This is a genomic window from Meridianimaribacter sp. CL38 (genome assembly GCF_004328055.1).
GTDB lineage: Bacteria > Bacteroidota > Bacteroidia > Flavobacteriales > Flavobacteriaceae > Gaetbulibacter_B > Gaetbulibacter_B jejuensis.
Window position 1 is genome coordinate 1,095,756 of record NZ_QKWS01000001.1, and the last position, 47,792, is coordinate 1,143,547.

A 47,792-nucleotide genomic window follows, 5' to 3' on the forward strand; every position below is an offset into this window, starting at 1 on the left:
TAGCTGAAAAACAAGGTAATTATGAAAAGGCTTTAGAATTTCAAAAGTTAAGTCTTTCTATTTTTAATGTGCTAAATGACAGTACAGGTTTAGCAAGCACCAATGAAAATATTGGAAGCATTTATGAAGACTTAGAGCAGTATGACTTAGCATATCAATATTTTAAAACTGCAAATACATTTGCTAAGAATAGTGAAATCGACCTTCAAATTAACATCATTAATAACCTTGGTGATGTCAATCGTAAAACAGGTAATTATAGTAAAGCGCTTGGGTATACTGAGCAAGCTTTAATGCTAGCTCAAAAAACTAATAATGAATCTCAAATAGAAAGTGCTTTAAAAGATTTAGCAAGAACTTATGCTGATTTGGGAGATTATGAAAAAGCATACAGTTACCTTAATAACCAAAGCATAGTTAACGAACAAGAACTTAGACAAAACAATGCCGAAATAGTAAGTGCAATGCAAGTATTATATGAGGTAAAAGAAAAGGAAGCCGAAGTTAAACTTCTAAACAAACAAAACCAGATTAATAAAGTAAGACAGTATATTATCTTAACTATTACTGGAGCCATTATTTTAGCGCTTATAGTTGGGTTTTTGTACTGGAAAAAGAGACGAAAACACGAGAAACATATTTTAGAATATCAACAACAGTTACTGCAAGCCGACTTAGACAAAAAAACAGCCGAAGAACAAGCTCTAAAACGCGAAATAGATATAAAAGTGTCTTCGTTAACTAATTATAGTTTACACATTGCACATAAAAACAAAATGCTTTCTGATGTTTCAAAAACACTTACCAAATTAAAAGGAAGAAATAGTGAGCTAGTAAAAACCAAATTACAAGAACTAGCAAGTGAAATTGAAGCTGACTTAAACAATAATAATGAGTGGACAGAACTTATGGGTTATTTTGGTCAAATTCATCCAGCGTTTTTTAAAATTTTAAAACAATCGGCTTTAGAAAAGTTGTCTTCTTCTGAAATGCGCTTATGCTTATTACTAAGATTAAATTTATCATCTAAAGAAATCGCAGAGATACTTCGTATTACTTCTGATAGTGTTAGAATTGCTCGATACAGACTAAGAAAAAAATTACCGTTAGACTCCAAAGACGATTTGCAAGCCTACTTACTCAATTTATAGGAAATGTTTTCCAAATCTTTATCGAGTGTTAAGTAATTGTAAATGTTGCTATGTTTTATAGTTGTTTTTCAAGGGTTAGTTACTATTTGTTAACACATTCTAAAGCTACAAAACATGGCTTAGGTCTAGTTTTGTCTAAAACAAAATTAACCTATCAATGAAACATTTATTTACTTTACTATTATTTATATCTGTATCCTTTTATGGGTTTTCTCAGTCAGGAAATCTACAAGGTATTATAACAGATGACAACGGAATTACAGTTCCAGGAGCAACTGTAATGATTGAAGAGCTTAAAAAAGCTGTCGTTTCCGATTTTGACGGTAAATTTACTATGGTAGATATACCTGAAGGCACGTATAACCTTTTAATTAAATATTTGGGTTATGCCGATTTTAAGCAAGAAGTAACAGTGACTGCTTCTCAAACAACAGAATTGAACATTACACTAACTTCTAAAAGCACTGAGCTTGATGAAGTAGAAGTTGTGGCTTATGGTTTTGGAAGTCAAGCCAGAGCACTAAACACTCAAAAAAATAAAACAAACATTACTAATATTGTATCAACTGATCAAATTGGTAAATTCCCAGATGCCAATATTGGAGATGCAGTAAAGCGTATTCCTGGTATTACAATGCAGGTTGACCAAGGTGAAGCGCGTAACATTATTGTTCGTGGTCTTTCTCCTCAATTAAATTCAGTAACATTAAACGGAAGCAGAATTCCTTCGGCTGAAGGCGATAACCGTAACGTACAAATGGATTTAATTCCTTCAGACATGATCCAAACTATTGAGGTAAACAAAGCAGTTACTCCTGATATGGATGGAGATGCTCTTGGTGGTTCGGTAAACCTTATTACTAAAACGTCACCTCAAGGATTCCGTTTATCTGCAACAGCAGGTTCTGGTATTAACTTTATTACTGACAAGAGAATTTTAAACGGATCTTTCTTAGTAGGAGACCGTAGCAAAAACAATAAGTTTGGATGGATGGTTTCAGCATCTATCAACGATAACGACTTTGGAAGTGACAATGTTGAAGCAGAGTGGACTGATGAGTTTGAGTTTAACAATGGAGATGAAGATAACCTTGAAGAAGTTGACGTAAACCCTTATGCAAACGTATTTGAAATTAGAGAGTATTTAGTGCAACGTGTGCGCAGAAGTTTTTCAGCTAATTTAGATTATAAGTTAGATAAGAATAACACAGTTTACTTTAAATCTATCTATAACTGGAGAGATGATAGAGAAAACCGCTTTAGGTTAGAGCACGAAATTTTAGATGGTGAAGATATTGGAGCAGGAGATTTTTCGGTTGATGCTAATGGAAACTTAACGATGTTTCCTGTAGAAGCTAAGCGTCAATCAAAAGGAGGAATTGACAGCAAGCGAAATAAAAATGCAAGATTAGAAGACCAACGTATGCAAAACTACAGCTTAGGTGGTGAGCACTTGTTTGGTAAAGTTCAAATGGATTGGATGGCTTCGTTTTCAAAAGCTTCAGAAGAGCGTTTAAATGAGCGTTATTTAGAGTATGAAAGTGAATATGCAGTTAACTTTAATAATAATCAAGACAAACCATTGTTTTCACCTGTAAGTGCAACTGATGCTAATTATGAAGATTTTGAGTTTGGTGAATTAACTGAAGAAAACCAATATACCGAAGAAAAAGACTTTAACTTATTTGTTAATGCACAAGTACCAATGTCTGTTGTAAACGGTAGAGATGGGTTCTTAAAATTTGGAGCAAAAACCAGATTAAAAAATAAAAATCGTGAAAACGATTTTACAGAATATAGTGACGAGACTGGAGCTTTGGAGTTTTTAGGAATGGTACCAACAAGAAACTATTCTGATTCTGATTTTCTTGCAGGTGGTCAATACCAAGTAGGTAATTTTGCAAGCCCTGAATTTTTAGGAGGTCTAAACTTAAATGACTCTAACTTGTTTGAAGCTGAAAACCTTCCAGAAGAATATATTACTGCAAACTTTGATGTAAACGAAAACGTATATGCTGGTTACGCAATGTTAAACCAAGATTTATCAGATAAGTTAAGCGTATTAGCAGGTGTAAGATTGGAGCACACTTCTATTGAAAGTGAAGGAAATGAACTTGAGTTTGATACTGAAGGAGATATTTCAGGGATTAACGTTGTAAAAGACAAAAACTCATATACTAATATTTTACCAGGTGTTCATTTTAAGTATAACCTTAACGACAACACAATATTACGTTTTGCGTGGACGAATACTTTAGCTAGACCTAATTATGTTGATTTAGTACCTTATAGAGAAATCAATAACGAAGACGAAGAAATTTTCTTAGGAAACTCTGAGTTAGACCCAACAACATCTATGAACTTTGATGTTATGGCTGAGCACTATTTTAAATCAGTAGGTATCATTTCAGGAGGATTATTCTATAAAGATATTCAAGATTTTGTGTACACTTTCCAAAGTGAAAACGAAGATGGATTCGAAGTATACCAGCCATTAAATGGTGACGATGCATCAGTATTTGGAGCTGAGGTTTCTTTTCAACGTCGTTTAGATTTCCTTCCAGGATTTGCAAAGAACTTTAGTGTTTACTTAAACTATACGTACTTAACATCTAGTACAGATGGTATTCGTAATGAAGATGGTGAAGAGCGTACAGACTTAGATTTACCACAAACAGCACCTAACATGTTCAATGGTTCTTTAGGGTATGCAGGTAAAAACTTTAGTTTACGTTTATCAGCTAACTATTCAGATGCTTACATTGATGAAATTGGTGGAAATGCGTTTGAAGATAGATATTATGATGAGCAACTTTTCTTAGATTTTAATGCAAATGTTGCTATCAACAAAAACTTGAGTTTATACCTTAACATCAACAACATTACCAACCAACCATTACGTTATTATCAAGGTGTAAGTAGTAGAACTATGCAAATGGAATACTACGAAAAGCGTTTAACATTTGGTTTAAAGTATGATTTGTTTAAGAAGTAAGAAGATGAAGAACACATTTATATTAGGCGCTATTGCTTTAGTACTGTTTTCTTGTGGAAACGGATTACCAGAAGTTGCGCCAACACTAAAAACCGAAAAACTACCACACGATAGTGATGATCCAGCAATATGGATAAATCGTGAAAATCCTGAGCAAAGTATTGTCTTTGGAACCGATAAAGATGAGGTAAATGGAGGTGTTTATGCTTTTGATTTAGACGGAAAAATTATAAAAGAAAAAAGCCTTACAGGAATTAGCTATCCTAATAATGTTGATATAGAGTATGGTTTTAAATTGACTGATTCTACTGAAACAGATATTATGATGTTTACTGAAAGAGAGAAAAACCAAATCCGTTTATACTCAGTTCCAGATATGAAACCTTTAGATAATGGAGGTTATAAAGTGTTTACTGATGAAACCAATATTGAAATGAAAAGACCTATGGGAATTTCAATCTATAAAAACCCAAAAACAGGTGAAGTTTCAGCATTTGTAAGCAGAAAAGCAGGACCAACTCAAGGCTATCTTTATCAATATGCTTTGGTAAGTGATTCATTGGGAGTACATGCTAATTTATTGAGAAAGCTAGGAACTTTTAGTGGACAAAAAGAAATTGAAGCTATTGCTGTTGACGATGCTTTAGGATATGTGTATTATTCTGATGAAGGTGTTGGAATTAGAAAATACCATGCTGATCCAAAACAAGGAGATAAAGAAATAGCATTGTTTGGTAGTGAGTATTTTAAAGATGATATTGAAGGTATTGCTATAGCAACTTACGGTGGAGATAATGGATTTTTAATTGTGTCTAACCAGCAAGATCACAGCTTCAATATTTTTAAAAGAAGTGATAATAGTTTTGTTAAAACGATAAACTTAGGAACGATAGAAACCGATGGTTGCGATGTAGTAACAGAATCCCTTGGTAAAAAGTTTCCAAACGGATTGTTTGTATCTATGAATGACCAACAGGACTTTTTCTATCACGCCTTAGATTCTCTAAAGTTAAAATAATCGCTGAGTTATTTTTTTAAATTGATTAAGAGCCCTTTCCTAATTTTTTGGAAAGGGTTTTTTATTATACAATTTCCATCTTTTTCAATAAGAAACTCGCGTTCATGTTTTGGCAAACGCCTTTCTTTAGTTTGTAATCAAAAAAGAGTTCGTCGTTTTTAATTTCAGCATCAAAGTAATAGTTTTTTACGGCCTCTAATTCGGTTTCAATTTCGGTAAGACTTAAATCGTGCGTAGCAATAATTCCTGTTGCTTTTTGACCCACTAATTTTTCTACAAACTTTCTTGAGCCAATGGCTTTGTCAGTAGAATTGGTACCTTTTAAGATTTCATCTAAAATCACAAAATAGTTTTTATCTTCAGCAATAGTGTCTACAATAAATTTTAGTCGTGTTAATTCACTAAAAAAGTATGAACTATCATCTGTCAACGAATCTGTAGTACGCATACTTGTAATGAGTTTAATCGGCTTGTATTTACTTGTTTTCGCACAAATAGGCAAACCAACATTTGCCATAACTATATGAAGCGCAACAGTTCTTAAAAACGTACTTTTACCTGCCATATTTGCACCTGTAACGATAAAAAACTGCTCTCGTAACAATTCTAAATCGCTATCAATTCTTTTTTCAGCATTCAACAAAGGATGTCCTAAACTATCTGCTTTAATTGTAATATTTTCTGAAGTAATTTCAGGATAACTAAAGTCTTGATGATTGTAAGCGTAGTTACCTAAAGTGTTGTACGCATCAAAAAACGTCACCACTTCAAACCAATCCTCAACCTTGTGCGCATACTTGATTATCCATTGCTCTATGCGATACGTTTGCCTTATATCCCAAAGCAAATACCCATTTCCAAAAATGGCTGAGATAAAGTTATTTCGGTTATCTAAGGCGTCTAAAGCTTTTGAGAATTTTGTAAATATTTGTGAGGCTTTTTCACCTTCGGATTGTATTTTTTGTTGCTGTTGTTGCAATAACTCAGACTGAAATTCTTTCTGTTCAATTTCTTTCAGTAATAAAGCATATTGTCTAAACGAATCCTTAGCTTTTTCGGTGTTTTGGGCAACATTATTGATTGATTTTAAAAATCTTCCAGTAATCGCTAAGCCTAAAAGCAGCCAATATCCAGCATATTTTATTGGAATAATTTCAGTAAAACCTAAGACCAACAGCGCTACTGAAGCTACACTAAAACTTATTGTTAACCAATATATTGTTGCGTTTAAAAATGGTTTGTAATCCTTTAGCCATTCAATAATGGATTTTGCAGAATGTTCCACTTTTACACCTTGAGCTACACCAGAATAATATTGCCTCCATTGAGGCTCATTAGCTAATTCTTTAATCGCATTTTGTCGTGCTTCTATATTAGTAATATCGTTTGCCAACAAACAATTAACAAGCGATTGCGTGCCTTCATTTATAGTTGTTCTGTTGATGTATTGAAAGAAAGAACCTCTTCCAAACAAATCGATATCTAAACTATAGGCATGAGCAGGATTTTGAAATACTTTTCCATCTGCTCTATCATGAAAATCGCCAAAAGCTATTTTAATTTCATCTTCATTAATAGTGGCTAAACGTTTGTGTAGTTCGCGTTTGGTTTTAAGATCTGTATGTCTGGATAATAAAAACAGAAACACAGCAATGCCAACCACAGCTATAATTGCTGCAACTTGCCAGTTTTGATAGGTTAGATAGATACCAAAGACAGCCAACAAAAATACAGTAAGCCTAAGCACACTGTATAATCCCATTTGTTTATAAATGCGTTTTGATTCTGATTTATGCTGCTCTAACTGAGTTCTGTAAAATTTATTTGGGTCTTGCATTTAAATTTTTATTCAAAATAAAATCCCAAGATATAAATTTACCTTGGGATTTTTTGATTTTATATACGTTTGCAGACTTCGACAAGCTCAGTCTGACAGCTTCAGTTTTAGCCTTTAAAAGCCGCTTTTAAGTATTCGCGGTTCATACGAGCAATGTTTTCAAGAGAAATACCTTTTGGACACTCCACTTCACATGCACCTGTATTAGTACAGTTACCAAAGCCTTCTTCGTCCATTTGCTTCACCATGTTTAGTACACGATCAGTTGCTTCAACTTGACCTTGTGGTAATAATGCAAACTGTGATACTTTAGCACCAACAAATAGCATTGCTGACGAGTTTTTACAACTCGCTACACAAGCACCACATCCAATACATGTTGCAGCAGCAAAGGCATCATCTGCATCGTGCTTATTTACAGGAATGGCATTAGCATCAATCGTATTACCAGAGGTATTTACAGAAATAAATCCACCTGCATGCTGTACACGATCAAAAGCACTTCTATCTACAACTAAATCCTTAATTACAGGGAAAGCTGTTGCTCTAAATGGCTCTATTGTAATAGTGTCACCATCCTTAAACATACGCATGTGTAACTGACATGTTGTTACACCACGATCAGGACCATGTGCTTCTCCATTGATATATAGAGAACACATACCACAAATACCTTCACGACAGTCATGGTCGAAAGCTACAGGTTGCTCACCTTGCTCAATAAGTTGTTCGTTTAAAACATCTAACATTTCAAGGAAAGACATATCTGGTGAAATATCACTTACTGGATAATCTACCATTTTTCCTTTATCGCTTGCGTTCTTCTGACGCCAAATTTTTAACGTTAAATTCATAGTCTTTCTTATTTATACGAACGTTGTTTTAATTCAATATCTTTAAATTCCAAGTCTTCTTTATGAAGCACTGCATCTTTAGGTTCTCCTTTGTATTCCCAAGCTGCTACATACGTAAAGTTTTCGTCATCACGTTTTGCTTCACCTTTTTGAGGACCGTCTTCTTCAACAGATTCTTCTCTAAAGTGACCTCCACAAGATTCTGTTCTGTGTAAAGCATCTTTAGCAAATAATTCTCCTAATTCTAAAAAGTCTGCAACACGACCTGCTTTTGCAAGTTCTTCGTTGTATTCATCAGCTGTTCCTGGAACTTTTACATCTGCCCAGAACTCTTTACGAAGTGTTGAAATCTCTTCAATAGCTTCTTTTAATCCTTTTTCGTTACGAGACATTCCTACTTTGTTCCACATGATTTTTCCTAATTTCTTGTGGAAATAATCTACAGAATGTGATCCGTTATTGTTGATTAAACTTGCTATTCTATCTTTTACATTTTTCTCTGCTTCTTCAAACTCTTTAGAGTCTGTAGAAATAGGTCCTGTTCTAATATCATCAGCTAAATAATCTCCAATGGTGTATGGTAATACAAAGTAACCATCAGCTAAACCTTGCATTAATGCCGAAGCACCAAGACGGTTAGCACCATGATCAGAGAAGTTAGCTTCACCAATTGCATATAATCCAGGTACGGTTGTCATTAAGTTATAATCTACCCAAATTCCTCCCATGGTATAGTGTACCGCAGGATAAATCATCATTGGTGTTTCGTATGGGTTTTGATCTACGATTTTTTCGTACATCTGGAATAAGTTACCATACTTAACTCTTACAACTTCTTGACCTAATTTTTTAACCAGAGCAGCATCGTTTTCATCTAAACCTTTAATGTGCGCTTGTTCTTTTCCGTAACGTTGAATTGCCGAAGCAAAATCTAAATAAACAGCTTCACCAGTTGCATTTACTCCGTAACCAGCATCGCAACGCTCTTTAGCTGCACGAGAAGCAACATCACGAGGTACAAGGTTACCAAACGCTGGATAACGACGCTCTAGGTAATAATCTCTATCTTCTTCAGCTATTTGTGTTGGTTTTAATTGACCAGCTCTAATAGCTTCTACATCTTTCATGTGTTTTGGTACCCAAATACGACCATCATTTCTTAAAGATTCAGACATTAACGTTAGTTTAGACTGATGATCTCCAGAAACCGGAATACATGTTGGGTGAATTTGTGTATAACAAGGGTTAGCGAAGTAAGCACCACGTTTGTGCGCTTTCCAAGCTGCCGTAACATTACTTCCCATCGCATTAGTTGATAAGAAGAATACGTTACCATAACCACCTGTTCCTAAAACAACAGCGTGCGCTGAATGTCTTTCTATTTCTCCTGTAATTAAGTTACGTGTTATAATTCCACGTGCTTTACCATCAACGATAACAACATCTAGCATTTCGTGACGGTTGTACATTTTTATTTTTCCACGACCAATTTGGCGGTTCATAGCAGAGTAAGCACCTAATAATAACTGCTGACCTGTTTGACCTGCTGCATAAAACGTACGCGATACTAATACACCACCAAAAGAACGGTTGTCTAAAAGTCCACCATACTCACGTGCAAAAGGCACACCTTGTGCCACACATTGGTCAATAATATTTGCTGAAACCTCAGCCAAACGGTATACGTTTGCTTCACGAGAACGGTAATCTCCACCTTTTACAGTATCGTAAAATAATCGGTATGTAGAATCACCATCACCTTGATAGTTTTTTGCTGCATTAATACCACCTTGAGCCGCAATAGAGTGCGCACGTCTTGGTGAATCTTGAAAGCAAAATGCTTTTACATTGTAGCCTAGCTCTGCTAAAGTTGCAGCAGCAGAACCACCTGCTAATCCTGTACCAACAACAATAACATCAATAAGACGCTTGTTTGCTGGGTTAACAAGATTGATATGATTTTTATAATTTGTCCATTTGTCTGCAATTGGACCTTGAGGTATTTTAGAATCTAAAGCCATATTAGATATTTTAATGTCCTGTTAAATGATGAAACAATGCAATAAAGATGAATCCTGCTGGAATACCTATTGCATAAATTTTACTAAATGTTTTCAATCCTTTTGTGTACTTGTTGTTAGCACCAACCGATTGAAATGCCGAATTAAAACCATGCAGTAAGTGCAATGCTAAAAACACAAATGCTACTACATAAGCTCCAACACGAAGTGGACTATGGAATTTTTCTACTAATTCGTGAAAGTATCTGAACTCACCATTGTGCATACCAGACATATCACCAACAATATATTTTGTATTAATCTCCGGAATCCAGAAATCAATAAAGTGAAGCACTATAAAAGCTAAAATTGCTAAACCACTCCAAATCATGTTGCGGCTCATCCAAGATGAATTTGCAGCTCCATTGTTTTTAGCGTAGCTTATTTGTCTTGCTTTGTTGTTTTTAATTTCTAATACAAAACCCATCACAAAGTGAAAGATTACACCAAAAATTAATACAGGTTGCAATAAATACTGTACAGCCCAAAACGTTCCCATAAAATGAGAAGTTTCGTTAAATGCGTCTGCACTAAAAACAGAAAGAATATTAATTGCAAAATGCTGTAATAAGAAAATCATAAGGAAGAATGCCGAAAGTGCCATGGCAAATTTTCTTCCAATCGAAGAATTTAGAATTCCGCTCATTGTTGAAGTTTAATTTTTATCCCAACAAAGATAAGCTACATTGCTGTTTTAGACAAAGCTCAAACGTTATAATTGTGTATTTAGAATGATTTTAAACAGAAATTAATTTGAAACCATAGGAATTAACCCACGAAGTCCCATATCAACCACTTGCTCTCCAGCACTTGGTTCGTATTTTCCGTCAGCATTAACTTCGGTCCATTCAAAACTGTTGTTTATTGAAAATGAAAGTGTTACTACAATATCTTGGGTTTCATTTCCTGTTATAGTAAATCCATTTTCAAACTCACCAGTAACCACACAAGACCCTTGAGGTATAGGTGATGAGTCAAATAATGGGTTTGGAACTGTTGTAGCACCTTCTGGAGCTTGCCCTTGGGTAACAAACCCTTCGGCTTCAAAAGCCCAAAAACCTTGTAGTCTATTTCCGTTTACGTCTATGGTTTCACCATTCAAATCAAAAGATGTGATATAGGTATTGTAGCCTACAAAACTACCTAAGGTACCAGTATAATCTGTTCCATTTAATAGAAAATCAATTTCTCCTTCTTGGTAAGCTAATGAGACACGAACCCACTCATAAGTTCCTGCTGTGACATCACTTAGAGGGATAGTTAAAAAGGTTTCATTGTCACCAGCAAACTGAGCATTTTGGAAGTTAATTGCATTGTTTCCTCCAGCAGTTGTTTCGTCTCCTGAAAAAATAACTTCACCATCACCAAGCGCTGTAAATGCTCCAGGAGCCAATTCAATATAGTTGGCACTCATACGGTTTACGTTTGGCGACTGTGCAGCATTTCCTGATGGAATGGTTGCTGGTTCTCCAATATTGTTTAATCGTTCTTGGTTTGGGTCAAATTTTAGTTTTATGACTAAATTAGGGTTGTTTGCTTGTTGGTTGTCATCATTATCTTCACTGCACGCAAACAAGAGCAAACACATTAAACAAGTAAAAAGATTTAGAGTTTTCATAAGATTTGGTTTTTCTTTATAACTCTAAAATACTAAGAAAAGTACGTTTAATCCAATTTTTTTAAATGCTCTGTGAACGTTTCAAGATAAAACGCATAGTCTTCAGGATGCAATGTTGCTTTATTTTTTTCTAGAACGTTTAAGGCTTTTTTGTAGTATAATTTTGCATTTTTTAAGTCTCCGTTTTTTTCATAAGCTTCTGCTTTACTATCATGTAAGTTTGCATCATTTGGATAGAGATTTAAAGCCCAATCAAAAACGTTGAGAGCAGCTTTTGGATCTTTATTTAAACAATCATAGCCAAACATATTAGCTTCATCAACAGTGGGCAAAACTTCAAATCCTGCCCAATTGGACAAGTCAGAATAAAATGCTTTAAGATGACTTAAAAAGCTTTGTTTATCATCGTTTAAATAATTTTGTTTTTGAGTTTCGCTCATTACCCAAAGGTCGCCAAAAGCCATGAGTCCTTGTGATATTGTTGGTAAAGGAGAAGTAGAGTGGTTTTCATCTTGAAAGACTTTGTAGTTGTATTTAAGACCTTTTGGTTTATGATAGGAAATAACATCATCCAATTTTTTTAATGATGCAGCAAATCTATTTTCCATATTTCCAACAGTTCCTGCGCTTACAAAAATGAATTTGTTGAGTGTGTCGTGAGTTTTGAAATAAGCATCAAATCGATGCACTAATTGCTCATAATCGTAGGAAACGTTTGGACTAATTGCAATAATGCCTTTGAACATTTCGGGATGCGATAATATAGAATTCAGCACAAAAGTTCCGCCTAAAGAATGACCTATAGCTAAACGCAAAGGCTTTGTTCTATATGATGATTCAACAAGCGGGAACACCTCTTGTAGTAAATAATTTTCCAATAGATAGGCTTTACCAATTTCAGTGTTTTCCCAATCAGAAACAGTGCGTTCATCGATACTTTTTGGTGTAAATTCTCTAGGTCTATGTTTGGTTTTAATACCAACAATTATAAACTCGGTAAGTTCACCAATTTGAGCCAAGTAATCTGTAATACCACTAGTCATATCAAACATGGCGTCAAATTGTGCGTCAAATAAGTAAATAGTAGGATAAGTTTGCCCTTGCGGTGCAGTGTATGAATACGGTAAAAACACTCTTATTTCGCGAGCGTCTTCAAAAACTTTAGATGTGATTGTATGTGTTTTTGAAGTGCCTGAATATTGTTGAGCTGCTGTTGAATAGCTTAAAAAAAGCACGATAATAAATGCAATTGTTCGTTTCATTGATGGGATGAGGTTTATAATCATAAAGCAAAACTAGCAGTTGTTATGATTAAAAAATTGTAGAAATGGGACAATGCCTCAATCTATAAAATTTGAGATGTTACGAGTTTAAAATAGTCCAAAAGGTATCTTCTGTACCAAGATGAGATAAATTGCCAAAAAACGCTTTTGGGTTAAATCCAGTTACTTTTTTAAAGTGTTTGATAAAATCGGCTTGATCATAATAGTCGTTTTGATAAGCCAAATCGGTTAAAGCTGGTTTGTACTTTTGATAAATGTCAATTGCTTTTCTAAATTTTATGAGCGTAGAAAACGCTTTAGGAGAACAATTTGAGTGTTTTTGAAATAAACGCAAAAGGGTTTTTCGGTTGATTCCTAAAGTATTTGAAACCTCTTGTATATTTAACTCTGTTTTGAATAGTAAATCAACAGCTTTTAAAAATAGCTCATCTTGGAAATGAGTAATTTTAGAGCTGAAAAAAGCGTCTAATAGGTTTGTTTTTTCATGAGTTGAATTAGTGCTGTAAACCTGAGTTAGTAATTGCTCGAAGTCTTTTCCGAAATAATCAAAATTCACTTTTGGAGTCTCTGTGATAACTGTTGATAAGGGTTGTGACAAAAAATGATTCAACCCTAGAGGTTGAAACACAATTCCTATTTTATCAAAAGGCGCTTGTATGATTCCTGATCTTGCAGTTAAATGAATACCAGTATAAATAATCTCAAAAGATTGTTTTGCACAAGGTGTTACTCTTGACTCTGAACCAGAGAAACTAATTTTAGATTGCTTGTATACTGTTATAGCATTTCTATAATGTGGATAAAAAATGTACGACTTAACAAAACCTTCAGTATTAGAGGCATTAAAATAATAATATGCAATGTATTGCTGTAAAGCCTTATTATTTGGTTTTACAGTAAAATAGTGTTCGTTTTCATGCATTATTTTATTTCAAACTTAGTACTTGTGCCATCAATTTGAACAGTATAAGTTCCTTTTGGTAAATAGTACTTTCCGTTTTCAGATTTGTTAATGTCTAAGCTAGAGTTTTCTTTTTCTAATGCTTTTTTGCCTTTTTCGGTTATAGTTAAATCGTAGCTAGCGTAATTGAATCCTTTACTTGAAGTGACTTTAATAGTATTTAATTCAGAATTATTTTCTGATACAATTTTTATGTTCTTAGGTTCAGATGAGTTTAAATAAAATGCAATTTCAATTTCAGGTTCAAAAGCGTCGTACCATTGTCCCCAAGAACTTCCCCAACGCGAAGAGTGTCTTACATCGTTTACATCAAATAAGGTGATAGCATTGGTTTGCATTTTAGAATTCATTTGCTGTAAATGCGCAATATTGGTTTTATAGATGCTACGACCATGCGTTCCTAATAGTAAATCATTTGCTTCAGGTTGAATAACAATATCATGAACAGCAACATTAGGTAAGCCATTACTAAACGCTTCCCATGAGCTTCCCATATCAAAAGAGACATAGGCTCCATTATCGGTTCCTAAGTACAGGATGTTTTCGTTTTTAGGATCTTCTTTAATAACGTTTACTGGAGAAGCAGGAATGTTTGAACCAATATTTTCCCAAGTTTTTCCATAGTCGTTACTCATATAGGCATACACTTTAAAGTCGTCCCAACGATAACCATTCAACGTAGCATAAACACGTTCTTTTTTGTGTTGCGAAGCAATAACACGACTTACCCAAAGGTCTTTAGGGAATGTGCTTGATATGTTTTGCCAACTTCCGCCAGCATCTTTAGTGATTTGTACTAGACCATCATCACTACCTGTGTAAATTAGTCCGAATTGAAAAGGTGACTCGCTAATAGTTGTTAAGGTTCCGTAGGCAACATTTCCTTTTTTTCCACCATTGGTTAAATCACCACTTATGGCTTGCCAATCGGTTCCTTGATTCATGGAGCGCATTAACTTGTTTCCTCCTAAATACAAGATGTCTTGATTGTGAGGTGATAGTAAAATAGGCGTTTGCCAGTTAAAACGATAAGGGTTTTCTCCTAATTCGTGTTTTGGTTGAATGTAAGCTTGGTCGTTAGTTTCTAGATTCAATCTAAAATAGTTTCCAAATTGATAACCAGTGTAAACGATATTGTGGTTTCTACTGTCAATTTGTACTTGCATACCATCTCCTCCCATGATGCTTTTCCATGGATATTGACCACTTTGATGCCAACTTTTATCTTCTCTTGCAGTATGAGACCCAACCCAAACACCATTGTCTTGCAATCCTCCATAAACGTTATAAGGACTTGCATTATCTACATTGATAGTATAAAACTGGCCTACTGAATTTACATTAAGTTTTTCCCAACTTTCACCATCGTCATAGCTCATGTTTAAACCACCATCATTACCATTAATTAAATGACCAGATTTTTTAGGGTTTACCCAAAGTGCTTGGTGATCGCTATGAACGTTTTCTGCACTAATAGATTTAAAAGTTGCTCCACCATCTTTTGATTTTAAAATTGGTACGCCTAAAATGTAAATACCATTTACATCTTGAGGGTCAACACGTATTTCTCCAAAATAATAACCATAACTATAGTATAAATCGTCAATGTAATTTTTGTGAGTTTTTTTCCAAGTTGCTCCACCATCTTCACTTTTGTAGACTTCAGCTCCAACAACAGGAGTGTCAAATAACATGGAGTTAGCATCATCAAGATATCTTGCTAAGTCAATTGGTTTTACAGTACCACTGCTTACCAGTTGCTTTACGTTTTGTGCTCTGTACTTTTCTTGAAAACCGTTGGTTTTTAAATACTCGTTTAGCTTTTTGTCGTCAAGTTTTAAAAACGCATCAGTGGTCATGGTTTTAAAATCGTCTTTTGAAAGCGTGTTTGAAGTTTCTTTTTTACCTTCAGAAGTTCTTCGGAATTGACTGTCATGCAATGCATAAACGACATTGTCATTAAATACAGCTAAACCAATTCTACCTACTCCTGTTCCTGTTGGAAAACCACTTTTTTCAGTTGAAATTTTAGTCCAGGTTTCTCCAGCATCAGTACTTTTATATATTGCAGAATTATTTCCGCTTCCATCAAAATTCCAAGCTTTTCTGTCTTTAGTCCATGATGCAGCATACATGATATTGAAATTGTTAGGAGAATGTTGCACATCAATAATTCCACTCATATCATCTACAAATAATTTTTGTGACCATGTATTTCCACCATCAGTAGTTTTGTAAATTCCGCGTTCTTGATTAGGAGAGTATAAATGTCCTGTAACACCAATAATAACTTCGTTAGGGTTATTAGGGTTTATAAGAATTCGCCCTATATGATGAGAATCTTTTAAACCTACATTGGTCCAGTTTTTACCATTGTCAGTTGATTTTAAAATTCCAATTCCAGCATAAGATGAACGAGAGCTATTATTTTCTCCTGTACCAACCCATATGGTTTTGTTGTTCCAGTCTACTGCAATATCTCCAACGTTTTGTGTGTTTGCATTATCTAGAATTGGTGTAAAGGTTGAACCGTTGTTTGTTGTATGCCAAACACCTCCTGAGGCATAAGCCACATAAAACTCGGTTGGGTCATTAGGGTTGACATCAACATCAGTAACACGACCACTCATAACTGTTGGTCCAATATTTTCAAAAACAATGTTTTTAACCAATGAGTTTTGAGTTAATTTGTTTTTTTGTTGAAGCGCTTTTTCAACAACATCAGCATTGGTTGAAGGTTGTTGGCTAAAGCATAAAAGAGAAAAAAGGGCTGTACTTAAGAAGAGCGTGTTTTTAAATTTCATGATGTTGGTTTTCTTGGAATGAAAATTAACGATAATACTGCTAGTTGCAAAATTTGGATTAAAAGTTTAACAGAATATCATAACATGCTTGGGCTTGCGTTTTTGTTTGCTTATTTTTGAAAAAATGAAACGTTATTGTCTAGTTGAGCTTGTCGAATCTAAAGCTTTAATCTAATAGAAAAACAGTTAGATAAATTCAGCGTGACAGATAACTAAATATTAATAAGATTCCCGTTTTCAAGGGAATAAAAAAATAAATTTTTCTTATGAAATATCACCCAATAGATAGCAAACTTTTTATAAAAAACCGTAAAAATTTTATGTCGCAAATGAAACCAAGTAGTTTGGCGGTTTTTAATAGCAACGACATCTATCCTATAAGTGCAGATAGCACGATGCCTTTTGAACAACATAGAGATATTTTTTATTTAAGCGGAGTAGACCAGGAAGAAAGCATTTTAGTGCTTTTCCCTGATTGTCCAAATCCTAAGCATCGTGAAATGTTATTCTTAAAAGAAACCAACGCGCATATTGCAGTTTGGGAAGGTGAAAAACTAACTAAAGAAGCCGCTTTTACTACTAGCGGAATCAAAACCGTGTATTGGTTACAAGACTTAGAGAAAATTATGTTCGAAGTCATGACGCAATGCGATACCGTTTATATAAATACTAATGAACATTACAGAGCCAATGTAGAAACTGAAACACGCGAAGACCGTTTTACTAAATGGCTTAAAGATAAATATCCTGCGCATTCAGTAGCTAAGAGTAATCCTATTTTACAGCGTTTACGCTCGGTAAAAGATCTTATTGAAATTGAACTCATGCAGCAGGCTTGTAATATTACCGAAAAAGCGTTTCGTAGAGTATTAGGATTTGTGAAACCTGGTGTTTGGGAGTTTGAGATTGAAGCCGAAATGATGCACGAATTTTTAAGAAATCGTTCTAAAGGTTTTGCGTATACACCAATTATCGCTTCAGGAAATAATGCTAATGTTTTACACTACATTGAAAACAATCAACAGTGTAAAGATGGTGATTTAATTTTGTTTGATACTGCTGCTGAGTATGCTAATTATTCAAGTGATTTAAGTAGAACCATTCCTGTAAACGGAAAGTACACCGAACGCCAAAAAGCGGTTTACAATGCAGTGTTGCGTGTTAAAAATGAAGCAACTAAACTATTGGTTCCAGGAGCTATTTGGGCAGACTACCATGTGGAAGTTGGTAAACTTATGACCTCTGAATTATTGGGTCTTGGATTATTGGATAAAGCCGATGTGCAAAACGAAAATCCTGATTGGCCAGCGTACAAAAAATACTTTATGCATGGTACAAGTCACCATATTGGTTTAGATACGCACGATTATGGTTTACTGCACGAACCAATGCAAGCCAACATGGTCTTTACCGTAGAACCTGGTATTTATATTCCAGATGAAGGGTTTGGTATTCGTTTGGAAGATGATGTAGTAATACAAGAACAAGGTGAACCTTTTAACTTAATGGGTAATATCCCAATTGAAGCAGAAGAAATTGAGGAGTTGATGAATTCGTAGTAAAAATATTGAAAGCTATATTTGTCACTTGCGCTATCATCTTAAGGGATGATAAAGTTTATGCTTTTCAAAGAAGCAAAAACATGAAACTTCCTTTAAAATGGGAATTTGCAGGTGGCAAGTTAGAACCCAACGAAACTGAAATTGATTGCGTAAAAAGAGAAATTAAAGAAGAATTAAATATTGAAATTCAGATATTAAAACGATTGACTCCTGTTACACATGAATATCCTAATTTCAAAATAAAATTAATTCCCTTTGTTGCTAATTACCTAACAGGAGATTTAGTTTTGAAAGAACATTCTAATTTTATTTTAGCCAAAAAAGAAGAATTACTAGATTTGGATTGGGCAGAAGCTGATATCCCAATTTTAAATGAATTTTTATCACTTTAATTCTTCTATTCCGACTTCTTTCAAATAATCATAAGTATTATCATAGAAGTTCTTTGGTCTTGTATGGTCAGTATCAGAACCATCAGGAACACAAATAATCATTCCCTGTCTAGCCCTTGTTAACAAGACTCTATAAGAGTTTTTAAGATACTCTTTATCAACTTCTTTGTTTATATTTTGCCATTTACTGCCCTTAAAGTTTTGGTATACCCAATCATCATTTTGCAAATAGAAATTAGCTCCCCAAATCAAACATGTTCTATCAATTTCTAAACCTTGTATATCAAATTCAGTTGCAACATCTTCTAAAAAATAAGATGAACGAATATCTTCACTTGGATTTAAAAACCAATTTGGCGCAGAAATTTCATTTTTCACATTTACTCCTATAGCTTTTAATCTTCTTGAACCCGAAGAAGCTACTAATCCATACCTTTCTGTTCCTTTACTTTGCTGCCTTAACCATTTTTTAGCAACTTCCACATTCCTTGTTAAGTAAATAGGGAATGGTTTTTTTATTTCTGAATAAAGAACTTTTGCTCTAACTTTATTTAATTCTAATAACTGATGGACAAATTCTGAAACTTTTTCTGACCTATATGAGCGAACAGAAACAGCTAAGTGTAAATCAGTTTCAGAGACTCCATTTTCTCTTAACCAAATTCTTTGCTTTTCTTCTTTTATATAATTTGAACTATTAATTATTGAGTTTGAAAAATGAATTTCCCAATTTTTATAGTTTTTTTCAAATGCGCTTATCCATTCTTCTAGACCAGCCTCTCCAGTATTAATTTCTTGACCTCCTCCAATCAAGCAAACAATAGTACACCAATCTTTGTGCCTATTCATTACATCAATTAGGAACTCTGGCTCTGACATTTCAAAATTTTCAATACCCTTCTTCCGTTTCATAAAAGAGCGTACCTGCTCTTTAGACCAAGCTCTTTGCGCTTCATCAAAAACAACTACTTTTTCTGTTGGCTCAATGTTATATTTTAGGTATTCATCTCTAAAGTGATGGATATTCTGAATAAAAGCATTCGTTCTTCTCTTTGCTTCATCTTTTGTAACGCGTTCCCCTTTTTCTTTAGATGTTATTACATAGTCTCTGGCTAAAGCTTCACGTAACACTTCAACCAAAGGACCATTTCCAGACAAAAAAACAGCATGTTCATCTTCTTGCGAGCGCATTCTATCATTAGCTATACTTAAACCAGCCAAAGTTTTTCCAGCTCCAGGAACTCCTGTAATAAAACAGATAGACTTTTTACTATTTTGCTTAGACTCCTCAATTACATTGCTAATATAATTTGATGTCTTATTAAGATTTATGTTACCTGAATCATGTCTTGATATTTCTTCTACTTTATGCCCTTTGTAAAGTGCTTGAGCAACTTCAACAATTGTAGGTGTTGGCTTGTAAATTGAATTCTCCCATTCAGACACATCAATTACCTCATTAGAAGACTTGGCAATTAAATTTATCGCATTTCTTATTCCTATTTGGTTACATTTTACAACTTGATTATGATTAAGTACCTCATCCAAATTAAATTCAGAATTATATGCGTTGGTTGCTACTAGAAGCGGAACTAATTTTGCAAAATGACTTCCTTCATGAAAATTTTTTAAATCCAAGCAATAGTCTATTACTTGTAACTCCGCGTTTTTTCCAAATGAATTATCACCTACCTTAAATTCTAAGACAAACACATAATCATTAACTATAATTATATTATCAACACGTTTACCCATTCTAGGTATCTGAAATTCAAAATACAAGGAACCGCTTAAACCTATCAATTCTTTTTTAAGGATTTCAATCTGTTTAACCCATGCATTTTTTTGTAAATCTTCAAGAGAACGATTTGTGTGATTTAAACTTAATTCCCCAAGAATTAAACTAGAGTCTTCTTTTAAAAAATCGGTTATTGAGTTTTTATAATATGCTCTATTCATCTAATTATCCTTTTTAAATTGATAATCATTAAAGGATAATTTCGAGTCAGTGCCTTTAAAATCTAGCAACTCGTCAACATGTAATTCAAATGCTTTAGCGAAAACTAAAATATTGGTCAACGAAATATTGCGTTCTCCACGCTCAACCATTCCAATATATGTTCTGTGAAAGCCTGTAATGAAGGATAATTCTTCTTGACTAAGTTTTTTTTGAGTTCTCAAAAAGCGAATACGCTCTCCAAACTCATGAAGTATAAATTGATTGACCATAAATCAAAACTATACTTATTGTATGCAGTATTCAACATACAATAAGTATCAATTTCGACTTTCCTTTTTTAATTCAATATCACATCAGCTCTTTCCTCCAAAACATAACGCTGTAGCTTTTTTAAAGTTTCTACTTTGTCGCTAGTGTTTACCAATAGTGATATATTATTATTACTTCCACCATAGGCAATCATACGCACATTAACATCTTGTAAAATCTGGAACAGTTTAGGTGTATCAGGATGAAACACAATGTTGTTGCCTACTAAACAAACAATAGTTCTGTAGTCGTCTATTTCAACTGAGGCAAATTTTTGTAATTCTTCAGAGATGTGTTGTAGGTGAGAGGTGTCGTCAATAGTTAACGACACTGCAATTTCAGACGTGGTAATCATATCAATTGAAGTTTCGTATTTTTCAAAAACCTCAAAGACTTTTTTCAAAAATCCGTGAGCTAACAACATACGAGCCGATTTAATCTTTATAGCAGTAATACCATCTTTAGCTGCTATGGCTTTTATACCTTCGCCATGAATAGTATTTGTGATTAAAGTACCATGAGCTTGTGGAGCCATAGTGTTTTTTAAACGCAACGGAATGTTTTGCTCTCTAATTGGCATAACCGTTTGCGGATGCAATATTTTAGCACCAAAATAAGCTAATTCGGCAGCTTCGTCAAATGACAAGTTTGAGATGGCTTGCGTGTCTTCAACATAACGTGGGTCGTTATTATGAAAACCGTCAATATCTGTCCAAATTTGTACTTCTGTAGCATTAATTGCAGCTCCAATAATAGTTGCAGTATAATCGCTTCCACCACGTTGTAGGTTGGCAACTTCACCTTCAGAATCCAAACAAATAAAACCTTGTGTAATGTAAATGTCTGCTTGTGGTAATTGCTCAATACAACGAGTTAAGTTTTGTTTGATGTAAAAATTATCTGGTTCATGACTTTTATCGATACGCATAAAATCGAGTGCTGAAATCAACTGTGCATTAATACCTTCCTGTTGTAAAAATCTACTGAACAAAAAGGTAGATAAAAGCTCACCTTGAGATACAATTCTGTTATACAATAACTCAGTATGAGTTTCTTTAGCCCAAAGACTCAAAGATTTAAAAACGGATTGAACATAATCTTGAGCTTCATTATGTAATTGCGAATCTTGCAGTAAACCATTAACGACATCCACATATTTTAAACGTAAATTCTCAATAAGTTGAGGTGTTAGGTTGGCATTATTGTGTTTTATAGCTTCAGAAATCGCCACAAGCGCATTAGTTGTTCCAGACATTGCTGAAAGCACTACAATTTTTCTGTTGCCATCATTAATGATGTTTTTTACGTTGGTCATATTTTCAATAGACCCAACTGATGTTCCGCCAAATTTTAAAACTTGCATAGTCTTGTTCAATTAATTTTGAAGCAAAGCTATATTCAAAACAGTTTAAACACATGAAATTTAAAAAATTAAACTAAATTTGCACACACTGTTAAATAATTAACAAAATGAAAACTATTGCAGCTTGTGTTGAAGAGCTTTTAGTAGCGCAACCTTTTTTAGAAGAAGCCTTGTCTAGAAATATAATTAACTATTCCGCTTTGGCAGAAGAATTGGCAGATCCTGTAAGTGAAATGCTTAGAAAGCCTGTAAAAACAGGAGCGATAATGATGGCGTTAAGACGTTATAGTCCACCAAAAGATCTAGGAAATTCACCACGATTAAAACGAGTTATAGAAAGTTTGGGAGACATTACTGTGAGGTCTAATTTAAGTGATTTTACATTTCAAAATTCTAAAACACTTATACTAAGTCATTCTAAGGTTTTGCAACATATTGATGCGCAAAGTAATGTGTTTTATGCGTTTACTAGAGGAATTCTAGAGAGTAATATTATCATTTCGAGTTCTCAAAATGCTTATATAAAAGAAAATTTTAAAGATGAAACCTTGCTAGGTTTAAAAGAACATCTTTCAGCAATAAGCATTAGTCTTCCTGAGAACAATTCAAAAGTTACAGGATTGTATTACCAAATTTTTAAACGGTTAGCTTGGGAAGGTATCGCATTGTATGAAGTTGTATCGACTACCAACGAGTTTACGGTTTTGGTTGAAGACGAAGTGGTTGACAAAGCCTTTTCGGTAATCAAACGTCTTAAAAGTTAGTCGTACATCCTTTTAAGATCGTTTTCAAACAGTGTAAATTCATCGTTATAAAAGGCTTTAAAATTTTCTTCGCTTGCTTGTCCAGGAAATGGTGCATAGTAATGTGTAGGACTGTTTTCGTCGTTTCTCCACACAAGTACATAAGACAGCTCCAAGTCGTTTTCTTTTAAAAGCTGTAGTAAGGTATCAGTCCACCAAGTAGTGTTAGGGATGGACTCTAATCCTGTTTCGGTAAAAGCAGCTAGTTTGTGTTTCTTTTTTGCATAATCTGAAACAATTTTTAGTTTTTTGGCAGCAGTTTCCAAATCGTATCTGTCACGACCTAAATCGGCATAGTTGTCCATTCCAACCATATCTACCCATTCATCACCAGGATAACGCTCTAAATATTCTTCTTCAGTAGTAAATCTGTTATCAGGAGAAAAGGCATAAATAAAATTATGAACACCCAATTCGTCCCTCAAGTAGCTAACGGTAAATTGCCATAAACTAATAAATTCTTCTTTTGAGCAATAAGGTTTTCCCCACCAAAACCAATCGCCATCAAACTCATGGAAAGGTCTAAAAATGACAGGAACCGATTTTCCATCAGCTCCTTTTAGGGTGTTTGCCCAATACCCAATTCTTTTAAGGATATTTTTATACTCATGATGAGCTTCACCACCAGGAATAATATATTTTACAGCAGGTTTTGAGATAGAATCTTTCCAGTAAAAGCCACCTCCAGAAACAGGATTATTAAAATGCCATGCAATTGTGGTAATTCCTCCTCTATTGTAAGTGTCTTCTACATTTTTTTTCAATTCATGCATTACTTGTTGTGTCCTACGTTCGCTAATCCCTGAAAAATTTATAAAATCTACACCTATAACTGCTGGATGAGAACCTACAACAGATTTTACATCACTTCGGTCTTTATCTCCTTTCCAGCCATGACCATATTCAGTGGCATGTTGGTGTCCAAAGAGAATGTGTTTTTTAGAAGTTTCTTTTAAATTATTAAAAAGATTTATGGTTTCGGCAGTAGCGTTTTTGTCTATTAAATGATTGGTTGGATTTTTTGAACAACTAAACATTAATAAGGATAAAAGAACAAATAGCGAAAGTGATTTCATAATAAAATAAGGTATAGGTTCAAAATTAAAGGTTTTAAGTATTCTCCCATAACACTATCTTTGCATTTCTTTATAGAATAATGACAATAAAATATAAGAACATAAATTTATACTTTACTGATGAAGGTAATGGTGAAGCAGTAGTCTTGTTGCATGGTTTTTTAGAAAACTCTACAATGTGGACTAATTTAGTTCCTGAGATTTCCAAAAACCATAGAGTTGTGACCATAGATTTACTGGGTCATGGACAAACAGATAGTATCGGTTATATCCATACTATGGAAATGATGGCTGAAGCAGTAAAAGCTGTATTAGAACATTTGCAGATTGAACAAGCAAATTTTATTGGCCATTCAATGGGTGGATATGTTGCTTTAGCTTATGCAGAAAACTACACTAGTGATGTTACAGGTTTGTGTTTAATAAATTCTACCGCTCAAGAAGATAGTGGCGAACGTAAGTTAAACAGAGACAGAGCTATAAAGGCTGTTAAACAAAATCATAGAGCCTTTGTGAGTATGTCTGTTGCCAATTTGTTTGCTCCCGAAAATCGAGAAGCGTTAAAAGAAGCAATTGATTTTGTTAAAGAACAAGCTTTGGAGACTTCGCTTCAAGGTATTGTTGCAGCATTAGAAGGAATGAAAACCCGTAAAGACAGAACACGGTTTTTTAAAGCACTTCCTATAAAGAAAATGCTTATAGTTGGACGTAAAGATCCTGTTTTAGAGTTTAATACAACGGTATCTCATGTTGAACATTCTGATGTAAAAATTGTTGAATTTCCTGATGGACACATGAGTCATATTGAAAATACGAAAGAATTAACTTACAATATTTTACGTTTTATCGAAAAATAGAGCTTTTAAACAGTTTTTGTTTTGTTTTTTTCTAAGTTAACAGTCCCAAATCTCGATAACATGAAAAAAACTACAACTAACCCAGCCTCTAAACTAATTTGTGATTTTTTTGGTCACAAATATGAAGTATCAAAAAAAGTAACTTCACACGTAAAAGAATACACTTGCAAATGTTGCAAAAAGCAACTTACCACGAATAGCAACGGAAATTTAACTGAGCTTACGCCTAAGTACAAAGAAATCAATATTATCCTTGAAGAGATTTACACAAGAAGGATGATACGTTTAAAGTCAAAAACACTCAGTTCATCGATATATTAACAATTGCTTGTAAGTTTTTACTTGATTTTCATATATTTAGAAATCCTCTAAAGTAATAACTAAAATAGCAAGTCAAGTGAAAAATCTCTACTGTTCTTTATTTGGTCATGAGTACAAAGTAGCTAAAAAAGTTACGTATCATGTCAAAGAGTACAAGTGCAAAAACTGTAATGCACAAACGACCATTAATGGTAAAGGAGAAATGATTCCTTTAACACCAAAATACAAAGAAATAAATTCGGTTTTAGAGCGTATACACAACCGAAGAGTTCACAACAAAAAACAAAAAGCGCTTATTCCTGATTATTAAGAGCGTTCCAACCCTTAGCAACTATTGGAATTTTAGCTTCTGCTCTAGTTACCAAATGCATTCCGCTGCTTTTTTCTGTAATAAATCCTATAACACTCAAGTTTGGGTTTGCTTTAATTTTAGGGTAATCGTCTTGAGAAACCGTCATTAAAAGTTCATAATCTTCTCCACCATTTAAAGCTACAGTTGTACTGTCTATATCAAACTCTTCGCAAGTTGAAATTACTTGAGGGTCTAAAGGTATTTTGTTTTCATACAATTCAACACCAACATCGCTGTGTTTGCACAAATGAATAATTTCAGAAGACAAACCATCGCTTATATCAATCATAGATGTGGGTTTTACTTCCAAGTCTTTTAGAAGTTTTACTATGTCTTTTCTAGCTTCAGGTTTTAATTGACGTTCAATAATGTACGTGTACATGTCCAAGTCTGGTTGGTTTTGAGGGTTCACTTTAAACACTTCTTTTTCGCGTTCTAAAATTTGTAAACCCATGTATGCGCCACCTAAATCACCAGTAACAACAAGTAAGTCGTTAGGTTTTGCTCCTGATCTATAAACTACATCATCAGTTGCAACTTCACCAACAGCAGTAACCGAAATAATTAAACCAGTAGTTGAAGAGGTGGTGTCACCACCAATAACGTCAACACCATAAACAGCAGCAGCAGTTTGAATACCACTATACAGCTCTTCAAGCGCTTCAACAGGGAAGCGGTTAGAAACAGCAATAGAAACCGTAATTTGTGTTGCATTGGCATTCATAGCATACACATCAGAAAGGTTGACCATTACACTTTTGTAACCTAAATGTTTTAACGGCATGTAGCTAAGATCAAAATGCACATTTTCAACTAGCATATCGGTTGTAAGCACAATTTGTTTAGACTTAAAGTCTAGCACAGCAGCATCATCACCAATACCTTTAATGGTTGATTTGTGTTTAACCTCGAAGTGTTTTGTTAAATGATCTATAAGTCCAAATTCTCCTAATTCTGAAAGTGGAGTACGTTGTTGATTTTTATCTTCTATCATGCTGCAAATTTAAAGATTATGAAGTAAAAACTTATGCCATTTTATAAATTAATGAGTAAGCAGCTGTGTTATCTGTTTAGCTTATGCAACTATTTGCTAATATAATGTTAGGTTGTATGGTAAAACCCTTCTTATATTGTATATTTGCAGTCAATTTAGACGTAATTAAAACAATTATGATTAAAGTATCAGATACAGCTAAAAAGAAAGTTGTAGAGTTAATGACCGAAGATGGTTTCAACTCAGCAACAGACTTTGTTCGTGTAGGTGTTAAAAGTGGAGGTTGTTCTGGTTTATCATACGATTTAAAGTTTGATAAAGCTCAGAATGAAGAAGACAAGGTTTTCGAAGATAATGGTGTAAGAATAATTGTTGATAAAAAAAGCTTTTTATACCTTATAGGAACAACTCTTGAATATTCAGGAGGTTTAAACGGAAGCGGATTTGTATTTAACAACCCTAATGCTAATAGAACATGTGGTTGTGGTGAATCATTTTCACTGTAATTTTTTGAAGCGAGATAACTAATGAGTAAGTATACCGAAGACGATTTAAGAGAAGAGTTAAAAACCAAAGAATATGAGTACGGATTTTATACAGATATAGAGTCTGATACCTTTCCTGTAGGTTTAAACGAAGATGTTGTTCGTGCTATTTCTAAAAAGAAAGAAGAACCAGAGTGGATGACTGAATGGCGTTTGGAAGCCTTTAGAGTTTGGGAACAAATGGTTGAACCAGAATGGGCAAATGTAAACTACGAAAAACCAGATTTTCAAGCCATATCTTATTATTCAGCACCTAACAAAAAGCCTAAATACGAAAGCTTAGATGAGGTTGATCCTGAATTATTAGAAACGTTCAATAAGCTTGGGATTTCTTTGGATGAGCAAAAGAAACTTGCAGGAGTAGCAATGGATGTTGTTGTTGACTCAGTTTCTGTTGCAACAACCTTCAAAAAAACATTAGCAGAAAAAGGTATTATTTTCTGCTCAATTTCAGAAGCAATTAAAGAACATCCAGAACTTGTAAAAAAATACATAGGAACGGTTGTTCCAAAAACTGATAATTTTTACGCAGCATTAAACAGTGCAGTATTTAGTGATGGGTCGTTTTGTTACATTCCTAAAGGCGTACGTTGCCCAATGGAATTATCAACCTATTTCAGAATTAACCAAGCAGGAACAGGACAATTTGAAAGAACACTTGTGGTTGCAGACGAAGGCAGCTATGTAAGTTACCTAGAAGGTTGTACAGCTCCAAGTAGAGATGAAAACCAATTGCATGCAGCAGTTGTTGAGCTTATTGCGATGGAAGATGCTGAGATAAAATATTCAACAGTTCAGAACTGGTTCCCAGGAAATGCTGAAGGTAAAGGAGGCGTTTTCAATTTTGTAACTAAACGTGGATTGTGTGAGAAAAACTCAAAAATTTCTTGGACGCAAGTTGAAACAGGAAGTGCTGTTACTTGGAAATACCCAAGCTGTGTGTTAAAAGGAGATAACTCAGTAGGTGAGTTTTATTCTATTGCTGTAACTAATAATTTCCAGCAAGCAGATACAGGAACTAAAATGATTCACTTAGGAAAAAATACTAAGTCAACCATTATTTCCAAAGGTATTTCAGCAGGAAAATCTCAAAACTCTTACAGAGGTTTAGTTCAAATCAGTTCTCGTGCAGACAATGCTCGTAATTTTTCACAGTGTGATAGTTTGCTAATGGGTAATGAGTGTGGAGCGCACACATTCCCATATATTGAAGCTAAAAATAAATCGGCTCAAATAGAGCACGAAGCAACAACCAGTAAAATTGGTGAAGACCAGATATTTTACTGTAATCAACGTGGTATTGATACTGAAAAAGCAATCGCCTTAATCGTAAACGGTTTTAGCAAAGAAGTATTAAACAAGTTGCCAATGGAGTTTGCTGTTGAAGCGCAAAAGTTATTAGAAATAAGTCTAGAAGGCTCAGTTGGATAAACACTAAAAACAAACAGATGAAAAAAATCTTTTTAGCACTTTTAGTATCTGCAGTATTGTTTTCATGTAAAAACGATTCTAAGAAAGATACAAGTTCTACCGAAATAACTACCGAAAATGTTGATGGTAAAACAGCAAAGCAAAATGATGGATTGACACTTGTGGTTGGAGAGTTTGTATACTATGCTGATGCAGCTGTTATTCAAACCAATACTACAGTGTATGGAGTTGTTATCGATAAAAAAATGCATGAGCTAAACGATGTGGCTCAACAATACAAAAAAGAAGCTACAGATTATGTGACTGTTGAGGTTAGAGGGAAAATAATTCTGAAACCACAAAATGAAGAAGGTTGGGATTACAGAGTCGAGATTAAAGAAATACTAAAAGTTTCTGCTTCTAAAGCAGATGAGAATAACGTTATAAAATTAGGAACAAAATAAGATATGTTAAAGATAGATAACTTACACGCAAGTGTTGAGGACAAAGCAATACTAAAAGGAATTAACCTAGAGGTTAAAGCAGGAGAGGTACATGCTATTATGGGACCAAATGGTTCAGGTAAAAGTACTTTGGCATCAGTAATTGCTGGAAGAGAAGACTATGAAGTTGAAGAAGGTGAAATCATTCTTGAAGGTGAAAATATCGATGAGCTAGCTGCTGAAGAGCGTGCACATAAAGGTATTTTCCTATCCTTTCAATATCCTGTTGAAATACCAGGTGTTTCGGTTACCAATTTTATGAAAACAGCCATCAACGAAACACGTAAAGCAAAAGGACTTGAAGAAATGCCAGCTAATGAAATGCTGAAATTAATTCGTGAAAAGTCAGAGCTTTTAGAAATTGACCGTAAGTTCTTATCACGCTCATTAAACGAAGGTTTTTCAGGTGGAGAGAAAAAGCGTAATGAAATTTTCCAAATGGCAATGTTAGAACCTAAATTGGCTATTTTGGATGAAACCGATTCTGGTTTAGATATTGATGCTCTTCGTATTGTTGCAAATGGAGTAAACAAGTTAAAGAGTAAAGACAATGCTGTAATTGTTATTACGCATTACCAACGTTTATTGGACTATATCGTTCCAGATTATGTACATGTTTTACATAACGGGCGAATAGTAAAATCAGGACCAAAAGAATTAGCTCACGAGCTAGAAGAAAAAGGTTACGATTGGATTAAAGAAGAAGTTGGCGCATAAATGCCAGTAATCAGTTAACAGTAAGTGGTAGTTGATATCACAAACTGGAACTGCAAACTGTAAAAAATGGAATTAAAAGATAAATTAGTCTCATCGTTTTTTGCTTTTGAAGATCATTTAGAAGATGCTTCTCCAATTCATGACATAAGAAACGAAGCTATAAAAACATTTGAGCAAAAAGGATTTCCTACTAAAAAAGAAGAAGCTTGGAAATATACTTCTCTTAATAGTGTTTTAAAACACGATTACAGCCTTTTCCCAAAGACTGAAAATGCTATTGAGTATAAAGATATCAAGCCTTACCTAATCCACGATATTGATAGTTATAAAATTATTTTTATTGACGGTAAGTATTCTTCACATTTGTCTCAAACCACACATGATGGTATTGACGTTTGTTTAATGTCTGCTGCTTTGGCTAAGCCTAAATACAGGTTAGTTATTGAAAACTATTTTAATAAAGCTGCAACAAAAGACAGTTTGCCATCATTAAATACTGCATTTTCTAGTGAAGGTGCATACATTCATATTCCTAAGAATAAGTTGGTTGAAAAACCAATTCAAATTGTGCATTTTTCAACAGGAAATGAAGCCGCTTTAATGTTGCAACCACGTAACTTAATTGTTGTTGACGAAAATTCTCATGTGCAAATCATAGAACGTCATCAAAGTCTTACAGATAACCCTGTATTGACCAATTCAGTAACTGAAATTTTTGCTAACAAGCGTGCCATTGCTGATTATTATAAAATACAAAATGATAATCAAAACGCTTCATTAATTGATAATACGTTTATCAAGCAAAAGCAAGAAAGTCATGTGTCTGTACATACGTTTTCATTTGGAGGAAAACTAACAAGAAACAATCTTAATTTTTACCAAAATGGTGAGCGTATAGATTCTACTTTAAAAGGCATCACAATTATTGGAGATAAGCAGCATGTAGACCATAATACTTTAGTACATCATATAGAACCAAATTGCGAAAGTCATCAAGATTACAAAGGTATTTTTGGAGATAGTGCTACAGGTGTGTTTAACGGTCAAGTTGTTGTTGAAAAAGAAGCACAAAAAACCAATGCTTACCAGTCTAACAACAATATTTTAATTAGTGACAAAGCAACCATAAACTCTAAACCTCAATTGGAGATTTTTGCTGATGATGTAAAATGTTCACATGGTTGTACTATTGGTCAGTTAGACGAAAGTGCTATGTTTTATATGCGTTCAAGAGGAATACCAGAAAAAGAAGCTAGAGCACTTTTAATGTATGCATTTAGTAACAATGTATTGAATTCGGTAAAAATCCCAGAAATAAAACAGCGTATTACAAAACTTATCGCTAAAAAATTAGGCGTTAATATTGGCTTTGATTTATAACAGTTTATGTCTTTAAATGTAGCTGACATACGAAAAGACTTTCCAATACTTTCAAGAAAAGTCAATGGCAAACCATTAGTGTATTTTGATAACGCTGCAACTTCGCAAACACCACAGCAGGTAATTGATTGTATTGTTGATTATTACAGTGGTTATAATGCTAATATACACAGAGGTGTTCATACACTAAGTCAGGAAGCAACTGACAAATATGAAGAAGCTAGACTGAAAATACAAGCGCATTTTAATGCCAAAAAATCTCACGAGATTATTTTTACTTCTGGTACTACACATGGTATTAATTTAGTAGCTAATGGGTTTTCATCACTATTAAAAAAAGGTAACGAAATTATTGTTTCTGCCTTGGAACACCACAGTAATATTGTGCCTTGGCAAATGTTGTGTGAACGTACAGGAGCAACGCTAAAAGTCATTCCAATGAACCAAGATGGTGAGTTGGTTATGTCAGAATTTGACAAGCTATTGTCTCAAAACACCAAATTGGTGTTCGTTAATCATATTTCAAATGCACTAGGGACCATTAACCCAATTGAGGCTATCATTGAAAAAGCGCATCAAGTAGGTGCAGCAGTTTTAGTTGATGGTGCTCAAGCGTGCCCACATATTAAACCAGATGTTCAGGCTTTAGACGTTGATTTTTATGTCGCTTCTGCGCATAAAATGTGTGGCCCAACAGGAGTTGGTATACTTTACGGAAAAGAAAAATGGCTAAACCTTTTACCTCCTTATCAAGGTGGTGGCGAAATGATTGCTGAAGTTACTTTTGAAAAAACAACCTACGCTGATTTACCTCATAAATTCGAAGCAGGAACACCTAACATTTGTGGAGGCATTGCTTTTGGAGCTGCAATTGACTATATGAATGCAATAGGTTTTGATTCCATTGCAAACTACGAGCATGAGCTACTTGATTATGCTACAGAAAAGTTACTAGCTATCGATGGACTTAAAATTTACGGAACTTCTAAACATAAAACATCAGTTGTTTCTTTTAATTTAGAAGGAATTCATCCTTATGATGTAGGTACTATTCTAGATAAACTAGGTATAGCTGTTCGTACAGGTCATCATTGTGCACAACCTATTATGGATTTCTACAAAATTCCTGGTACTGTTAGAGCTTCATTTGCATTTTATAATACTAAAGAAGAGATTGATGCTTTAGTTGAAGGTGTCAAAAAAGCACAAATGATGTTATCTTAATAACAATTCATTAATTATCAATTAATTAACATTGTTTTAACTCTTTTTTAACTAAAAGAGGGTGATGTATTTTGTCGAAAAATTAAATATTTTTTTATTAATTATGTTAAAAAATTGCTAAATAATTATATATTCGGCAATATTTTAAATTAAATACTACATAATTATGAAAAAAACACTTTTAGGTATGGCTGCTTTGGCTTTACTTTTTACGTCATGTAATGACGATCAAAATGAGGTTTCTAATACCGATCAATCCAAAGTTGATATGAGTGATTTTTATCTCTATACCGATGCTGATACTGATGAGGCTTCAAGAATAGCTGAAGGTAATTCAAAAGCATGTTATTCAATGGTGAATTTAAACAGGCTTTTAAATGAAAATCCTAATTTAGAGCAAAATATGTTCGATATCGAATTCAATTCCCGTAAGTTCATTGCTGGTAAAAAAGGTGGAAATGGAAACGGAAATGGAAACGGAGGAGGCTCTGGTGGAGATGGTGGAGATGGTGGCTCTGGTGATGATAACCTTGGAATAATTAACATTCCTGTTTATGTACATGTAGTTTATAGTAACTCAAACGAAAACATTAGTGATAATCAAATTAATTCTCAAATTGATGTTTTAAATGAAGATTTTAGAGCAACAAATAGCGATGCTAGTCAAGTACCAACAGAGTTTGCAGGTCTTGTTGCAGATTCTGAAATCACATTTTCATTAGCAGGCGTGTTTAGACATTCTAACTCAAGAACATCTTGGGGAACTAATGATTTAGTTAAAAGTACTTATCCTCCTATAACTCCTGAAACCCATTTGAATATTTGGGTTTGTAACATAGGTGGAGGTATTTTAGGATACGCTCAATTTCCTGGTGGACCAACTGCTACCGATGGTGTTGTTGTAGGGCCTAATTTTTTCGGAACAACAGGATATCTTTCTGCTCCTTTTGATGAAGGAAGAACTACTACACATGAAGTAGGACATTACTTAAATTTACGTCATATTTGGGGAGATGGAAGATGTCGTCAAGACGATTTTGTATCTGATACTCCTTCTTCTGATGGTCCAAATTATGGATGTCCATCTTATCCAACGGTTAACTGTCGTTCAAATGACATGACAATGAATTATATGGATTATGTAGACGATGCATGTATGTATATGTTTACTGAAGGGCAAAAATCAAGAATGCGTTCAATTTTTGCATCTGGAGGACCAAGAAGTGCTATGGTAAACTAAACCTTTAAATTATATAATTTTTTAAAAGACGTCAATTTTGGCGTCTTTTTTGTATTATTAATTATCTAAACCAAAAATACGTAGAAGATGAAATTAATTTTACTCATATTAAACCTAGTACTATTGAACTCTTGTGGAGCATCTAAACAAGAGTCGCTAACAAATAGTAATGAGAATGCTATGAATAGAGAAAAAGTGACGTTATCAGGAACTTATAAAATAGTAGCCATTGAAGAAAACGAGACATTACCTGACGATTTGACCATTTCCTTTGATAATAAGACAAATAAAGTATCAGGATATTCTGGTTGTAATCAATTTATGGGAGATTATACGTTTGAAAATGATTCAATTACTTTTGGACCTCTAATGTCTACAAAGCGATTTTGTATGGACAGTATTAATGCAATTGAACGAAAAATGCTAAGTGCATTATCTAAAACCCAAACGTTGGTTTTTGCAAATGAAGAGTTGAGTTTTATGAGTGGAGACACAGTGGTATTAAAAGCTTCTAAAACCGAAACAAAGTCTAATAAAGTTGCACAAGAAAGCGATTATATAATTGAGTACTCTGCAACTACAAGAGGATTTCATAATTCGTTAAAATTGCAAAATGGTATTATGACTACTCTAAAAGGAAGAGATTTAAAAGAAGCTAAAAAAACGTGTTCTGAAGAAGATTTAGCTACTTTAAATAAATTGATTCAAGAATTAGATTTAGAAAAATTAAATACACTAGAATCACCTTCAAAAGCTCATCAATATGATGGTGCTCCAATAGGTCGATTAATAATTGAATATAAAGGAAAAACCTATCAAACACCTGCGTTTGATGCTGGAAACCCTAATAAATATGTTGCACCTTTAATTGAAAAATTATTGGCAATTGCCGAAATGGGTAAATAATTGAAAAGCTGTATAACTATTCGTATTTTTGCATAAAAGAAAGACTGTGACAATACAAGAGATACAAAACGAGATTATAGACGAATTTTCAATGTTTGATGATTGGGAAGAACGTTACCAATACATGATAGATTTAGGTAAAACACTTCCACTGATTGATGCACAATACAAAACCGACGATTTTATTATAAAAGGATGCCAAAGTAAGGTTTGGGTACATGCCAATTTAGATACAGATAAAGTTGTTTTTACTGCAGATAGTGATGCTATTATTACCAAAGGTATTATCGCTATTTTAATTCGTGTATTCTCAAACCAACATCCGAAAGACATCATAGAAGCTAATACAGATTTTATTGATGAGATTGGACTAAAAGAACATTTATCACCTACTAGAGCTAACGGTTTAGTAAGTATGATAAAACAATTAAAAATGTATGCAGTTGCATACCAAACACAATTAAATTAATATGGAAACCACAATAGATACAAACGCTTTGGGTGAAAAAATAGTAAAGGTTTTAAAATCTATTTTTGATCCTGAAATTCCTGTAGATATCTACGAACTAGGATTAATTTATGACGTTTTTGTTAACGAAGATTATGATGTAAAAATCTTAATGACTTTAACAACGCCTAATTGTCCTGTTGCCGAAACATTACCTATGGAAGTTGAAGAAAAGGTAAAATCAATAGACGAAGTAAAATCTGCTGAAGTAGAAATTACTTTTGATCCGCCTTGGAGTCAAGATTTAATGAGCGAAGAAGCCAAGTTAGAACTTGGTATGCTTTAATAAGGTTTTATAAATGCCAAGACGTACGCCTACTTCATTAAAAGACGATAAAAAAACTAATCTTAAGTCGTCTTTTAATGCGCTTGTTTACATTCCTAGGTTTTTTAGAGAAATCTGGAACGTAAACAAAAAACTTTTTATACTTGCTGCCTTTTGCAGATTAATTGGCGCATTGCTTCCTGTTATCATTTTATGGGTTGGAAAACTGATTATAGATGAAATTATTCTTCAGACCTCATTAGAAGTTACAGATTACACCCAACTTTGGACCTATGTTGCTGTTGAATTCACGCTAGTTATTTTATCAGATTTGGTAAGTCGTGCTATTTCATTAACTGATGGTTTACTTGGCGATGAATATAATATTGCAACTTCGGTTACTATTATAAAAAAGACCAATCAAATTAACATTAGCTTGTTAGAAGATGCCGATTTTTACGATAAGCTAGAACGTGCCAGAACGCAAACCACAGGTCGTGTTGGTCTTATGTCTAACGTGTTAGGACAAGCACAAAGCGCCATTTCTATTGCAACACTTGTGGCTGGTTTAATTTATTTTGAACCGTATTTAATCATCTTGTTGGTATTGAGTATAATTCCGTCGTTTATTAATGAAGTTCGCTTTAGTCAACAGCAATATTCATTGGCTAGAAGCTGGACAGCAGAACGTAGAGAATTAGATTACTTACGATTTATTGGTGCCAATGATAAAACAGCAAAAGAAATAAAGCTTTTTGGACTTACAGATTTTGTTGTAAATCGGTTTAAAAACCTTTCAGAAGAATACTATGAACTCAACAAAACCCTTGCTATAAAACGTTCGGCTTTAGGTTTTGTGTTTAATGTTTTAGGTTCATTAAGTTATTATGGCGCTTATGTGTTTATCATTTATCGTGTGCTTTCTGGCGCTATTACACTAGGTGAACTTACGTTTCTTTCTGGGTCTTTCAATAGGCTTATGAAAAACCTTCAAGACTTTTTTTCAAAATTCACACGTATTTCTGAAAGTGCTTTATACCTTAAAGATTATTTTGATTTCGTCGATATTTCTGTGGCTTCAAAAACCAAAGAAGATGTGCCATTACCAAAACAGATTAAACAAGGTTTTGAGTTTAAAGACGTGCGTTTTTCGTATCCAGGTTCTGAAGTTGAAATATTAAAAGGCATTTCGTTTACATTACAAGCTGGCGAAAAACTAGCGTTTGTCGGTCAAAATGGTGCAGGAAAAACCACATTAACCAAACTGTTATTACGTTTTTACGAACCAACTTCTGGAGAAATTTTGTTAGATGGTATTAATATAAATCGCTTTAATAAAGCCGAATACCAAGAGTTTTTTGGAGTGATTTTTCAAGATTTCTTTAAGTATGAATTTACTGTAAAAGAAAACATTGCTATTGGTGATATTGACGAACTTGACAATCAAGAAAAAATTGAAAATGCTGCTGAATTAAGTTTAGCAAATGATGTGATTTCAGAGCTAAAACACGGTTACAACCAACAATTAGGAAAACGTTTTGTAAACGGCATGGAACTTTCTGGTGGACAATGGCAAAAAGTAGCTTTAGCAAGAGCGTATATGAAAAATGCCGAAGTAATGATTCTAGACGAACCTACATCAGCACTTGATGCCAAAGCTGAAAGTGATGTGTTCACAAGGTTTATTGGACTTACCGAAGGAAAAACAAGCATTATTATTTCGCATAGATTTAGTACAGTTAGACAAGCCGATAGAATTTTGGTTCTAGAAGAAGGTCGTGTTCTTGAAATAGGTACACACGAAGCCTTAATGGCAAACAAATCGTTATATGCTGAATTATTTACACTTCAGGCCGAAGGTTATCAATAGCTTTCAACATATTAAACACTCGATTTTCGAGTAAAACAATTTATCTTTGTAGTATGGCAGAAGAAATTATAAACAGAGTCGCAAATAGTAAACTTGTTACTATAGATTTGGAAGACTACTATCCAAAAGGGCAACGCGTGTTATTTGATATAAAAGACTGGTTGTTTCAAGAGCTTATTTTAAAAGAATCTGATTTTAGATCTTTTGTTAAGGAGCACGATTGGTCACAATATCAAGATGCTTATTTAGCATTAACGTGTTCGGTAGATGCGATAATTCCATCTTGGGCGTATTTACTTATTACATCACATGTTTCGGCTTATGCCAAAAAAATTGTAGTTGGTGATTTGGTAACTTTAGAAACAGCAATTTACCAAGATATTATATCGCAATTAGATGTTTCAGACTATTCTGGAAAACCTCTTATTATAAAAGGATGTGCCAACAAACCTATCCCTGAATCTGCTTACACCTTGCTTATTTCAAAATTACAACCTATAGCAAAATCTATTATGTATGGTGAAGCTTGCTCAACTGTACCTTTATATAAGAAAGGTAAAATGTGACTTTTGTAATAAAGTTGAGTCTAAGAAAAAGACTATTTTTGTACAGTAAAAATTTGATTTAAAAAGAAGTATAATGAAGAAACTATTATTTACAATTGCTTTAATTACAGTAGCGTTTACAACTAACGCTCAAACAATGGAAGAACTAAAGGCTGAACAAGCAGCAAAAAAGGACTCGATTGCAGCTATACAAGGTAGAGTTAACGCTTTACAAGCTCAAATTGATGCGCTTCCAGGATGGAGAGTAGGTGCTTTTGGTACAATTGGAGGGAGCATTTCAAACTTTAACAACTGGTATGCACAAGGAACACCAAATAACTCATCAGGTAGTATAGGTGTATCTTTTAACGGTTATGCTAATTTAATTCAAGAAAAATATTTCTGGAGAAATGCATTAACTGCAAACCTTAACTGGATTAAACTTGATGATAAAGACACTGATTTAGATGATGATGATTTTAACCCAACAACAGATGTGTTTAACCTATCATCTTTATATGGTAGAAATATCACCAACAAATTAGCAGCTTCTGCATTATTAGAATACAGAACGACACTTTTAAACAACTTTAACGATCCTGGATATTTAGATGTAGGTGTTGGTTTTACTTGGACTCCTGTTGATAATTTAATAGTTGTTGTTCACCCTTTAAACTACAACTTTGTATTTGCTGATAATGATGCAATTTTTGATTCATCTCTTGGTGCTAAAATTGTAGCAGACTATACAAGACAAATAGGAGCTGTAAGCTTTAAATCTAACTTATCAATGTTCCAAAGCTACAAGAGCTCAGACCTTTCTAACTGGACATGGACAAATTTTTTTGGTTACACACTTTGGAAAATGATTGGTGTTGGTTTTGACTTTGGTTTAAGAAGCAACAAACAAGAAGCGTTAAACTATGCTTTAGGTAATTTTGATCCTTTATCTGGAGATGACGAGCCTTCTTTTGGTAATGTAGATAATGATTTGCAAACCTATTGGACATTAGGATTAAGCTATAAATTCTAATTGAAATTGAATATAAAATTAAAAAGCACGCTAACTAGCGTGCTTTTTTTATGATTCGAAATCTTCGTTGGAATAATCTGGATACAAAAAGTGATTGTAAGGGAAGCGTGTGATATGAATTTTTCTAACTTCATCATAAACACGTTTTCTAAAGTCTTCTAGGTTCTCTTTATTCAATGCTGAAATAAATAAAGCATAATCACCTATTTTATTCATCCAAGTGGTTCTCCACTCTTCAAGAGAGTAATGTGCTTTAGTGCGTTCTTCCATTAAATCGTCTTCATCAAATGGTTCGGCTTCATAGGCATCAATTTTATTAAACACCATTATAGTAGGTTTGTCAGAGCTATGAATTTCATCTAATATTTTATTAACCGATTCAATATGCTCTTCAAAATTAGGATGTGAAATATCAACTACATGAAGTAATAAATCTGCTTCTCGAACTTCATCCAAAGTACTTTTAAAACTTTCAACTAATTGAGTTGGTAGTTTTCTAATGAATCCTACTGTGTCTGTCATTAAAAACGGAAGGTTTTGAATAACTACTTTTCTTACAGTAGTGTCTAGCGTTGCAAATAGTTTGTTTTCGGCAAATACTTCACTTTTACTTACAACATTCATTAAGGTAGATTTTCCAACATTGGTGTAACCTACAAGTGCAACTCTAACCATTTGACCTCTGTTGCCTCGTTGCACAGACATTTGTTTGTCAATGGTTTTTATCTTGGCTTTAAGTAACGCAATTTTATCACGTACAATACGTCGGTCAGTTTCAATTTCGGTTTCACCAGGACCACGCATACCAATTCCTCCTTTTTGTCGCTCAAGGTGAGTCCACATTCCTTTAAGTCTAGGCAGCAAATATTCGCATTGAGCAAGCTCAACCTGTGTTCTTGCATAACTGGTTTGTGCACGTTGCGCAAAAATATCGAGAATTAAATTGGTTCTGTCCAAGACCTTGCAGTTAAGTATTTTACTTATGTTGCGCTCTTGGGCTGGAGATAATTCGTCATCAAAAATTGCGGTACCAATTTCATTTTCATTAATAAATTCTTGTACGTCATTCATTTTACCAGACCCAATAAAAGTTTTTGGGTTTGGCATATCCATTTTTTGGGTAAAACGTTTTACCACTTCGCCACCAGCAGTATAGGTTAAAAACTCAAGCTCATCGAGATACTCTTTGGATTTAGACTCGTCTTGTTCTTTAGTAATTACACCTATTAAAACTGCTTTTTCTAACGTTATGTCCTTTTTTTCTAGCATATATTAATTTAAAGCACAAAGTTACACAATTGTTTGCAGTTTAATTTTCTTATTTTTAGAGCTTCCTTTAGTCTATTCTTTTAAGCAAAACTACATTCAATGCAATACACGATAGCGTTTTATAATATTGAAAATTTATTCGACATTCATAATGATCCATTTACTAATGATGATGATTTTTTACCAACTTCGGATAAAAGATGGACTCAAAAAAAATACGATAGGAAAATTTACAAAATTGGATCGGTAATTTCACAGATTGGAACTGATGAGAATACTACACCTCCAGCAATTGTTGGTTTAGCTGAGGTTGAAAATAAGCGTGTATTAAAAGATTTGCTTGCGAGTAAAGATTTGCAATCCATTAATTACGATTATGTGCATTATAATTCACTTGATGAACGAGGAATAGATGTTGCTCTTATATATAATAAGGATGTATTTACTGTAAACTCTTCTGAAACCTTCAATATTTTCATCACAGATGGAGATGGTGAAATAGATTTCACTAGAGATGTTCTTTTGGTTTCTGGTATGTTGGGAGGAGAGGAAATACATATTATAGTTAACCATTGGCCATCAAGAAGAGAAGGTGAAAAAGCATCATCATATAAAAGAGTGTTGGCTGCTCAAAAGAATATTGAAGTTGTTAACCGTTTAAAACAAGACAATCCTAATTCAAAAATTATTGTTATGGGCGATTTTAATGATAACCCAGATGACGATAGTGTTGAAGAGTTAGTGGCAGGTGCAAACCTTTATAATCCAATGCAAAATTTAAGAAGCATTGACAAAGGAAGTCTTAATCATGATTTTAATTGGAATGTTTTTGACCAAATAATGGTATCAATAAATTTTCTTGAGACTAAACCAAATACATTAAAATTTTCTGACGCCAATATTTTTGACTCAAAATTTTTAACACAATATAATGGTAAGTATAAAGGTCAGCCTTACAGAACTTTTGTTGGAAAAAAATACAAAGGCGGATTTAGTGATCATTTTCCAGTATTTATTGAGTTAAGAAAAACATATTAAAAAAGCGCTTAATCATTTTATCGGAGATAAATGCATTTAATCTATTATCATAATGTTAATGGGTTGTTAAGATACTTTTTTTTTATCTTCGGTAGCTTATCAGGTATTGCTTAAATACTATGATTGTTTATAACCCCAGATTAATTTTTATAAACATAGTATTAAGGTATTAACAATCAATATCTTGAGATTATATAAAATAATTTGTTCAATTATTAACTGCTAAAACCAAATGAAAAAAATTACTATTTGGCTAAGTTTAAGCTTTTTGTTGGCGTTTTGCCAAACATCAATAGCGCAATTTAGCTGCGATTCCCCTATTATGATAACCGATGGTTATACAGCTGACGGGATAACTACACCAGGAACAGCTGGAATTGAAGATTGGAATGACCCAAATCCAGATTCATGTACTTCAAATGCATTCTACTGGGATGATGATGTGTACCTTTTTGGGTATACCGCTGGAGCTAACGATGAAGAAATATCTATGACTATTTTTACCAGAAATGGTTGGAATGGTATTGGTATCTTTTCTGATTGTAATGGTACTGCTCTAGAAGGGTGTTTAGCATCTGCAAGTTCAACAACAGGTAATGTGTCTCAGACAGTTTTAGCAAATGTTGGAGCAGGTGAAACCGTTTACATTGCAATTGGGCAATGGGGATCACCAAATGACTTAGATTTTGACGTTACAGCGTTTAATGCTGTAGAATTAGTTGACCCTCCATCTTGTTCTACTTTTACCACTCCAGTTGACGATTCGATTGATGTACTTGAAGATACAGCTATCAATTGGACTCAAGCTACTGGTGGAGCAACAGGATATAGAATTTCTATAGGAACATCTACAGGAGGTGTCGATATTGTAAATGACCTAGATTTAGGAAACGTGTTAACTTATACACCAAGCACTCCGTTAGCTTATAGTACTGAGTATTTTGTTAATGTAACACCATATAATTCTAATGGAGATGCTCAAGGATGTGCTGAGTTAAGTTTTACAACTAGAGAAGAGCCACCAGCAGGTTCTATTTGTAGCAACCCAATAATGGTAACCACACCATTACCTTATGTAACAACAGATGATACTTCTAATTATGGAGATGATTACACTGGAGGACCAGGAGCTAACTGTGGTTCAACTTCAGGATATTTAGGAGGAGACGATGTTGTGTATTCATATACACCAGCAGTTGATACTTCAATTGATATTGCATTATCAGGTGTAGGTACTTACACAGGTATCTTTGTATATACAGATTGTGCTAACATAGGTTCGCAATGTGAAACAGGAGCTGTAAATGGATTTGCCGGAGGAGATATGCTGATAGATAATTACACTGTTACAAGTGGAACAACCTATTATATAGTAATTTCAACATGGCCATCGCCTCAAAGTACACCATATACATTAACAATTACTGAAAACACTTGTGTAGACGCTGAGGCAATATTTTCAACGGTTAGCGATTGTGCTAATGGTGATCAATTTTTAGTAGAAGTTGATTTAACTAGTTTAGGTTCAGCAGGAACAATTACAATTAGTGACGACCAAGGTAGTACACCACAAACAGTTGATGCAGTAGGAGTTTATACTTTTGGTCCATATGCTCATGGTACACCAGTAATAATGACAGCAGCAAACGATGATGATTCAAACTGTACATTGGTAAGTGCTAGTTTAACTGAGAACTATTGTTTAGACAATATCGTAGATTGTGCGGTAGGACCAGTAAACACAACATTCTGTTACTTTAATAATATAGACGATGATCCATCAGTAGCAACTTTTAGTTATACAAGTACAGATGGTAGCCAATTGAACCTGACGATAAACGCAGGTCAAATGGAAGGTTGTTGTGATGAGTTAGTTGTAATAGATTCAGATGGAACAATACTATACAACCAAAACACACCAAACCCAGCAGGATTGACATTCCAATCTTCTGGAGATACAATATCGTGGTACATTAACTCAGATGGTTCAGTAAGTTGTGAGAACAATGGTTACACACCATTTGATGTAACAGTTGCTTGTGCAACTTGTGAAAATCCAGAAGCTACTTTTTCAACGGTTAGCGATTGTGCTAATGGAAATCAATTTTTATTAGAAGTTGATTTAACTAGTTTAGGTTCAGCAGGAACAATTACAATTAGTGACGACCAAGGCAGTACACCACAAACAGTTGATGCAGTAGGAGTTTATACTTTTGGTCCATATGCACACGGTACACCAGTTATTATGACAGCAGCAAATGATGATGATTCAAACTGTACATTGGTAAGTGCTAGTTTAACTGAGAACTATTGTTTAGACAATATCGTAGATTGTGCAGTAGGACCAGTAAATACAACATTCTGTTACTTTAATAATATAGACGATGATCCATCAGTAGCAACTTTTAGTTATACAAGTACAGATGGTAGCCAATTGAACCTAACTATAAACGCAGGTCAAATGGAAGGTTGTTGTGATGAATTAGTTGTAATAGATTCAGATGGAACAATACTATACAACCAAAATACACCAAACCCAGCAGGATTGACATTCCAATCTTCTGGAGATACAATATCATGGTACATTAACTCAGATGGTTCAGTAAGTTGTGAGAACAATGGTTATACACCATTTGATGTAACAGTTGCTTGTGCAACTTGTGAGAATGCAGAAGCTACTTTTTCAACGGTTAGCGATTGTACTAATGGAAATCAATTTTTAGTAGAAGTTGATTTAACTAGTTTAGGTTCAGCAGGAACAATTACAATTAGTGACGACCAAGGTGGTACGCCACAAACAGTTGATGCAGTAGGAGTTTATACTTTTGGTCCATATGCGCATAGTACACCAGTTATTATGACAGTTGCAAACGATGATGATGCAAATTGTACATTAGTAAGTAACAGTTTAACAGAAGAATATTGTTTAGATAATATTGTTGACTGCGACTTAGGGCCAGTAAACACAACATTCTGTTACTTTAATGACATAGATGACGACCCGTCAGTAGCAACATTTACTTATACAAGTTCAAATGGTTTGCCTCTTAACATTACATTTAATGATGGTCAAATGGAAGGTTGTTGTGACGAGTTAGTTGTAATAGATTCAGATGGAACAATACTATACAACCAAAATACACCAAACCCAGCAGGATTGACATTCCAATCTTCTGGAGATACAATATCATGGTACATTAATTCTGATTTTTCAGTAAGTTGTGAGAACAATGGTTACACACCATTTGATGTAACAGTTGCTTGTGCAACATGTATCAATCCTCAAGCAACCTATCAAGTAGTTGATGATTGTGATAATGGTGATCAGTTTTTAATTGATGTTAACGTAACGTCTTTAGGAGACGCTAACTCATTAACTATTAGTAATAACATTGATGCAACAACTGTTTCAGTACCTTCAGAAGGAATTTACCAAATTGGACCATTCCCTTTCTTAGTTGATGTTGTGGTAACTGTAAGTAGTGATGATGATGTTAATTGTGTAATTAATAGTTCGCCAATTCAGTTATTGGCTTGTCCGCCTGAAAATGACAACCCATGTAATGCTATAGTGGCTAGTGTGAATGAGGACAATTCATGTGATTTAGTAACAGCAGGAACTATAATAGAAGCAACACCTTCTGGAGTTCCAGATGGCGAATGTGGTGGTGACCCAGACGATGATGTTTGGTTCCAATTTACAGCATTAAACGAAGTTCAGCTGATTTCAATTACAAATATCACAGGAGGAACTACAAACTTAGATCATGGACTTTACGAAGGAACATGTGACGGTTTAACCGAGTTATATTGTTCAGCAGACACAGCAAGTGTAACACCTGAATTAGTTGTAGGAAACACATACTATATTAGAGTATTCTCAGGAGGTTCTGTAGGAGAAACAAGTACTTTCGATTTATGTATTAAAGATGCACCAACAAATATAATCTGTGAAAATGCTGAAAACTTCTGTCAAGAAGGTGGAGCATTAGTAACTTCAAATATTATAGGAATTCCAGACCCTAACGATATTGCATGTTTAGGATCTGCACCAAACCCTACATGGAACATCATTCAAATTGGAGATCCAGGATTAATAGAAATTGAAATTTCTCAAGTAGATGATAATGGCAATGGTATCGATGTAGACTTTGTGCTTTGGGGACCATTTGAATCAGTTGCAGATTCTTGTACTGAAATAGCTTTTGAAGATTGTCCTTCTTGCCCAAACAATACAAGTAACCCTGACTTTTATCCATTTGGTAATATAGTTGATTGTAGTTACTCTTTTGTTTCAGTAGAAAACTTAACAATTGATAATGCTCAAACAGGAGAAATATACATATTACTAGTTACTAATTTCTCTGACGATCCAGGAACAATCTCAATTAGTCAAACTAATGGAGGAGATGATGGAGACGGTAACGTAACAGCTGAAATAGAAGTAGATTTAGGACCAGATCAAAGTTTCTGTGGTTTCCCTTCTTACGATTTAGTTGCAGACTCTCCATTTGCTGATAGATATGAGTGGTATTGTGATGGATTCATAATAGAAGGAGAAGAATCTTCTGTTTTAACAGTTACTGAGTCTTGTACTTATACTGTTATTGCTTATGATGATCAATGTGATGCACAAGCTCAAGATCAAGTAACCGTTATTTTCGGATTAGAGCCTGTTGCTAACCCTGTAGATGATATTGTAACATGTGACGATGCTTCAGGAGACGAAATCGAAGACTTTGATTTAGAAATGCAAACTGCAGGAATATTAGGAGCTCAAGATCCTAGTTTATTTAATGTAACGTATCACTTGACGCTTACTGATGCTCAAACTGATACAGGCGCTTTAACATCTCCATACACTAACATATCTAACCCGCAAACTATTTATGTAAGAGTAGAAGATGCAAATCCAGATGCTTCTTTCTGTTTTGCGACAACAAGTTTTGATTTAATAATATCAGGACCAACACCAACAGCAACAAGTATAGATATAGAAGCATGTGATGATAATTCAGGTGATGGTATTGAGGATTTCGATTTAGCAGCTTATGATACTGATATATTAAATGGTCAAGACCCAACGGAGTTTACAGTTACTTATCATGAAACTGAAGCAGATGCTGAAGCAGGTCAAAATGCTATAGATACTTCTTCACTTTACACAAGTGACTCTCAAACTATTTATGTAAGAGTTGAAAGCAATTCAGCATTTGATTGCTACTCTACTACTAGTGTAAATTTAATTGTACTTCCTATTCCTGTTGCAACATTTAACACGACAGATGTTGATTATGAGGTTTGCCCTAACGCAACAGTTCCAATAGAAATAGCATTAACCCCTCAAGGGTATTCTGAGTCAGATGTTACTGTTGAATGGTATCAAGATGGAGGTCTTATTAGTGGCGAAACAGGATTAACCTTACCTGTTTTAACACAAGGTCTTTATACAGCAATTATTACTTATAACGATTCTAGTTGTACTTACGAAGTATCAGAAACAGTCATAGAATTAGAGAGTTGTGTAATACCAGAGGGTATTTCCCCAGGAGTAAGTCCAGGACAGAATGACACATTTGATTTAAGTAGTTATGGTGTAACACGATTAGAGATATTCAACCGTAATGGTGTATTAGTATATTCTAAAGATAACTACACAAATGAGTGGTATGGACAGAGCAATAGTGGAGATGAGTTACCAGTAGGTACTTACTTCTATACGATGATCTATGAGAATGGAGCAAAGAAGCGTAGTGCTTGGGTATACATCAACAAATAAGACTAACCGAAATTAATCTAAGAACATGAAAAGACTCACAATACTAATACTAACGCTCGTAGGCTTTCAGGTCTTCGGGCAGCAGGATCCACAGTACACACAGTACATGTATAATATGAATGTCATTAACCCAGCTTATGCAGGCTCAAGGGAGAATCTAAGTTTTGGTTTACTGTATCGTACGCAGTGGACAGGATTAGAAGGAGCACCAAAGACAGGAACATTCTTTGGTCACCTTCCCGTAGGCGAGAAAGTAGGATTAGGGTTATCGATTATATCAGATAACATAGGACCAGTAAATGAGACCAATGCTTATGCAGATTTCTCGTATACACTTCGATTAGGAGGCGAACACCGCTTGGCGTTTGGTGTTAAGGCAGGCGCAACGTTTCATGATATAGGACTCACAGGTCTTGATGTCGTGGACCCTAACGATCCTTTCTTCTCGGAGAACATCAACAGTGTGACACCAAACATAGGCGCAGGAGCATTTTATTATACAGACCATTACTATTTGGCAGTATCTGTACCGAATATTTTAAATTCGGTACACCTTGATGCCAATGGTTTTGAGTTAGGCTCAGAAGTTAGCCATTACTTCATAACAGGAGGATATGTGTTTGACTTATCACAAAATACCAAGTTGAAGCCATCGTTTTTGGTTAAGTCAGCCTTTGATGCGCCAACCTCTTTTGATGTAAACTTAAATGCGTTGTTTTATGATAAGTTCGAGATAGGAGCCTCTTATAGGCTTGATGATTCATTTTCAGGGCTTATCAATTTTGCGATTACCCCATCGCTACGTATAGGTTATGCTTATGATAGTGTTACTTCAGATATAAAGAGGTATGCACCAGCATCGCATGAGTTTATGTTATTGTTTGACCTTAACTTCCCTAAGAAGGTATCACGATCACCAAGATATTTCTAACCATTCAAGCCAAACCAAAGATGAAAAACATACAAAAATATTTATTGATAACCTTGCTG

At 34.2% G+C, this 47,792-nt stretch carries 39 protein-coding genes (1 of these 39 only partly in view); 25 read left to right on the top strand and 14 right to left on the bottom strand.

The window, feature by feature from the left end; all coding sequences use genetic code 11:
• The 3 genes from DMZ43_RS05005 to DMZ43_RS05015 all read left to right on the top strand — a co-directional run.
• Positions 1-1,151, top strand: partial view of a tetratricopeptide repeat protein gene (locus DMZ43_RS05005; RefSeq protein ID WP_131506477.1) — the 3' portion only. Its footprint begins 424 nt before the window's first position; 1,151 of the gene's 1,575 nt are visible here — the last part of the coding sequence; the start codon falls outside the window, past its left edge; it ends in the stop codon at positions 1,149-1,151.
• 157 nt (positions 1,152-1,308) lie between these two features.
• Positions 1,309-4,146, top strand: coding sequence for a TonB-dependent receptor (locus DMZ43_RS05010; protein ID WP_131506478.1), 2,838 nt, complete (start codon positions 1,309-1,311; stop codon positions 4,144-4,146).
• Between the two features lie 4 nt (positions 4,147-4,150).
• On the top strand, positions 4,151-5,164 hold the full coding sequence (locus DMZ43_RS05015; protein WP_131506479.1) for a phytase: 1,014 nt from the start codon (positions 4,151-4,153) through the stop codon (positions 5,162-5,164).
• Between the two features lie 64 nt (positions 5,165-5,228).
• On the opposite strand, the gene DMZ43_RS05020 is transcribed toward DMZ43_RS05015, so the two are convergent.
• The 8 genes from DMZ43_RS05020 to DMZ43_RS05055 all read right to left on the bottom strand — a co-directional run bounded on the left by DMZ43_RS05020 (position 5,229) and on the right by DMZ43_RS05055 (position 16,581).
• Entirely contained in the window at positions 5,229-7,001 is a 1,773-nt protein-coding gene (locus DMZ43_RS05020) for a DNA mismatch repair protein MutS (RefSeq protein WP_131506480.1), read from the bottom strand.
• A 107-nt stretch (positions 7,002-7,108) separates the two neighbouring features.
• Complete coding sequence (locus tag DMZ43_RS05025) at positions 7,109-7,855, bottom strand: succinate dehydrogenase/fumarate reductase iron-sulfur subunit (RefSeq protein WP_129759902.1); 747 nt, start codon at positions 7,853-7,855, stop codon at positions 7,109-7,111.
• Positions 7,856-7,863: 8 nt separating this feature from the next.
• Positions 7,864-9,876: a fumarate reductase/succinate dehydrogenase flavoprotein subunit gene (locus DMZ43_RS05030; protein ID WP_131506481.1), complete on the bottom strand. Its 2,013-nt coding sequence runs from the start codon at positions 9,874-9,876 to the stop codon at positions 7,864-7,866.
• A gap of 10 nt (positions 9,877-9,886) precedes the next feature.
• Positions 9,887-10,561: a succinate dehydrogenase cytochrome b subunit gene (locus DMZ43_RS05035; protein WP_131506482.1), complete on the bottom strand. Its 675-nt coding sequence runs from the start codon at positions 10,559-10,561 to the stop codon at positions 9,887-9,889.
• 102 nt (positions 10,562-10,663) lie between these two features.
• Positions 10,664-11,533 (bottom strand): hypothetical protein, encoded by an 870-nt coding sequence (locus DMZ43_RS05040; RefSeq protein ID WP_131506483.1) that lies wholly within the window; start codon positions 11,531-11,533, stop codon positions 10,664-10,666.
• A 47-nt stretch (positions 11,534-11,580) separates the two neighbouring features.
• Positions 11,581-12,795, bottom strand: coding sequence for an alpha/beta hydrolase-fold protein (locus tag DMZ43_RS05045; RefSeq protein WP_161566733.1), 1,215 nt, complete (start codon positions 12,793-12,795; stop codon positions 11,581-11,583).
• A 100-nt stretch (positions 12,796-12,895) separates the two neighbouring features.
• Complete coding sequence (locus DMZ43_RS05050) at positions 12,896-13,738, bottom strand: AraC family transcriptional regulator (RefSeq protein WP_131506485.1); 843 nt, start codon at positions 13,736-13,738, stop codon at positions 12,896-12,898.
• Positions 13,738-16,581 (bottom strand): glycosyl hydrolase, encoded by a 2,844-nt coding sequence (locus tag DMZ43_RS05055; protein ID WP_131506486.1) that lies wholly within the window; start codon positions 16,579-16,581, stop codon positions 13,738-13,740. Before DMZ43_RS05055 ends, DMZ43_RS05050 begins: the two co-directional genes overlap by 1 nt.
• A 266-nt stretch (positions 16,582-16,847) precedes the next feature.
• Here DMZ43_RS05055 and DMZ43_RS05060 point away from each other — a divergent pair, with 266 nt between their 5' ends.
• Together DMZ43_RS05060 and DMZ43_RS05065 are read left to right on the top strand one after the other, a co-directional pair.
• Positions 16,848-18,140: an aminopeptidase P family protein gene (locus DMZ43_RS05060; protein WP_131506487.1), complete on the top strand. Its 1,293-nt coding sequence runs from the start codon at positions 16,848-16,850 to the stop codon at positions 18,138-18,140.
• Positions 18,141-18,148: 8 nt separating this feature from the next.
• Complete coding sequence (locus tag DMZ43_RS05065) at positions 18,149-18,535, top strand: (deoxy)nucleoside triphosphate pyrophosphohydrolase (RefSeq protein WP_255421382.1); 387 nt, start codon at positions 18,149-18,151, stop codon at positions 18,533-18,535.
• Here the strand turns inward: DMZ43_RS05065 and DMZ43_RS05070 are convergent.
• From DMZ43_RS05070 to DMZ43_RS05080, 3 genes are all read right to left on the bottom strand, one after another.
• Positions 18,527-20,494, bottom strand: coding sequence for a DUF2075 domain-containing protein (locus DMZ43_RS05070; protein ID WP_131506489.1), 1,968 nt, complete (start codon positions 20,492-20,494; stop codon positions 18,527-18,529). The two genes, DMZ43_RS05065 and DMZ43_RS05070, sit on opposite strands and share 9 nt — an antisense overlap.
• Positions 20,495-20,764: a helix-turn-helix domain-containing protein gene (locus DMZ43_RS05075; protein WP_131506490.1), complete on the bottom strand. Its 270-nt coding sequence runs from the start codon at positions 20,762-20,764 to the stop codon at positions 20,495-20,497.
• Positions 20,765-20,832: 68 nt separating this feature from the next.
• Positions 20,833-22,167, bottom strand: coding sequence for an aspartate kinase (locus tag DMZ43_RS05080; RefSeq protein ID WP_131506491.1), 1,335 nt, complete (start codon positions 22,165-22,167; stop codon positions 20,833-20,835).
• 107 nt (positions 22,168-22,274) lie between these two features.
• Between DMZ43_RS05080 and DMZ43_RS05085 the strand changes: the two genes are divergently transcribed.
• Positions 22,275-22,931 carry a hypothetical protein gene (locus tag DMZ43_RS05085; protein WP_129759917.1) on the top strand — a complete coding sequence of 219 codons (657 nt, stop codon included), beginning with the start codon at positions 22,275-22,277 and terminating at the stop codon, positions 22,929-22,931.
• On the opposite strand, the gene DMZ43_RS05090 is transcribed toward DMZ43_RS05085, so the two are convergent.
• Complete coding sequence (locus tag DMZ43_RS05090) at positions 22,928-24,046, bottom strand: glycoside hydrolase family 26 protein (RefSeq protein WP_187347843.1); 1,119 nt, start codon at positions 24,044-24,046, stop codon at positions 22,928-22,930. The two genes, DMZ43_RS05085 and DMZ43_RS05090, sit on opposite strands and share 4 nt — an antisense overlap.
• Before the next feature lie 80 nt (positions 24,047-24,126).
• Between DMZ43_RS05090 and DMZ43_RS05095 the strand changes: the two genes are divergently transcribed.
• The 3 genes from DMZ43_RS05095 to DMZ43_RS05105 all read left to right on the top strand — a co-directional run bounded on the left by DMZ43_RS05095 (position 24,127) and on the right by DMZ43_RS05105 (position 25,534).
• Entirely contained in the window at positions 24,127-24,903 is a 777-nt protein-coding gene (locus tag DMZ43_RS05095) for an alpha/beta fold hydrolase (protein WP_131506493.1), read from the top strand.
• A 60-nt stretch (positions 24,904-24,963) separates the two neighbouring features.
• The gene (locus DMZ43_RS05100) at positions 24,964-25,224 is read left to right on the top strand and encodes a hypothetical protein (RefSeq protein WP_129759920.1); all 261 of its coding nucleotides are present in this window, start codon (positions 24,964-24,966) and stop codon (positions 25,222-25,224) included.
• A gap of 76 nt (positions 25,225-25,300) precedes the next feature.
• Positions 25,301-25,534, top strand: coding sequence for a hypothetical protein (locus DMZ43_RS05105; RefSeq protein ID WP_129759921.1), 234 nt, complete (start codon positions 25,301-25,303; stop codon positions 25,532-25,534).
• Here the strand turns inward: DMZ43_RS05105 and thiL are convergent.
• The gene (gene thiL, locus DMZ43_RS05110; RefSeq protein WP_131506494.1) at positions 25,518-26,570 is read right to left on the bottom strand and encodes a thiamine-phosphate kinase; all 1,053 of its coding nucleotides are present in this window, start codon (positions 26,568-26,570) and stop codon (positions 25,518-25,520) included. The two genes, DMZ43_RS05105 and thiL, sit on opposite strands and share 17 nt — an antisense overlap.
• 176 nt (positions 26,571-26,746) lie before the next feature.
• Between thiL and DMZ43_RS05115 the strand changes: the two genes are divergently transcribed.
• The 13 genes from DMZ43_RS05115 (at position 26,747) to DMZ43_RS05175 (ending at position 38,716) form a co-directional block, all read left to right on the top strand.
• On the top strand, positions 26,747-27,076 hold the full coding sequence (locus tag DMZ43_RS05115; RefSeq protein ID WP_129759923.1) for an iron-sulfur cluster assembly accessory protein: 330 nt from the start codon (positions 26,747-26,749) through the stop codon (positions 27,074-27,076).
• 21 nt (positions 27,077-27,097) lie between these two features.
• Positions 27,098-28,546 (top strand): Fe-S cluster assembly protein SufB, encoded by a 1,449-nt coding sequence (sufB, locus tag DMZ43_RS05120; RefSeq protein ID WP_131506495.1) that lies wholly within the window; start codon positions 27,098-27,100, stop codon positions 28,544-28,546.
• A 17-nt stretch (positions 28,547-28,563) separates the two neighbouring features.
• Entirely contained in the window at positions 28,564-28,989 is a 426-nt protein-coding gene (locus tag DMZ43_RS05125) for a hypothetical protein (protein WP_131506496.1), read from the top strand.
• 3 nt (positions 28,990-28,992) lie between these two features.
• Entirely contained in the window at positions 28,993-29,745 is a 753-nt protein-coding gene (sufC, locus tag DMZ43_RS05130; protein WP_129759926.1) for a Fe-S cluster assembly ATPase SufC, read from the top strand.
• Positions 29,746-29,811: 66 nt separating this feature from the next.
• Entirely contained in the window at positions 29,812-31,125 is a 1,314-nt protein-coding gene (gene sufD / locus DMZ43_RS05135; protein ID WP_131506497.1) for a Fe-S cluster assembly protein SufD, read from the top strand.
• Positions 31,126-31,131: 6 nt separating this feature from the next.
• Complete coding sequence (locus tag DMZ43_RS05140; RefSeq protein ID WP_131506498.1) at positions 31,132-32,349, top strand: aminotransferase class V-fold PLP-dependent enzyme; 1,218 nt, start codon at positions 31,132-31,134, stop codon at positions 32,347-32,349.
• 166 nt (positions 32,350-32,515) lie between these two features.
• Positions 32,516-33,589, top strand: coding sequence for a zinc metalloprotease (locus tag DMZ43_RS05145; protein WP_131506499.1), 1,074 nt, complete (start codon positions 32,516-32,518; stop codon positions 33,587-33,589).
• A gap of 87 nt (positions 33,590-33,676) precedes the next feature.
• On the top strand, positions 33,677-34,495 hold the full coding sequence (locus DMZ43_RS05150; RefSeq protein ID WP_131506500.1) for an META domain-containing protein: 819 nt from the start codon (positions 33,677-33,679) through the stop codon (positions 34,493-34,495).
• A gap of 46 nt (positions 34,496-34,541) precedes the next feature.
• Complete coding sequence (locus DMZ43_RS05155; protein ID WP_129759930.1) at positions 34,542-34,964, top strand: SufE family protein; 423 nt, start codon at positions 34,542-34,544, stop codon at positions 34,962-34,964.
• Position 34,965: 1 nt separating this feature from the next.
• Positions 34,966-35,289, top strand: a complete 324-nt coding sequence (locus DMZ43_RS05160) for an SUF system Fe-S cluster assembly protein (protein ID WP_129759931.1) — start codon at positions 34,966-34,968, stop codon at positions 35,287-35,289.
• 13 nt (positions 35,290-35,302) lie between these two features.
• Positions 35,303-37,138, top strand: coding sequence for an ABC transporter ATP-binding protein (locus DMZ43_RS05165; RefSeq protein ID WP_131506501.1), 1,836 nt, complete (start codon positions 35,303-35,305; stop codon positions 37,136-37,138).
• Positions 37,139-37,191: 53 nt separating this feature from the next.
• A complete protein-coding gene (locus DMZ43_RS05170) occupies positions 37,192-37,704 on the top strand; it encodes a DUF2480 family protein (protein WP_131506502.1) in 513 nt (170 codons plus the stop codon).
• Positions 37,705-37,777: 73 nt separating this feature from the next.
• Entirely contained in the window at positions 37,778-38,716 is a 939-nt protein-coding gene (locus DMZ43_RS05175) for a DUF3078 domain-containing protein (RefSeq protein WP_131506503.1), read from the top strand.
• 48 nt (positions 38,717-38,764) lie between these two features.
• On the opposite strand, the gene hflX is transcribed toward DMZ43_RS05175, so the two are convergent.
• Entirely contained in the window at positions 38,765-39,985 is a 1,221-nt protein-coding gene (gene hflX, locus DMZ43_RS05180; RefSeq protein ID WP_129759935.1) for a GTPase HflX, read from the bottom strand.
• Between the two features lie 99 nt (positions 39,986-40,084).
• On the opposite strand from hflX, the gene DMZ43_RS05185 reads away from it, so the two are divergent.
• From DMZ43_RS05185 to DMZ43_RS05195, 3 genes are all read left to right on the top strand, one after another.
• A complete protein-coding gene (locus DMZ43_RS05185; protein WP_131506504.1) occupies positions 40,085-41,023 on the top strand; it encodes an endonuclease/exonuclease/phosphatase family protein in 939 nt (312 codons plus the stop codon).
• A gap of 232 nt (positions 41,024-41,255) precedes the next feature.
• Positions 41,256-46,802 (top strand): gliding motility-associated C-terminal domain-containing protein, encoded by a 5,547-nt coding sequence (locus DMZ43_RS05190; protein ID WP_131506505.1) that lies wholly within the window; start codon positions 41,256-41,258, stop codon positions 46,800-46,802.
• A gap of 25 nt (positions 46,803-46,827) precedes the next feature.
• Complete coding sequence (locus DMZ43_RS05195; RefSeq protein ID WP_131506506.1) at positions 46,828-47,733, top strand: type IX secretion system membrane protein PorP/SprF; 906 nt, start codon at positions 46,828-46,830, stop codon at positions 47,731-47,733.
• The last annotated feature ends 59 nt before the right edge of the window (positions 47,734-47,792 follow it).

Bases quoted from the DNA above. Each gene is read 5' to 3' on its own strand.
- DMZ43_RS05015 (WP_131506479.1), top strand. From the start codon at position 4,151: ATGAAGAACACATTTATATTAGGCGCTATTGCTTTAGTACTGTTTTCT.
- DMZ43_RS05195 (WP_131506506.1), top strand. From the start codon at position 46,828: ATGAAAAGACTCACAATACTAATACTAACGCTCGTAGGCTTTCAGGTC.
- DMZ43_RS05185 (WP_131506504.1), top strand. From the start codon at position 40,085: ATGCAATACACGATAGCGTTTTATAATATTGAAAATTTATTCGACATT.
- thiL (WP_131506494.1), bottom strand. From the start codon at position 26,570: ATGATAGAAGATAAAAATCAACAACGTACTCCACTTTCAGAATTAGGA.
- DMZ43_RS05115 (WP_129759923.1), top strand. From the start codon at position 26,747: ATGATTAAAGTATCAGATACAGCTAAAAAGAAAGTTGTAGAGTTAATG.
- sufB (WP_131506495.1), top strand. From the start codon at position 27,098: ATGAGTAAGTATACCGAAGACGATTTAAGAGAAGAGTTAAAAACCAAA.
- DMZ43_RS05100 (WP_129759920.1), top strand. From the start codon at position 24,964: ATGAAAAAAACTACAACTAACCCAGCCTCTAAACTAATTTGTGATTTT.
- DMZ43_RS05045 (WP_161566733.1), bottom strand. From the start codon at position 12,795: ATGAAACGAACAATTGCATTTATTATCGTGCTTTTTTTAAGCTATTCA.
- DMZ43_RS05190 (WP_131506505.1), top strand. From the start codon at position 41,256: ATGAAAAAAATTACTATTTGGCTAAGTTTAAGCTTTTTGTTGGCGTTT.
- DMZ43_RS05035 (WP_131506482.1), bottom strand. From the start codon at position 10,561: ATGAGCGGAATTCTAAATTCTTCGATTGGAAGAAAATTTGCCATGGCA.
- DMZ43_RS05165 (WP_131506501.1), top strand. From the start codon at position 35,303: ATGCCAAGACGTACGCCTACTTCATTAAAAGACGATAAAAAAACTAAT.
- DMZ43_RS05125 (WP_131506496.1), top strand. From the start codon at position 28,564: ATGAAAAAAATCTTTTTAGCACTTTTAGTATCTGCAGTATTGTTTTCA.
- DMZ43_RS05170 (WP_131506502.1), top strand. From the start codon at position 37,192: ATGGCAGAAGAAATTATAAACAGAGTCGCAAATAGTAAACTTGTTACT.
- DMZ43_RS05140 (WP_131506498.1), top strand. From the start codon at position 31,132: ATGTCTTTAAATGTAGCTGACATACGAAAAGACTTTCCAATACTTTCA.
- DMZ43_RS05030 (WP_131506481.1), bottom strand. From the start codon at position 9,876: ATGGCTTTAGATTCTAAAATACCTCAAGGTCCAATTGCAGACAAATGG.
- DMZ43_RS05020 (WP_131506480.1), bottom strand. From the start codon at position 7,001: ATGCAAGACCCAAATAAATTTTACAGAACTCAGTTAGAGCAGCATAAA.
- DMZ43_RS05095 (WP_131506493.1), top strand. From the start codon at position 24,127: ATGACAATAAAATATAAGAACATAAATTTATACTTTACTGATGAAGGT.
- DMZ43_RS05040 (WP_131506483.1), bottom strand. From the start codon at position 11,533: ATGAAAACTCTAAATCTTTTTACTTGTTTAATGTGTTTGCTCTTGTTT.
- hflX (WP_129759935.1), bottom strand. From the start codon at position 39,985: ATGCTAGAAAAAAAGGACATAACGTTAGAAAAAGCAGTTTTAATAGGT.
- DMZ43_RS05060 (WP_131506487.1), top strand. From the start codon at position 16,848: ATGAAATATCACCCAATAGATAGCAAACTTTTTATAAAAAACCGTAAA.
- sufC (WP_129759926.1), top strand. From the start codon at position 28,993: ATGTTAAAGATAGATAACTTACACGCAAGTGTTGAGGACAAAGCAATA.
- DMZ43_RS05075 (WP_131506490.1), bottom strand. From the start codon at position 20,764: ATGGTCAATCAATTTATACTTCATGAGTTTGGAGAGCGTATTCGCTTT.
- DMZ43_RS05150 (WP_131506500.1), top strand. From the start codon at position 33,677: ATGAAATTAATTTTACTCATATTAAACCTAGTACTATTGAACTCTTGT.
- DMZ43_RS05085 (WP_129759917.1), top strand. From the start codon at position 22,275: ATGAAAACTATTGCAGCTTGTGTTGAAGAGCTTTTAGTAGCGCAACCT.
- DMZ43_RS05175 (WP_131506503.1), top strand. From the start codon at position 37,778: ATGAAGAAACTATTATTTACAATTGCTTTAATTACAGTAGCGTTTACA.
- DMZ43_RS05080 (WP_131506491.1), bottom strand. From the start codon at position 22,167: ATGCAAGTTTTAAAATTTGGCGGAACATCAGTTGGGTCTATTGAAAAT.
- DMZ43_RS05160 (WP_129759931.1), top strand. From the start codon at position 34,966: ATGGAAACCACAATAGATACAAACGCTTTGGGTGAAAAAATAGTAAAG.
- DMZ43_RS05090 (WP_187347843.1), bottom strand. From the start codon at position 24,046: ATGAAATCACTTTCGCTATTTGTTCTTTTATCCTTATTAATGTTTAGT.
- DMZ43_RS05145 (WP_131506499.1), top strand. From the start codon at position 32,516: ATGAAAAAAACACTTTTAGGTATGGCTGCTTTGGCTTTACTTTTTACG.
- DMZ43_RS05055 (WP_131506486.1), bottom strand. From the start codon at position 16,581: ATGAAATTTAAAAACACGCTCTTCTTAAGTACAGCCCTTTTTTCTCTT.
- sufD (WP_131506497.1), top strand. From the start codon at position 29,812: ATGGAATTAAAAGATAAATTAGTCTCATCGTTTTTTGCTTTTGAAGAT.
- DMZ43_RS05070 (WP_131506489.1), bottom strand. From the start codon at position 20,494: ATGAATAGAGCATATTATAAAAACTCAATAACCGATTTTTTAAAAGAA.
- DMZ43_RS05025 (WP_129759902.1), bottom strand. From the start codon at position 7,855: ATGAATTTAACGTTAAAAATTTGGCGTCAGAAGAACGCAAGCGATAAA.
- DMZ43_RS05050 (WP_131506485.1), bottom strand. From the start codon at position 13,738: ATGCATGAAAACGAACACTATTTTACTGTAAAACCAAATAATAAGGCT.
- DMZ43_RS05010 (WP_131506478.1), top strand. From the start codon at position 1,309: ATGAAACATTTATTTACTTTACTATTATTTATATCTGTATCCTTTTAT.